Source organism: Xanthomonas sp. WHRI 10207, assembly GCF_040202975.1.
In the GTDB taxonomy this organism is placed as follows: Bacteria; Pseudomonadota; Gammaproteobacteria; order Xanthomonadales; family Xanthomonadaceae; genus Xanthomonas.
This window is the reverse complement of the sequence record NZ_JBEGDX010000005.1, coordinates 89,225-146,895: the sequence shown is the minus strand read 5'-3', so window position 1 is coordinate 146,895 and position 57,671 is coordinate 89,225. Positions and strand designations below refer to the sequence as shown.

The following is a 57,671-nucleotide window of genomic DNA, read 5'->3' as shown; positions in this document are numbered from 1 at the left end:
AGCCGGATCGAACGACGCGTGCATTCTTGAAACTTGCGAAGGTCATGCCTCAACCTCCCGCGGGAACCACGCGAGAAACGCCGCGTGCATCTCGGAAAAAGCTGCATCGGTGCAACCCTTGATCGAGATGTGCTCAGCCAGCTTCTGGTAAATCGCAGAAGAGCGAGGTTGCCGCGTCTGCTTGAGCACCCATTCGGCGGCCTCCTTCGGTCGCGGCGGTTTGGCGGCGTCAGCAGGCCACCATCCGCTCTCCGCCAAATGCTGGCGCAGGGACTTGTCGCCTTTGTAGCGAAGCACGTCTGCCACTTGCGGCTTGTCTTGCCACAGCCAGTTTTCCAACTCTGGCTCGATGGCGATCACCTTGACCGCGTCCTCGGTCCAACCACTTGCCACCAGATTGGCCGTTATGTGGGAGACGATCGCGTCTTTGCCCGGTGAGCCTTCCCATTCGCAGTCCAGCACCACGAGGGCGTGATGGTGGCTGTTCTGGTAAGGGCGCAACAATTCGTGGCCCTTGGTGTAGACGCCGGGGTCGTTGCCGCCTTCGTCCACCAGCAAGTCGGCACCGACATCAGTGTCGATCTCGAAGGGTGCGCAAGCGAGGCTTAGGTGCCAACGCTCGCGCTTGAAGTATCCACGGAAGGTAGCTGCCATATTGCTGTCGGCCACCAAGATGACGCAGGAGCGCTTGTTCATCATCCCAGCACCCCCGCCGCAAAAAGGCTGCCAAGATCGATACCACCTCGCCACTCTTGAAGACGGGGATGGTCCGTCCCGGCGACCATCTCCACGCCGCCTTCGCTGGCCAGTCGTGCACACAGCAACTGGTCCAGCTTGGCGCGAGCCAAGACCACCGGCGAATGCGATGACACCCACACCTGGCTGTCGTACATGGACGAGAGCGACTGCAAGACTGCCTCGATAGCGCGCGGATGGATGCCGTTCTCTGGCTCCTCGGTCACCAAGATGGCGGGCTGCTTGCTGAGGTAAGGCAGCAGCGTCAGCGTGAGGATGCGCAGAGTGCCATCCGACAAACCTGGAGACGGCACTTTGAAGTCGCCCTTGTAGCTGACCACGAAGTAGGCGTGGTGGTCGTCCTCACGCTCACGTACTTCGATGTCAGTGACTTGCGGCAGCGCGGTTTGCACATGGGCAATCCAGTCTGCATAGCGCTCGCTGCGGTAGTCGATGCCTGCGCCTTCTGGAGCGCCTTCACGCTTCAAGTCCAGCGCTAGCCATGGCGCATTTCGACCGTCCGATGTGATCGTTTTTGGCTGGCCTGGCGGGCAGGCAAACCGCATTTCCTCCCAATCTGGATTGAGAAACACAGTGTCTGTGGTCAGTAGACTATGCAGCCAACGTGAAGCGGGGTACTCATGCTCCGACTCAAAGAGCATTCGGGGCATAGCGAGCAAGGTGTTGCCAATTCCGACCTTTGTGGAGCGGGTTCTTGCTCCTGGAGGCGGAACCTCTGGCGTAAATTCAGCCGTTTGTCCAAATTCGCGCTGCAGGATCATTCGCCAGCCCTTGCGTTTCCGCTCGCTTACTCGGACACCCTGGTATCCAGGCTCCGCGCGATTCGGTTTGTAAGCCTCAGGGAAGACGAATAGGTACTCTTGAACGACGTGTAGGTCTCGGTCTTCAGAGACTCGGAGTCCGAGTTCGTACCGAATATGTGAAGGCCAGCGCTTCTTGTCAATCTCCAGCGCGGACTGAGTTTTTTGCCGTTGAGCCTTACTTAGTCGTTGAAACATGCCTTCGACGAGTTTTGACTGGACTTCTTCCGGCAATTTCGCCTCGATGGCGAAAGAAAAGTCATCTCCTCGATCAGCAAACACGAGTTCCCTCAGGCTGCTCGCGCGAGCTTTGCCCTCCGATGACTTGCGATGACGCGGTACGAACGCATCGACCACATATTTGGCGTCCAGGAGGTCGCCGAGTAGGCCTGGCAAATCGAGGAGCGTGGTCTTGCCGGAGCCGTTGGCCCCAACGAGAACACGAAAGTCGCCGACATCGACGCCCAGGCGTTCGAAGCAGCGATAACGTGTGGCTTCAAGTCGCGTGATCATTTGCTGGGCTCCGGATGTTGGGCGCGGAACTCGGCATACGCCTTGGCGATCTCGGGCAGGTCGTCGTCGAGGATGCGCTCCTTGCGGTGCAGGGTGCGCACTTGCAGGCCGCCGCCGATGCGGACCTTCTCTTCATGGCTGACATCCACCAGAATTTCTTCACCGTCAGGGTGGCGCTTGTAAAGCGTGTTGCCACGGCGGTCGAAGCCCACCTTCTCGGCGACGGCCATGAAGACGGGGTAGTCCTTCTTTTGGCCCAGGTCTTCAGCCTTGATCACCTCCTCGGGCTTTCGCTTTAGGAAAAGCAAGCTGGTCAAAATGTTGACGTTGGCCTCCACGATGAAACACTCCACGGGCAGGTCGATGCTGGCCAGCACCCAGCAGTGGCGAAGAATCCAGTAGCGGATGTACTCATCGCCTGGGTTGCCCAGGATGCCGTCCGGCAAGACGATGCCAGCACGGCCACCCGGCTTGAGCCACTTGACGCATCGTTCGATGAACAGCACCTCGGGCGACACAGCAGGCTTGATAGCGTTAGTCATCATGAAGCCATCGCCTTGCCTCTCCCAGCGGCGGGCCAGCTCGTACTGCTCCAGGATGGTCTTTTCGGTGACCGGAATGTCCGAGCCAAACGGCGGGTTGGTCATCAGCACATCAATCGTCCCTAGCGGGATGGCTGCCTTCGCGGCCGGCACACCTGGCAGGTGGCCTGCCGGGAATTCCAGCGAATTCATGTGATAGAGATGGCCGAGCGAATTGCCAGCCATCATCACGTTCATCTGTGCAGCGCGAACCAGGAAAGGGTCGAAGTCGGCACCGAACAGGTTGTTGGCCGCGAAGTGAGCCAGTCGGTCTCGGATAGAGATGAACTCTTCCGTGTTCTCGTCGCCCGACTTGACGTGCTTCTCGTCGTGGAAGACCTTGTTCAGGTAGTTTAAGGTCTCGACCAGGAATCCGCCCGTACCGCAGGACGAATCGAGCACGCGCTCATGCTCCTTGGGTGCCAGCATCTTGACCACGAGGCTGATGGCACCGCGTGGGGTGAAGTACTGGCCGCGATCTCCGCGCAGGTTGGTACCGACGATTTCTTGGTAGGCCGTGCCCTTGGCGTCCACGTCGGTGCGGCCAAAGTCGTAGCGGGCCAGCTCGGAGACGATGAAGGCCAGAGCGCGGTCGGACAGGGTGATCTCTTCGTTGCCCTTGAACAGACCGCCGTACTTTTTCTTCACCGCCTCAAAAAGCGGCTTGATGCGCAGGCGGATTTGCTCTCGGCCAGCAGCTTCAAACGGCTCGAATGGCCCCACCCAGAAGCGACGCGCATCGTTGGGCTGCTGCTCGTCGTACATCTTGCAGAAGATGAGGTACAAGAACTGCCAGAAGGCCGCATCCTTGGGCATACCTTCGTTGCCGTGGATGTAGTTGTGGCAGCGGCGGAACGCGGTGCGCAGCATGACCGGATCGGCACGGCGCAGGCGCCCCATGGAGCGCCCTTCGACACTGAAAGTGTCGTCACCCAGCGGCCAGTCGCCGATGGGCTTGAACTTGGTGTCGAAGCGAGTGACTTCTTTCTTGAAGAAGAAGAACTCCAAGCCGTTGGTCCACAAGCCGTATTCGCAACTTTCGACTTGGGCCATAACGGTTTCCAGCACATCAAACTCTTTGCGCGCCTCTTCCGGATCACGCATGCGATAAGCACCTTTGGTGCCGAGCTTGGGCTCTTTCTCCACGACCACAGCGCGGTAGAGGTTGTCCAGCGTGTGCGCTTGGCCTGGCTTGAAGATGGCGATGTCGAGCTTGCGGTTCTTGCCCAGCACCTTGACTTTGAAGTCGGGCTCCATGTCTTCGGCGGCGATGCCGTACTCATGGATGATAGCGCGGGCAATGCGCTGGCGGACTTGCTCTTTGTCGCTGTCCTTCACCGGTTTGCCGGTGATGTAGTCAAAGACCTTGCCCTCTTCGAGCGCGCGCTCAGGCGCTTGGGCTTCTTGATCAAGGTCGCTCATATCATTGTTGTCCTGTGCGGAGCGCTGGTTAGGCATTGCGGGGCTGCTTGTCGTCAAAGTCATCACTGCTGGCAGCGGCACCGCCCTCGCGCACCCAGGCGTCCACGTCTTCCTTCTTGAACTTCCAGAAGCGCCCAACCTTGTGCCCTGGCATGCCTTTAGAGGTCACCCAGGTGTAGATGGTGTCTTTGGCTACGCCGAGGTAGTCGGCTATTTCATCGACAGACAGCCAGCGATCGTCCATGCCTGCACCCAACCAGAAATGCGCCGCCAAAGTGGCGGCAACTGAACACAGTCTACGTCACCTTAAGCCAGTTCAATAGGGTTTGATCCTGTTTGATCGGTCTAATTCTTGTCAGGGTCATTTGAATCGGACAAGGGCGGCTTCAATCCCAAACTGGCTTCCAGTACCAAAACGCGAGCTTCCTGCGCTCCCAGCTCCTTGATCAACAACTGTGCTTCAAGCATCGGTGCATGCGCGAATGAGCGAGACTGACAGTCACGCTCGCCAGTCCCATGCGTAATCTCACGCGCACGCTGGAGCAGCGCGGCCTGCGCGGGCACCTGATCGAAAACTTCTTTGCCAAACTCAAGCAGTACTGCGCCATTGCGAATCGATACGCCAAGACAGCCTGAAACGTCCTCGGCGCGATCCACTGGATCGTCTCAGTCATTTCGCTCAATTGATGACTGGGCCTACGGCCTTACACACCCAGTGAAGTCGGCAAGGCAAAGGCCGCGATCTCAGAACGACAACTTTCTGGCGCTCTCGACCTCTCGGTTCTATCGAGTCCGCCGCGCCCGGGCCGATACCGCTTGCATGAACAGGCTTAGCGTAATCGGACTGGTGCTGGCGATCGTTGCGATCGTGGGCGGCAGCGTCTTGAAGGGTGCCGGCATTTCGTCGCTGTGGTCGCCGGCTGCCTTCGTGATCGTCGGGACGGTGGCGGCGATCCTGCTGCACACCCGCCGGCGGTTTCCGGCGCGCCTTCCAAATAACGGTTCCAGGTGCACTTCTTCAAATAACGGTTCCAGGTGCACTTCTTCGTCATCCGCACGTTGAAAGAGCAATGCGTCCCGCGCCACTGAATCGAACGTCAGCACCACGCGGTCCGCGTGCTCGGCGACTAGATCCAGCTCTACAACCACCGACGCCCGCATCAGGCGCTGGGCATGAAGAGACCAGCTGACGCATATGCTTTAGCAGCATTCCCTGTGCAGAAGCCGCTGAGTCATTACAGGCCTGCGCAGCAGGAAAGACGCCATTCGATGAGATTCTGTGATAAACGACCACGCAAACACGACAGTGTCGTCGTGCACGGCGACACTACAGCCCGGCCGTCGCCGAACCATCGCGCCCATACGGTCCGCCGCGTGGCAGGCATGGGCGCGACACGCTGGGACCTAGAACTTGTAGGTCAGCCCCAAGTACGCCAGCCGGCCTGCGTATCCGCCGCTATAGAAGCGGGCTCGGGTGTCCTCGCCCAGGTGCGAGCGCGACTCCTGCTTGGTCAGGTTCAACACCGAGGCGGTGAGGCTGAGCGCCGGAGTGATGTTGTATGCCGCATTTACATCGATCTGATAGTACGGCTCCTCAAAGACGTTCAACCCGTTGACCAGGCCTTGCACTAGCTCGCCACGACGGTTGTACGAGGCGCGCAGCAGCAGGCTGTCGGCTTCGTAGAACACGGTGAGGTTGGTCTGGTTCCTGGCGCTGCCCGGCATGGAGGTCTTGCCGGCCTCGGTGCCGTCTTCCAGCCGCACCGCTGCCTTGCTGGCATCGTTGTAGGTGTAGTTGACCTGTACGCCGAGGCCGAACGGCAGCGTGTGCTGCGCGTAGAGCTCCACACCTTGCGAGACCGCGTCCTGGCCGCCGGCCTGGGTACTGTAGTTCTGCACGGTGACCGGTTGCCCGTCGATCATCATGTTCACGTCGCTGATCACGTCGACCGCAAAGTTCTCCACGTTCTTGCGGAACAGCCCCACACCCGCCACCGAACCCGGGTGGAAATACCATTCCAGCCCCAAGTCGAACTGGTTGGCCTTGTACGGCTCCAGGTTCTTGTTGCTGCCCGAGCCGTACCAGCCCTGCTCGCTGGCACCGCCGGTCAGGCGCCGGTCGGCCACGTACTCGGGGCTGTAGAACTCCAGGCTGCCAGGCGCGGCGATGTCGTTGTAGCTGGGACGCGCAATCACCTTCGCGGCTGCCGCGCGCAGCAGCAGGTTTTCGGTCAGGTCGTAGGCCAGGTTGAAACTCGGCAGCACGTCGGTGTAGTTGCGATCCAGCCCGCTGACCACGAACGACTCGGTGCGCTGCACGCTGTCGGACAAACGCCAGTAGCCTTCGGTCCCGCAATAGGTGTCGGCCGGGGCGCCGCTGGGCATGGCAGCGCCCTGCTGGCAGGCCAGCGGATTGCCGTCGACGCCGTCGAAGAAATAGTCGTTGTAGGCGGTCACCTTGTCGGTGGAATCGGCACGCTGGCCGGTGCGCGCTACCCGCACGCCGACGTTGCCACGCAGCCGCTCGGTGTGGAAGTTGAGCTGCAGGTAGGTGGAATAGATCTCCTCGTCGACGTTGTAGACGAAGTTGTCTTCGCTGCGGGTCTGCATCGCGCCGTAGGTTTGGTTCAAGTAGCCGATGTAGCCAGGGAAGTTGATCGCCGGGAATGCGCTGGCGTTGACGCCACCGGCCAGGTTGTCCTGCGCGAACAGCAGGCCCGGCGAGAACTGCGTAGCGATGGCATTGCAGCGCCCGTTCCAGTAGCGGTTGTCGTAGTCGCCCGGATCGGTGCCAGGGCATACCCAGTAGTTGTTGCCGGTACTGCGGTGGATGCCGCCGTCGCGACGCTTGAGGCCGAACTGCAGCGAGTCGAAGACCTCGCCGTCGAAATGCCAGGTGGTATCGATCTGCGCGTACTGCTGCTGATTGGTATTGCGGGTCCAGGACGAGCCGGTCGAGCCCAGGTCGACCTGCAGGATGCCGTTGCGCAGGTTTTGCATCAGCTCCGGCGAGAACGTCATGCTCGGTGTGCCAGTCAGGTCCCAGGCGCTGGCGAAGTTGCCGTTGGTCCAGCTGCCGTCGGCGTTCTGCAGGCGCGGCTTGATCGGCAAGGAAAACTGCAGCTCCGGCCCGCCCTTGGCCCAGGTGCGGCCAGCCTTGAACGACACGTCCACCTGCTCGCCACGCCATTCGCCGCCCAGGTCCACCGTCTGCGACTGCGACTTCTCGATGTTGTAGCTGCCGGTGATCTGCGGCGTCGGCACCGTGCAGTCATCCGAGCCCCAGCCGCCCGGAGGCAGGCCGGCTGCGGCGGCCTGCGCCTCGCTGCAGTAATAGGTCTTGCCCGGACGCAGGCTGTAGGCGGCGCCAGTGACAATCGTGCCGCTGGGATCGAACTGCAGCCCGTCGAGCAGACGCCCGCCGCGCCAGTTGCCGTCGCCGTTAAAGCGGGCAATGTTCCACTCGGGGATCTTGATGGTATTGGTCTGCGAGTTCTGCGACAGATCGAAGCGGAAATAGTTCGCGGTCAGGGTCAGGTCGTCGGTTGGCTTGAACTGCAAGGTCAGCTGCCCACCCTTGCGCTCGCGCTCCTCGCGTTTGGCATCCAGGCTGACCGCCGTCGGCATCATGAAACCGGTGGAGTAATTGCCGTTCTGGTCCCAGAAACCGGTACCGCCCCACCAGTTGGCGTTGAAGTCCGACGGATTTCCGTTCACGTCCACCGCCGGGCCGACTTCGTCGCGGCCGTACCACTGCCAGCTCTCGGTACTGGCATTGAGCGTGCGTGCGGTGCGCTTCTGCTGCGTGTAGCCAACGAAGACACCAAAGCGGTTGTCCTTGTCGTGCCACGAGTACGAACCGGAGAACTGGCCGTCGGTCTTCTTGCTGGTATCGGACCAGGTGCCCTCGGCGGAAACGAAGCCGGAATGTGCTTCCAGTTCCAGCGGGCGCCGCGTCTGCAGGATCACCGTGCCGCCGATGCCGCCTTCGTCGATGCGCGCTTCCGGGGTCTTGTACAACTCCGCGCTGCCCAGCAGGTTTGACGGCAGCAGCGTGTAGTTGAACGAGCGCGTCGGGTCGCCGTTGGACTCGGCGGTGGCGATGTAGTTGCCGTTCAATTCGGTCAGCACCAGCTCCGAGGACAGACCGCGCACGCTGACGTTCTTGCCTTCGCCGCCGTCGCGGCTGATGACCACACCGGGCACGCGCTGCAGCGCATCGGCCACGTTCTTGTCGGGGAATTTGCCCACGTCCTCGGCGGTGATCACATCGACCACGGCGTTGGCGTTGCGCTTCTGCTCCAGGCTTTTTTCGATCGCGTAGCGGTAGCCGGTCACCGTCACAGCGTCCAGCTCCGTGGCCTGCACCTCGGCCTGGCCCGCGGGCGCCGGCGTGCCGTCGGCCTGCTGGGCGGAGACGGTGGCGGAGGCGGCGCTCGCGAACAAGGCGATGGCGATACCGGCGGACAGCGTGCTGCGGTTGCGTGCAAATGGCATGCAGTTCATTTCGATCATGTTCTCCCAATAGTGATCGGCTTCGGCGGCTTTGTATCGATCCAACGATCGGACAAGAACACCGCCCGAGTGACGCAAAAATATCCGGCGCCGTTGCGGCGACCCGGTTTCCCTCTTCTTCTCTCCCCTTCTGCGCGGACGCGATTAGATCGTTCTAATGCAACGGGAAGCTAAGTATCACAGCCCATGCGCCAGCGCATTCTGCCGCGCAGCAGGCCGCAGCAATACAAGCGCCACGATGCGCGGTCGGGCTCGCCACGCTTGCATGCAGCACGGTACGGCACAGTCTGCTTGCCGCAGCAGCTTCATCGCGGCCCGCAACACGCCCTCGCCCGAAACCAGGCGCAAGCGGTTTACCGAAGCGCCTGCACTCTCCCCGTTACTTGCAACCGGGCTCAGCCAGAGACAGGATCGACGTGAGTGTTGACACATTCCAGGACATGGCCCAACAGAAGCCGCCTGGCTGCCATCGCCATGGCAGGGATGTGCCGCGACGGCGAGTCAGACAGGATGTCTGCCGCGCCGAAGAGCCGATTCCCGGCCGCGCTGGCGCTCTCACCGAAGCCTACAATCGACAGTCCGCGCCTGGACGTACCCTCACCCCAACCCCTCTCCCGCAGGAGAGGGGCTTGAGTGTCGCGTCGGTCGTGTCTTCCATGTCCGCCTCGGTAACGCAAGGGCTGACCTGAGGCGCCACTGAGTTCATCGAGACCTTTTACGACCGAGGAACCGGTCCCCGGCCGCGCTACCGCTCTCAGCGCAGTCGGCAATTCGAAGACCCATACCTCAGAACGACAAGTTTCTGGCGCGCCAACCGGCCACATCTATCAAGTCCGCCGCGACTGGGCCGATACCGCTTCCATGGACAGACTGAGCATTATCGGACTGGTGCTGGCGATCGTTGCGATCGTGGGCGGCAGCGTGTTGAAAGGCGCCGGCATTTCGTCGCTGTGGTCGCCGGCTGCCTTCCTCATCGTGATCGTGGGCACCGTGGCGGCGATCCTGCTGCATACCTCCCCGGCGGTTTTCCGGCGCGCATTCAAGATCCTGCGCTGGGTGATCCAGCCGCCGTCCAGCGATCGCCCGCAGCTGCTGGCGCGTATCGTGGAATGGAGCAACATCGCGCGTCGTCAGGGCCTGCTGGGCCTGGAAGATCAGCTGCCGCGCCAGAGCGATGCTTTCCTGCGCAAGGGCCTGCAGATGCTGGTCGACGGCGTGGAGCCGGAATCCATGCGGCATATGCTGGAAATCGAAGTCGATAACCAGGAGCGTCAGGATCTTGCCGCGGCCAAGGTGTTCGAAGGCATGGGCATCTATGCGCCCACGCTGGGCATCATCGGCGCGGTACTCGGCCTGATGGCGGTGATGAAGAATCTGGCCGACCCGGCCATGCTCGGCCACGGCATCGCTGCGGCGTTTACCGCCACCATTTATGGCATTGCCTCGGCCAATCTGCTGTTTCTGCCGGTGGCGGCCAAGCTCAAGAGCGTGATCCATTGCAGCACCAACGAGCGCGAAATGGCGATCGAAGGGCTGATTGCGATCGCTCAGGGCGAGAACCCGCGCAACATCGAGTCGAAATTGGCAGGCTACTTGCATTAGAGCTGCTATGGCCCGTCGTCGCAAACACCACGAAGAACATGGCAACCACGAAGCGTGGGCGATTCCGTACGCCGACCTGATGACCTTGCTGCTCGCATTTTTTGTGGTGATGTATGCCATCTCCTCGCTCAACGAGGGCAAATACAAGGTCATGGCGCAGGCGCTGACCAGCGCGTTCGGCGGCTCGTCCACCAACGCCAGCCCGGTGCAACTGGGCAAGACCCAGAGCCTGGGCGCCGATTACGACCGCCCGTCGGTGATCAAGGCCGGCGCGCCGATGGCCGCGTCCAACGGCCCCACCGACCCCACCCTGCTGCCGTCGATGGCCGCGCAGATGCGCATGCCGGTGTCGCTGCGCAATCAGACCCAGCTGGCGCGTGCGCAGCGGCAGATGGATGCGGTTGCCGAACAGCTGAGCAAGACGCTGTCGCCGCTGATCGACAAGAAACTCATCACCATCCGCCGCAACGATCTGTGGATCGAAGTGGAGATCAACAGCGACATCCTGTTCGGTACCGGCTCGGCCACCCTGGCCGGCGGCGCCCGCGGAACGCTGTCCACGTTGGCGTCGGTGCTGCGCGATGCGCCCAACGGCGTGCGCGTGGAGGGCTATACCGACAACCAGCCCATCGCCACCCTGCAGTTCCCCTCCAATTGGGAGCTGTCGGCGGCGCGTGCGGCCAGCGTGGTGCACCTGTTTGCCGACGATGGCATCGCCCCGCAACGATTGGCGATGGTGGGCTATGGAGAATTCCGCGCACGTGCCGATAACACAACCGAGGCGGGACGGAATGCGAACCGGCGTGTGGTGTTGATCATCCTCGCTGACTCAGCTGGCTCACTCGCACCCGATCCGCCATCGCAGTTGCACGCGACCGCCGCCGGGGCGCCAAAGCTTCCCAAGTCAGACGGCGGCCAAACGGCCGTCACCACCGAAAGCGGCACAAGTTCCGTCCCCGCCGTAATTGAAGGAGTGCAGTGAGATGCGTATCTGGGCAATCGCCAACCAAAAGGGCGGCGTAGGCAAGACCACCACGACGCTGGCGCTGGGTCGCGGCTTGGCCGCGCTCGGTCATCGGGTGTTGTTGATCGACCTCGACCCGCACTCCTCGCTCACCCGCGCGTTCGGCGTGGCGGTCGACCCGCCGCCGCGCGGGGTACTGGATCTGTTCGGCACCCCGCCGAGCGATCTGGCCAGCCTGGCGCACGAAAGCAGCATCCCCGGCCTGTCGTATGTGTGCGCGCAAGCCGCACTGGCCACGCTGGAGCGCCGTAGCGCCAATCAACCCGGCCTGGGCCTGGCATTGCAGAACGCCATGACCCGCCACGCCGGGCAACACGATTACATCCTGCTCGACTGCCCGCCTACGCTCGGCCTGCTGATGATCAACGCGCTGGCCGCTTGCGACCGCGTGGTGGTGCCGACCCAGGCCGAGCCGCTCGCACTGCATGGCCTGGCCAGCATGGTGCGCACCGCCGACATGGTGCAGCGCTCGCGTCGCCGCGAGCTGCCGGTGTCGATCCTGCCGACCTTGTTCGACCGCCGCACCCGTGCCGGCAACGAAACGCTCAAAGAAATGCAGACCACCTACGGACCGGTGGTGTGGGAAGACGCCGTTCCGATGGACACCCGTATTTGCAATGCCGCCGCACTGACCGTCCCCGCCACCGGCGCCGATTATCAGGGCCGCGGCCTGTCCGCCTATCGCCGCGCGCTGGAATGGGTGCTGGCCGATGACGTGATGCGTATGGAGCAAGCCGCATGAGCAACCACACCGCCAACGGTGAGCTGGACGATTATCTGGAAGGCTTGCTGCACGATGCCGGCGTAGAGATTCCCGCCGCCGTCGCGAGCACACCTGCCACTGTAATCCTCGCCGCTGCGCCCGCTGCCGCGCTTGCCACGATCGAAGAGACCGACGTCGCTGTCGCCGAAGCGCCGGTTGCCGTTGCCGCAACGCCGGAAGTCATCGCCGCCGATCTGCTGGCCGACCTGCGTTCGGACCCGGCACTGGGTGCGCCCGTGATTGCCGCACCGAGTGCTGCCGATATCGCCGCCGATTTCCTGGCCGAAATGGATGCCGACCCGGCATTCGGACCGCCCGTGGTCGCCGCACCGAGTGCTGCCGATATCGCCGCCGATTTCCTGGCCGAGATGGACGCCGACCCGGCATTCGGGCCGCCCGTGATAGCCGCACCGAGCGCTGCCGACATCGCTGCCGACTTCCTGGCCGAGATGGATGCCGACCCGGCATTCGGGCCGCCCGTGGTCGCCGCACCGAGTGCTGCCGATATCGCTGCCGATTTCCTGGCCGAGATGGATGCCGACCCGGCATTCGCCACGGCCGCGCCCAGCCCGTTCATGAGCACGGCCGATCTGATGGCCGAAATGGACGCCGACCCGGCCTTTGGCACCGCCTCCTCTGCGGTGGACCTGCTGACTGCCGATCTGCTGGCAGAAATGGATTCCGACCCGGCGTTCGGGCTGGAAGCCACACCGGTCGCCGTGCCGGCACCCGCACCCGCACCGCGTGCAGCACCGCAACGCGCCGCACCGGCACCGGTGTATCCGCAAGGCCTGCAGGCACTGCTTGCGCCTGGTCAGGCCGACAAGATCCATGCCGAGCGCCGCGCCAGCGAACGCAGCACCCGGTGGCTACGCCTGCGCTGCGGCGAACAAACGTATGCGCTGGAATTGCTCAAGGTGCAGGAGGTGGTCTTGCCGGTGCCGCTGTTGCCGCTACGCGGCACCGCCAGCGCCATGCTCGGCATCATGAATCTGCGTGGCCAGGTGGTGCCGGTGATCGACCTGGGCATCCATCTGGGCTCGTCGCCGGTAGATATGGACCTGCACACCCGCGTGGTGGTGCTGGAAGAAAACGGCGAAACCATGGGCCTGCGCGTGTCGGCCGTGGAAGACGTCACCAGCCTCACCGATCACCAGATCGAGCCGCCGGACAACGCACGCCTGTGCCGTATTTCCAACAACCTGTTCCGCGGTGTCGCCCGCCTGGGCCATCAACCGATGATCCTGCTCGATGCCACGCACCTGCTGCATTAACGCAGGGCTTGCGCAATCTGGCGTGTCGCCGATTCACCGTTAAAGCTTTTCCGCCTTCCGCCGTTAGTACGCATAGAACCAGCCGTTCGGAGCAACAATGAGCACAGTGATATTGGGTGAGGATCTCGGCATCGAGACCAGCGCCGACCTCAAGCAGAAGCTTGCCGAATTCCTCACCCAGGGCGGCGACCTGGTGCTTGATGCCGGTGAAGTCCGCCGTATCCACACCGCCAGCGTGCAGTTGCTCTGCGCCTTTGTGCAAACCCGCCGCCAGGCCGGTCTGCACACCGAATTCGATGGCTGCAACGACACCTTTAGAGATGCGGCACGTCTGCTCGGCGTCACCGACGCACTGGGACTTTCCGCATCCAATGACAACCTGAAATCTGTGGAGAACGCCGCATGAGCGCACGTATCTTGGTGGTGGACGATTCGGCGTCAATGCGCCAGATGGTCTCTTTCGCCCTCACCTCCGCCGGCTTTGCCGTCGAAGAAGCCGAAGACGGCGCTGTTGCGCTGGGCCGCGCGAAGGGCCAGCGCTTCAATGCGGTGGTGACCGACGTGAACATGCCCAACATGGACGGCATCTCGCTGATTCGCGAGCTGCGCCAGCTGCCGGACTACAAGTTCACTCCGATGCTGATGCTCACCACCGAATCGGCGGCCGACAAGAAGTCCGAAGGCAAGGCCGCCGGCGCCACCGGTTGGCTGGTCAAGCCGTTCAATCCAGAACAGCTGATCGCCACCGTGCAGAAAGTTCTCGGTTAATCCTTACTCGCTTCACCATCGGATCTCACGCCCATGAGCATGGACCTGCAACGTTTCCACGCCACCTTTTTCGAGGAAAGCCGCGAAGGGCTCGACGCGATGGAGGCCGGGCTGTTGTCCCTTGAAGAGGGCAACCGCGACCCGGAAATCATCAACTCGGTGTTCCGCGCTGCGCACTCCATCAAGGGTGGCGCAGCCACTTTCGGGTTCGAGGCCGTCGCCGGCCTGACCCACGTGCTGGAGACGCTGCTGGACGAGTTGCGCTCCAACAAGCGCCAGCTCGAACCCAATGCGGTCGACGCCATGCTCGGCTCGGTCGATGTGCTGCGCGCCCTGCTGCGCGAAGCCGAACACGGCACTCCCGCCGACCCGGCCGCGGTCAAGGCCGTGCATACGCGCTTGAACGCGGTGCTGGCCGGCGAAGCGCCGGTTGCGGTGGTGGTCGCCAAGCCGAAGGAAGAAGAACCCGAAGCCTGGCATATCGGTTTCACCCCGGCGCCGTCGCTGTTCATGAGCGGCAACGACCCGCTGCGCATCATCCGCGAGCTGGAGCATCTTGGCCCGCTGCAGATTGCCGCGCGTCTGGAGCGCATGCCGGGCTTTGAAAGCATCGACCCGCTGGAAGCCTATCTGGCGTGGGATCTGGGCCTGATCGGCAAGATTCCGCGCAGCAAGATCGAAGACACCTTCGCCTGGGTGGTGGACGATTGCGAGCTGGACATCCGCCCGATGGCGGTACCCGGCCCGCCGCCGAGCCTGGCGGTAGACGCCGCAGCGCCAGTGGCGGCCGTTGCACCGGCCGCTGCAGCAGCCGCTGAGCCTGCCGCTGCTGCGGCGCCGGCCAAGGCCGCTGCTGCAGAAGCCGAAAGCTCCATCCGCGTCAGCGTCGACAAGGTCGATGCATTGATCAACCTGGTCGGCGAGTTGGTGATTACGCAGGCCATGCTCAAGCAGGTCTCCGCCGGGCTGGATCCGGCGCATGCCGAACAGCTGTTCGCCGGTCTGGATCTGCTCGAGCGCAATACCCGCGATCTGCAGGAAGCGGTCATCGGCGTGCGCATGCTGCCCGTCGATGCGGTGTTCCGCCGCTTCCCGCGCCTGGTGCGCGACCTGTCCAGCCGTCTCGGCAAGCAGGTGCGTCTACGCACCATTGGCGAAAGCACCGAACTAGATAAGGGCTTGATCGAAAAGATCGCCGACCCGCTCGTGCATCTGGTGCGCAACTCGATCGACCATGGTCTGGAAATGCCCGATGCGCGCCGCGCCTCCGGCAAGGACGAAACCGGCACGATCACCTTGGCGGCCTCGCATCAGGGTGGCCACATCGTGATCGAAGTCAGCGACGACGGCCGCGGCCTCAATCGCGCCAAGATCCTGGAAAAAGCAGCCGAACGCGGCATTGCCGTGCCGGACAACCCGACCGATTCGCAGGTGTGGGACCTCATCTTCGCACCGGGCTTCTCCACCGCCGATGCGGTCACCGATCTCTCCGGTCGTGGCGTGGGCATGGACGTGGTCCGCCGCAACATCCAGGGCTTGGGTGGCGAAGTCCAGCTGGAAAGCAGCGCCGGCAGCGGTACCCGCGTGCTGATCCGTCTGCCGCTGACCCTTGCCATTCTGGACGGCATGACCGTCTCGGTGGCCGGCGAAACGCTGATCCTGCCGCTGTCCTACGTGCTCGAAGCGCTGCAGCCGGCCGCCGAAGACGTCCGCTCGATGGCAGGCGAAGGCCGGGTGCTGCGGGTGCGTGGCGAGTATCTGCCGATTCTCTCGCTCACCAATTACTACGGATTCGGCGGGCAACAGTCCTCGAAGGAACCGCTGGTGGTGGTGGTCGAAGGCGACGGCCAGAAGATCGCGCTGGAAGTGGACGAACTGCTCGGCCAGCAGCAGGTTGTCGTCAAGAACATCGAAAACAACTACCGCCGCATTCCGGGCGTCTCTGGCGCCACCATCCTGGGCGATGGCCGTGTGTCGCTGATCGTGGATATCGGCGGACTGGTGCGCTCGTTGAAGGTGCCGCAGGCAGCGTAAGGCAACATCCCGCGGCACGGATGCCGCGGCGCAACGCTCTTAACGCGATCGATGAGCGATCGGGGTTGGAGAGATCGCCGGCAGTATGGGGGCTGCCGGCATCAGCAATACCCGTCCGGCCCGACACGACCGACGGAAAATCTGGCCCTTCGTCCGGATCGTTCGACTCAGCCATCATCTCGCGCGCCCGCATCTTGCCGGCCGCCCGTGCGGCCAGTCGCTCTCTGCAACATGAGATGACCGCTATGAACTGGTTTCGCAATCTTGCCGTCGCGCGCAAGTTGGCCGTGGCGTTTTCGTTTACCGCACTGATCACCGTAAGCCTGGGCGCGTTCGCATTGGTGCGTATGCAATCCAGCGCGCAGCTATTGCGCGACATCGGTAATGTCTGGGCGCCGGCGGTGCAGCAGTTGAGCGAAATGCGCGCCCTGCTCGGCGAATTCCGCACCTACGAATTGGCCCAGCTGGCACATGCCGACGACCCGAAGGCAGTGCAGAATTATTTCGAGCGTATGGACAAGGCGCGCGCCGACATCGATGTCGCACAAAGCGCTTACGCCAAGACCACCACGCCCGGCAAAGAGGCCGAGCTATACGACGCGGTCAAGCTGAAACTGGCTGATTACTACAAGGCCAACGCTGCGCTCAGCGCCGCGATACGCGCCGATGATCTGGCCACCGCCAATACCGTATCCGACGAGCAATCACGTCCGGCGCGACGCGAACTGTTTGCCAAACTCGTTGAGCTGACCAAGTTCAACAGCGCGCAAATGACCAGCGAAATCGCAAAAGCCGAAGCCACCTACCAACGCTCGGTGCAGGTGATGATCGCGGCGATGACGCTGGTGGTGTTGCTGGCCGCCTTCGCTGGCTGGTTCATCGCACGCAGCATCGCTGGCCCGCTCGGTCGCGCCACCCGCGTGGCCGGCGCCATTGCGCAGGGCAAACTGGACAACACGATCCAGGTCGATAGCCGCGACGAGGCCGGTCAGTTGCTGCACAGCATGCAAGGCATGCAGCGCCAGCTGCAGGCAGTGCTGGCCGCGCAATCGGACATGGCGCAGCGCCACGACGCCGGCCAGATCAGCTACCGCATGGACGCAGACGCATTTCCTGGCGACTACGGCACCATGGTGCGCGATACCAACGCGCTGGTCGGCTCGCATATCGCGGTGAAGATGCAGCTGACGCAGATCATGTCGCGTTATGCCATCGGTGACCTGAGCCAGGACATGCAACGGCTGCCCGGCGAAAAGGCCGTGCTCACCGAGACCATGGACACCGTCAAGCGCAATCTCTCTTCGATGAACAGCGAGATCAAGATGCTGGCGCAGGCCGCCGCCAATGGCGACTTCAGCGTGCGCGGCGATGCGCAGCGCTTCCAGTACGACTTCCACGCGATGGTGGCGAGCCTCAACACCTTGATGGCCACCTCCGATACCAATCTGCGCGCGTTGTCGGGGGTATTGCAGGCGATTGCAGCCGGCGACCTGACGGCGCAGATGCACGGCGAGTTCAATGGGGTGTTTGCGCAGATGCGCGACGATGCCAATGCCACCACCGAGCAGTTGTCGGGCATCGTCGGGCGGATTCAGCATGCCACCGTGTCGATCAATGCCGCGGCCAGCGAGATTGCCGCCGGTAATAACGACCTCTCGCAGCGGACCGAGCAACAAGCGGCCAACCTGGAAGAAACCGCCGCCTCGATGGAGGAGCTCACCTCCACCGTCAAGCAGAACGCCGAGCATGCGCGTCAGGCCAATCCAGCTCGCCATCGGCGCAGCGACGGTGGCCTCGCAAGGCGGCGATGTGGTCGCGCAGGTGGTGACCACCATGTCCGGCATCGAGGTGTCGTCGAAGAAGATCGCCGAGATCATCAGCGTCATCGACGGCATCGCCTTCCAGACCAATATCCTGGCCTTGAACGCGGCAGTGGAAGCGGCGCGTGCCGGAGAACAGGGCCGCGGTTTCGCCGTGGTTGCTTCCGAAGTGCGCACATTGGCGCAGCGCTCTGCCGGTGCCGCAAAAGAGATCAAGCACTTGATCGACGACTCGGTCGGCAAGGTCGCCGAAGGCTCGCTGCTGGTGGACCAGGCCGGCAAGACCATGGCCGACATCGTGGCCAGCGTGCAGCGCGTCACCGACATCATGGGCGAGATCTCGGCGGCGTCGCAGGAACAATCCAGCGGCATCGAGCAGGTCAACCTCACTGTGACGCAGATGGACGAAGCCACCCAGCAGAATGCCGCGCTGGTGGAAGAAGCCACCGCCGCCGCACGTTCGATGGAAGAACAGGCCGGCCAGCTGTCCGATGCCGTAGCGATCTTCAAGCTGCGGCCCACCGCTGCGGTGACGATGGCACCGGCGCGCCCCGCCCCGACGGCGCGCAAGCCGCTCAAAACGCCTGTGACCAAGCGCGCTACCGCCACCGCCGCACCGGCGAGCAAGACGAAAACCGTGGCACGCCCCACCCTGGCAGCCGCCTCCGGTGGGGACACCAGCTGGCACGAGTTCTGAGGTCTTTCGCGACATCGGCTGCGGTTATGCAGCCTACACCACCAAGCCCTGGCAGCGATGCCGGGGCTTGTGCGTTTCTACGGGTATGCAGGAAGCCGCTTGTAGTCTCGCGCCTCCAGTAGCAGCACACGATGCCGCCCTGGGAAACCACGTAGCCCACAGCGCTCAGCAGCGCGCAATAGAAGGCTTGCAAACCACGGTGCCTGTGTCATCGCCTTGCACGCGCCAGCCGCCCTGCGCATCGCGCCAATGCGTCGTGTTGGCGTCGACCGCGCTGAACGCAAGCGTGCCAAGCGAGCCCGAGTGGCTTAAGAAACCTGGCGAGCGAACGCTACCGGTGTACCTCTTTCCCACCCTCCCTTAGAGAATCACCATGAAATTCCTGCACTCCCTGACCGTCGGGCGACGCCTGGCGTTGGCATTCGCGTTGCTGATCGTTTTGTTGGCCGGCTCCACCACCCTGGCGCTGTACGAGTTCAAGACCGTCAAAAACCAGGTCTCGATCATCATCGAGGTCAACAATCGCAAGGCCGCGCTGCTCAACCAGATGCGCGAAAGCAACATGCTCGGCGAGCGCTACATGCGCGACTTCATGCTGGCCGCACCGCAACAACTGCCCGCCGTCGATGCACAGCTCAAGGAAAATCGTGCGCATTACGCACAACTGTGGGCCGCGCTGCAGCAGCTGCCGACCAACACCGACGGCATGCGCGCGCGCCAGGCCATCCAGGACAGCCTCACCGCTGCCCGCGCCACCAACAACCGCCTGCTCGGCATGGTGCGCGATGGCAATCTCGACGGCGCCAAGCAGCTGTTGAATGGCGAAGCGCAGCCCTTGCTGGAACGCCGCTCCAAGGCGATCGCCGCGGCGGTGGAATTGCAGAACCAGCAGAACGCCGCCGGTGCAGACACGATCCTGAGCAGTGTGGCGCTGGCCAATCGCGCCTTGATCGCCTTCGGCCTGTTGTCGGCCGGCCTGGCCGCTGCACTGGCGTGGCTGATTTCGCGCAGCCTGGTGCGCCCCTTGCAACAGGCCACCCAGGTGGCCGAGGCGATCGCACACGGCAAGCTGGATAATCCGATCGGCCCGCAGCCGCGCGACGAGCCTGGTCAATTGTTGACCAGCATGCGCGGCATGCAGGATCAACTCAAAGCCGTGGCCGCTGCGCAGCAGGACATGGCGCGCCGGCACGACGCTGGCCAGATCAGCTTCCGCATGGATCAGGCGGCGTTTCCCGGCGAATACGGCACCATGGTGCGCGACACCAATGCACTGGTCGCATCGCATATCGAAGTAAAGATGAAGCTGGCGCAGATCATGTCGCGCTATGCCATCGGCGACCTGAGTCAGGACATGGACCGCCTGCCCGGCGAGAAGGCCGTGCTCACCGACACCATGGATGCGGTCAAGCACAATCTCTCGGCAATGAATAGCGAGATCCAGTTGCTCGCGCAGGCCGCCGCCAATGGCGACTTCAGCGTGCGTGGCGATACGCAGCGGTTTCAGCATGATTTTCTGGCGATGGTGGAAAGCCTCAACCAGTTGATGGCCACTGCCGACGGCAATCTGGGTGCGTTGTCCAAGGTGCTGCAGGCCATTGCCGCCGGCGACCTGACCGAGCGCATGCAGGGCCAGTTCCATGGCGTGTTTGCGCAGATGCGCGACAACGCCAATGCCACCACCGCGCAATTGTCCGGCATCGTCGGGCGTATCCAGCTGGCCACAAGCTCGATCAATACCGCTGCCGGCGAAATCGCTGCCGGCAACAACGACCTGTCGCAGCGCACCGAACAACAGGCCGCCAACCTGGAAGAAACCGCCGCGTCGATGGAGGAGCTCACCTCCACCGTCAAGCAGAACGCCGAAGGCGCACGCCAGGCCAATCAGCTCGCCATCGGTGCCGCCAACGTGGCCTCGCAAGGTGGCGAAGTGGTCAGCAAGGTCGTCGCGACCATGGCCGATATCCAGGCCTCGTCGAAAAAGATTGCCGACATCATCAGCGTCATCGACGGCATCGCCTTCCAGACCAATATCCTGGCCTTGAATGCGGCAGTGGAAGCGGCGCGTGCCGGCGACCAGGGCCGCGGCTTTGCGGTGGTGGCCAGCGAAGTGCGCACCCTGGCGCAACGCTCGGCCGGTGCGGCGAAAGAGATCAAGGACCTGATCGACGACTCGGTGAGCAAGGTCGCCGAAGGTTCGCGGCTGGTAGACCAGGCCGGCACCACCATGACCGAGGTCGTGGCCAGCGTGCAGCGCGTGACCGACATCATGGGCGAGATCTCCGCCGCCTCGCAGGAGCAGTCGGCCGGCATTGAGCAGGTCAACCTCACCGTGACGCAGATGGACCAGGCCACCCAGCAGAACGCCGCGCTGGTGGAAGAAGCCACCGCCGCCGCACGGGCGATGGAAGAGCAGGCTGGCCAGTTGTCCGATGCGGTGGCGATCTTCAAACTCCACCCCGGCCAGACGCAGCCGGCAACGGCAACCCGCCCTGCCCCGCAGCGGCTGGCAAGCGTTGCCTCGACGGGTGCGCCCCGCCACCTTGGATCTGTGAAAGCGAAGCCGGCGATCAAACCTACGATCGTCTCGCGCCCAGCCCTGGCAACGGCCACCGATAACCAGGCGAACTGGCGCGAGTTCTAAGCGCACGGCTCTCGCCCACCTCACGCACGGAGGTGGATTCGGGTGAGGGGACGGCTCAGTGTCACGGCACCAGTCGTCCTCACGCCGCCTCACCCAAAGCCCCAGAACGCCCCGGCCAACCACCGGGGCGTTCTGCTATCTGGACGCTACAAACCCGCATCATCGGGCGCTTCACAACACCAACGATTCACCCGCCTGCGCTGCCGTTGGTCGAAAGGTGATCAAGCGCAAGCTTCTGCGGCCGATACACACAGCAATGAGGGCGGAAGCGCCCGCGCCATGTCGAAGGATGTCCGCATGCACACCGCCAATTCCATCCGCTCTGCCCGCAACATGCTGGGCGCCGCATTCGCCGTTGCCGTGCTGGCAGCGGGCGTGTCGTTGCCGCCCTCGTTTGCCGCACCGGCCGCACCGGTCTCCGTGCTGCTGGACAGCGTGCCGGTGAGCGCACTGCAGTCGCTTGCCATCGACCTGGTGCAATTGCGCGACGACCAACGTGCACAGCTCGCCGCCGCGCACGATGCGGCCCGCGTGCAGGCCTATGACGAGCGCATGGGCAACCTGCGTCAACGCATCGCCCGGCATGCCGGCTATTTCCAGGCCACTGCGCCGCAGGGTGAGCAGGCGCGCCAGTTTGCAGTGGTGCAGCAGCAGCTGGGCCAGTACCTGGCGCAACAGCGTCTGGCCAATCGCGCCCTGCATGCTGGTGACCTGTACCAAGCGCAAGCCTTGTCGCTTGGCCAGCCCGGCGATACCCACCAGATACTCTGGACCGAGCTGCAGAACCTGCAGGCTTCGGTGGCCAAAGTCGGCACGACGCAGCACCGCTAAGCGCATTCCGGCGTGCGCCGATCGGCCGCAGTACGGCCACCGCCATTCCCTCGACAACATTCTGTACCGCTTCACGTGATCTGCCTTGCAGCGGATCGTGCGCGCCGCGCGGTGCCTGCATGTTTCGGTGTGTAGGCGTCAACAGATGGCGCTGTCGCGACGCAGGCGATGGCGTGTCGCACAGACGTCGGTGCCTTCCATGCCGTGCCGGAGCAACTGACGTCACGCAACGCTCAACATTTCTATTACCGGGTCGCTATTCGACTTATCCCGGTCACAATCCTCTCGCTGGATACCTGTCATGACGTTCAAGAGCTCGCTCGCAAAGACGTTGGCCAATGTGCCGCTCAAGCGCAAATTCTTCGCCCAAACCGCGCTCGTTGCATTGGGCATCATCATCCTTGCCGTCATCGCGGCACGCATGCAGTACGTCGATCTCACCGATACGCGTCGCGACGGGCTCAAGAGCCAGATCGAAATGGCGATGGCGGTGGTCAACGGCTACGCCGAGCGCGCCGACAAGGGCGAGATGGACGTGGCCACTGCAAAGAGCAGAGCGCTGTCCACCTTGTCCACCATGCGCGCACGCGGTGGCGTGGACTACATCTACGTCACCGACCAGGCGCCGGTGATGCTGATGCATCCCACCCGCCCGGACCTCAATGGCAAGCCCTTGACCGATGTGCTCAGCCCGGACGGCAAGCGTATTTTTCCGGCGTTCGTGACCGCCGCGCAGGCTGGCGGCGGCTATGTCGATTACACCTGGGCCAAGCCCGGGCAGAAGGACCCGGTACAGAAGACCTCGTATGCGGCGCTTTACAAGCCGTGGGGCTGGGTAATCGGCACCGGTGTGTATCTGGACGACACCCAGTCGCAGGCGCTGGCGTTTACCGGCATCGTGACCCTGGCCGGTGGCGTGCTGATGCTGCTCAACCTGCTGGTCGGCTGGATGATCGGCAACTCGATCCTGGAGCCGGTCTCGCGTGCATTGGCGGCGATCAAGGGCGTCGCACGTGGCGACCTGAGCGTGCGCACTGCCGAACATGGCAACGATGAAATCGGCCAGATGCTCAAGGCCACCGACGACATGGTGCACACCCTGGAGCGCTTCTCCGCGCAGACCAAGGTAATGATGCACATGCATGCCGGCGACGACGTCACCCACCGCATGCCCACCGATTTCCCCGGCGTCTATGGCGAGCTGGCCTCCGGCATCAACACCATGCTCTTCGAGCACCTGGATGCCATCGTCGATGCCATCGGCATCCTCAACGAATACGCACAGGGCGACCTGTCGCGCGATGCGGTCCGCCTGCCTGGCACGCGTGCCGTCCTGCACGAAGCGGTCGACGCGGCCAAGGCCAGCCTGCTGGCCATCAACACCGAGATCAAGCGCCTGGCGCAGGCAGCGGCCAGCGGCGATTTCAGCCAGCGTGGCGATGCAACGCGCTTCAAGCACGATTCGGCGCGCATGATCAACGACCTCAACGCAATGATGGAAGTCAGCGACCGCAACCTGGGCAAGCTGTCCGAGCTGCTGGCCGCATTGGCCGAAGGCGACCTCACCGCGCGCATGGACGGCGAGTTCCACGGCGTGTTCGCACGTATGCGGGACGATGCCAACACCACGGCCACGCAGCTGGCCGGCATCGTCGGGCGCATCCAGCAGGCGGCCGGTTCGATCACCGGCTCGGCCAGCGAAATCGCCGCCGGCAACAACGATCTGTCGCAGCGCACCGAGCAACAGGCGGCCAATCTGGAAGAAACCGCCGCATCGATGGAAGAGCTCACCTCGACCGTCAAACAGAATGCCGAAAGCGCGCGTCAGGCCAACCAGTTGGCGATCGGCGCGGCCAGCGTCGCATCGCAGGGCGGCCAGGTGGTGAGCCAGGTGGTGGACACCATGTCCGGCATCCAGACCTCGTCCAAGAAAATCGCCGAGATCATCAGTGTCATCGACGGCATCGCGTTCCAGACCAACATCCTGGCATTGAACGCGGCGGTAGAAGCGGCGCGTGCCGGCGAGCAGGGCCGCGGTTTCGCGGTGGTCGCCTCCGAGGTGCGCACGCTCGCACAGCGCTCGGCTGGTGCGGCGAAAGAGATCAAGCATCTGATCGACGACTCGGTCGGCAAGGTGGCGCAGGGGTCGGCACTGGTGGATCAGGCCGGCAAGACCATGGCCGACATCGTGTCCTCGGTGCAGCGCGTGACCGACATCATGAGCGAGATCTCCGCCGCCTCGCAGGAACAGTCGGCCGGCATCGAACAGGTCAATCTCACCATCACCCAGATGGACGAGAGCACCCAGCAGAACGCCGCGCTGGTGGAAGAAGCCACCGCTGCCGCCAATGCGATGCAGCAGCAGGCGCAGCAGCTGGACGATGCGGTGTCGACGTTCCGGGTGGTTGCTGTATCCGCTACTCAGCATGGCAATGCAGGCGTGCGCGCACCCAAGCGCGTGGCGTTGGCGGCTTACTGATAGCGGCCGGCAACACGTCGCACGTGGCTGTCAGACCGGTAGGGCGCGGAGGAAGGTGGTGTCGGGGGGTACATGCCGATTCCGAACATCGTCCGCGCCCGCCTGACCGCCGCGCTCCTGATGGTGCTGATCGCGCTACCTGCTAATCCGCGTCAGCGGGTTCCTCCCCTCCCTTTGCAGCCACGCCCATGACCTCGCTTTCCACGCACTCACGTTTCGGCGGCCGCCTCGCGTACCGCCTGATGTTCGGCACTGCGGTCATCGCCTCGCTGTGCTTCGGCCTGACCGCGGCCATCACCTATTGGCAAAGCAGTCGTGCCCTGAGTGCGTCTGCCCAGGCCACGATGCAGAATGCCGCGCGCTATCAGGCCGAGCAGATCGGCAGCGAACTGGGTCAGGCACTGACCACCGGCCAATCGCTGGCCACCAGCTTGCTGGTGCAACGCGCCAATGGCGGCATCAGCCGCGATACGGCGGCTGCGGTAATACACGACCAGCTGCAGGATCACCCCGAGTGGGTGGGCATGGGCACGCTGTGGGAAGCGCAGGCCTTCGATGGCAAGGACAGCGACTTTGCAAACGCCAAGGGCCACGACGCCACCGGCCGGTTCATGACGTATTGGGGGCGCGTTGGCCAGACGCTGGTGCGTGAGCCGCTCACCGATTACGAAACCCCGGGCCTTGGCGACTGGAATCTCAAGCCGCGCGCCCTGCTGCGGCAAACCGTTGCCGAACCCTACGACTACAAGATTGGCGGCAAGACGGTGCTGATGACCACCTTGTCCACGCCGATCCTGCAGGACGGCAAGTATCTGGGTACAGTGAGCGTGGACGTGGCACTGGCTGCGTTGCAGCAGCGCCTGGGTGCATTGCGCCCGATGGAAAATGGGTATGTCGAACTGCTGTCGCCCGCCGGCGTGGTGCTGTCATCGCGCGATACCGCGCGCATCGGCAAGCCGCTCACCGACGCGCGCCACCGCGCCATGCTCGACGCGATCAAGGACGGCAAGGATTCGGTGGATTTCACTCCCGATGCCGACGGCACGGTGAGTGCGTATGTGCCGCTGCAGATCGGCAAGGCTCAGGAGCGTTTTGCGCTGGGCGTGGTGGTGCCGTATGCGGCCATCATGCAACAGGCGCATCACCTGCTGTGGACGATCCTGCTGGTGGGCCTGGGTTCGGCGGTGGTGCTCAGCGGTGCGTTGTTCCTGCTGCTGCGTCGCCAGGTGGTGCGCCCGTTGGAATCGGCAGTGGGCGTGGCCGATGCGATCGCCTCGGGCAAGCTCGATAACCACATCACCGTGCAGCGTCGGGACGAAGTGGGCCGGCTGATGGGCGCCATGCAGCGCATGCAGGACGACCTGCGTGCGCGGATTGAACGCGACACCGCCATCGCCAACGAAAACCTGCGCATCCGCACCGCGCTGGAACACTCCGAGATGGAAGTGTTGCTGGCCGACGAACAACACAACGCAGTGTTCATTACCGAGGCGCTGCACACCTCGTTCAAGCACGGCGAGCCGGCTTTCCATGCCAAGGGCCAGACCGGCTTCAGCGCCGATGCGGTGGTCGGCAAGCCGCTGGACTACGTGTTCGGTACCGACAGCGAAGGCAAGGCGCGTGCGCAGCAGCTGCAGCAATTGCAGTCCACCACGTCGGAGCGGTACAGCTTCGGCCCGGTGACGCTGGATCTGACCATGACCCCGCTGTACGCGGCCGATGGTCATCGCAGCGGCAGCATGCTGCTGTGGCGCAATGTCAGCACCGAAGTCAGCACGCAGAAGGAAGTGGCGGCGCTGGTGCAATCGGCGTTGATGGGCGATTTCGGCCAGCGTCTGGCGCTGGACGACAAGCACGGGTTCTATCTGGAATTCGGCCGCCAGCTCAACGGCTTGCTGGAAACCACCTCGCAAGGCCTGGAGCGTATTTCCAGCCTGCTCAGCGCGCTGGCCGAGGGCGACCTCACCGTGCGTATGGATGGGCAGTTTGCCGGCGTGTTCGCACGCATGCGCGATGACGCCAACGCCACCGTGGCGCAGCTCACCGGTATTGTCTCCGGCATCCAGACCTCGGCCACGCAGATCAATGCGGCTGCCAGCGAGATCGCTGCCGGCAATAATGATCTGTCGCAGCGTACCGAACAACAGGCGGCCAATCTGGAAGAAACCGCCGCCTCGATGGAGGAGCTCACCTCCACCGTCAAGCAGAATGCCGAACACGCGCGCCAGGCCAACCAGCTGGCGATCGGCGCTGCCGATGTCGCCTCGCATGGCGGCGCGGTGGTGGCGCAGGTGGTCACCACCATGTCAGGCATCGAGGTCTCTTCGAAGAAGATCGCCGAGATCATCTCGGTCATCGATGGCATCGCCTTCCAGACCAATATCCTGGCGTTGAACGCGGCAGTGGAAGCGGCGCGTGCCGGTGAGCAAGGTCGCGGCTTTGCCGTGGTGGCCTCGGAAGTGCGCACGTTGGCGCAGCGCTCTGCCGGCGCCGCCAAGGAAATCAAACACCTGATCGACGACTCGGTGAGCAAGGTGGCGCAAGGCTCCTCGCTGGTGCATCAGGCTGGCACCACCATGAGCGAAATCGTGGCCAGCGTGCAGCGCGTCACCGACATCATGGGCGAGATCTCAGCGGCATCGCAGGAACAATCCAGCGGCATCGAGCAGGTCAATCTCACCGTGACGCAGATGGACGAAGCCACCCAGCAGAACGCCGCGCTGGTGGAAGAAGCCACCGCCGCCGCGCGTGCGATGGAAGAACAGGCCGGGCAGCTCACCGAAGCGGTCGCCGTGTTCAAACTCAGCCAGGTGGCCGCACCCGCAAGCGCTGCGTTTGCGGCCAAGCCGGCTGTCCGTGCCCTGCCCTCGTCCAAGCGCGCATCCACCGGCAGCACCCGCATCGCCGCACCTGCGCGCCAGTCGGGCAAGCCATCGGCCAACCCGGCCGGCAACGATAGCCAGTGGCAGGATTTCTAAAAGCAGCTCACAAAACCACCGTGCTCACCGCCAGGTGGGCGCGGCCGGTGTTCGGTGCGGCATGCACCACGCGTACATTCCAGTTCTGAGCGCGCCGCCCACACCACCTGACGACTGCTCGCTACGTTTTGCGAGCCGCTCTAAGCACGCGTGATCCAGCGACGGCATCTGTGCAAGACGCCGTCTTGGGCACACAAGGCACTGCGCGTTGCACCGAGCCTGCGCGATGCCGGCACGCACGTGGCACCCAACAATTGCCCGCTACGTCGTTCAAACGCATCACCCGTGCTGCATGGCGTTGCCGCAACGCCAGCACCCATCTGCGTGATGGCCGCACCAAGCAGACGCAAGCGCTGCTGGCGGCCCGGCCTTGCACAGCCACCCTGCCCTGCCTGGCTCCACCCATCGGCAATGCTTAAAGATTTATCTGGCGTTGCCGTTAGCCTGGGTGACAACGGCTGCCTGTGCCCCACCGCAACAGCCGCTCACACACCGCATGTGCGCTGGTGCAGACAACACGCGCAGACGCATGCGTCCGAGACTTGATCGTTGCAGGGGTCACCATGAAGTCATCTATTCTCGCCAGCTGTCTTGCGCTGTTGTGCGTCGCTGGCCATGCCCGCGCCGAAGACCCCATCGCGACCGATCGACCCGATTTCGTCGAGTCCAGCCTCACCGTCGGCAACCATCGGCTGCAGGTGGAAACCAGCGCTGCGTGGGAGCGCGATGCCTCCGTCGATGGCTATTCCACACCGACGCTATTCCGCTACGGGCTCGGCCAAACCTGGGAATTGCGGCTGGAAACCGATGGCTGGCAGCACATCGACCTGCCGGGCGAATCCAACATCAGCGGTATGTCCGACGTCTCGCTCGGCATCAAACATCATCTGGCCAGCTCCGACGATGGCAAGACTTCGCTGGCCTGGTTGCTGCATGTGGATCTGCCCAGCGGCGCACAGGCCCTGCGTGGTCACGGGGCGCGTCCGTCGTTCCGGCTGGTGGCCGAATGGGATCTCAGCGACAGCATCTCTGCCGGCGTGATGCCCGGCGTGATCTGGGACGACGACGGCGACGGCCATCGCTACACCGCAGGTATCTTGGGTGCGGTACTGGGCAAAGCCTGGAACGATCGCGTGCGCTCCTTCGTCGAAGTGGCATTGCCGCAGATCGCCAAGAGCGACGATGGCGGCACCGTGGCACTGCTCGATGTCGGCTCGGCCTGGCTGTTGAACAACGATGTGCAACTGGACGCGGTGTACAGCCGCGGCCTCAACGACCGCTCACCCGACCACGCCCTCGGCGTCGGTCTGTCTTTCCGCTTCTGACACGGACCGCGCAATGAAGATCATGCATATGTTGGGCGCTCTGGTGCTGGTGGCCGCGTTGGCGCTGCTCGCTCTGGGCGGTGTGGGCTACAACGGTCAGCGCGGACTGCTGGAAGCCATCGCCGCGCAGGTGATTTCTTCCGATGCGCTGCGCAACCACATGCAGGCCGACATGATGCACGACGCCTTGCGCGGCGACGTCACCGCCGGGCTGCTCGCCGCATCGCACAAGGACGATGCCGGCATTGCCGCCGCGCGTGTATCGCTGGGCGAACATGCCGGCGAATTTCGCGATGCAGTGCAAGCCAACCGCAAGCTGCCGCTGGACCCCGCACTGCGTAGCGAGCTGGAAGCGGTGGCACCCGCGCTGCAGGCTTACATCGCCTCCGCCGAACAGGTCACGACGCTGGCCGAAACGCATGCCGACAGCGCTGCGGCGTACCGCGATTTCACCGACAAGTTCGGGCAGCTCGAAACCCGCATGGGCGCGATCAGCGAGCGCATCCTGGCCTTGAACGAGGCCAACCGCAGCCAGGCCGAGCAGTACAGCCAGCGCGTGATGTGGCAGCAAGGCGGCGCCGTCGTGCTTGCATTCGTATGCCTGGCGCTGGCCGCCGGCTGGATTCTGCGCTCGGTGTTCGGCCTGATGGGCGGCGAGCCGCAGCTGGCCATGGCCGCCGCGCAACACATTGCCGAGGGCCGCCTGGACCAGCCGATTCCGGTTGCGGCAAAACATACGCGCAGCCTGATGGCGGCACTGTCGCGCATGCAGCGCGACCTGCGCGAACGCCTGGAGCGCGAGCGCAGCATCGCCGCAGAAAACCTGCGCATTCGCACTGCACTGGATAACGCATCCACCGGCATGTACATCGCCGACCCGGACCTGACCATCATCTACACCAACACCGCGCTGCAGTCTTTGCTGCACACCTATGCAGACGATATCCAGGCCTGCGCGCCGGCGTTCAATCGCACCGCCAACCTGGTCGGGCAACCGGTCTCGCTGCTGGAAGTGGGCAATTCGCAGGACGCGGAAATCTATCAGCGTCTCGACCGCCAGGGTGCAGCGCAACGCGAAGTGCAGTACCGCGCCACCTGCATCACGCAGAACGTGTCGGCGATCCGCGACGAGCGTGGCGCGCATCTGGGCTTTGTCTGCGAATGGCGCGACCGCACCGCCGAAGCGCGGGCAGAAGTGGACGTGGCCGATGTAGTGCGCAGCGCTGCGGCGGGCGATCTGTCCAAGCGCATCGACAGCACCGGAAAAAAAGGCTTTTTCCTGCAGCTGGCGCAACAACTCAATGCCCTGCTCGATGCCAACGCAGTGAGCATCAGTGAGGTATCGCGTCTACTGAGCGCCCTGGCCGAGGGCGACCTGAGCACACGCATGCACGGCGATTTCCACGGCGTGTTCGCCACCATGCGCGACGATGCCAATACCACCGCCGAAGCGCTGGCGCAGGTGATCGGACGCATCCAGCAGGCCGCCGGCAGCATCCATACCGCCTCCAGCGAGATCGCCGCCGGCAATAGCGATCTGTCGCAGCGCACCGAACAACAGGCGGCCAATCTGGAAGAAACCGCCGCCTCGATGGAAGAGCTCACCTCCACCGTCAAACAAAATGCCGAAAGCGCGCGCCAGGCCAATCAACTCGCCATCGGTGCGGGCGGCGTCGCTTCGCAGGGCGGCGCGGTGGTGGCGCAGGTGGTCACCACCATGTCCGGCATCGAAGTGTCGTCGAAAAAGATCGCCGAGATCATCTCGGTCATCGATGGTATCGCCTTCCAGACCAATATTTTGGCGTTGAATGCGGCGGTGGAAGCGGCGCGTGCTGGCGAGCAGGGTCGTGGCTTTGCAGTTGTTGCCTCGGAAGTACGCACCTTGGCGCAGCGTTCGGCCGGTGCAGCGAAGGAGATCAAGCACCTCATCGACGATTCGGTCAGCAAGGTGGCCGAGGGCTCGCAGCTGGTTCACCAGGCTGGCACCACCATGGCCGACATCGTCGCCAGCGTGCAGCGCGTCACCGACATCATGGGTGAGATTGCCGCGGCCTCGCAGGAACAATCGTCCGGCATCGAGCAAGTCAATCGCACCATCACCCAGATGGACGAGGCCACCCAGCAAAACGCCGCATTGGTGGAAGAAGCCACCGCGGCCGCACGCACGATGGAAGATCAGGCCGGACAGCTGGCGCAGGCGGTCGCACGTTTCACGCTTGCTGATGCGCCCCAGGTCGCCGCGTTGGCACGCCCGGCCAAGCCGACGTCCATCGCGCCGAAACCGGCAACACCCGTGCGCCGCGCATCGGTGAGCGCGCCCACGGTTGCGCTCGGTAACGACAGCCAATGGCAGGACTTTTAAGCGGTATCTGCACCGCCGCAACGACGGCATCGGATGCTGTCGTTGTGCGAACGATATTGGACGATTGGCATGTTTTCCAGGTGAAGTCGCGCATATAGCCGGGCCTGGAACAGTCTGGCTCATCGTTCAGAGATAAAGAATCATCGCTCCGGGCCGCTAGCGTGCAAGACAGCAGCGCAATGCTACGCCCCGGAGTTACATGATGAACAAGTTCAACGATTGGCCCATTCGCCGCAAGCTGATGTTTGCGTTCTGCCTCAGTGCCGTGCTCACCGCCCTGCTCGGTGGTTTGGGCTTTTCGCGCATGAAGCAGATGCAGCAGCAGACCGCACTCATCAACGAGGATGTGGTGCCGGTGCTGAGCAAGTTGTCGGAGCTACGTGGCTTCGCCGGCGAATTCCGCGTCTATGAAGTGGGCCAGTTCGTCAATCTGGACGACCCGGAACGCTATGCGTATTTCTTCAAGCGCATGGACGAAATCCAGGCCAAGTATGCGGAAACGCAAAAGACGCTGGACGCCAAGATCGGGCCGGATTCTGCGTTAAAGGCCGAATATGCCAAGTTGGCCGATGCCAGCACGCGCTACTTCGCCGCCAACGTGAAGCTGCGGACGTTGTACGCAGACCCCGACCGCGCTGCGGCGATGGAGTTTTCGCGCAAGCAGTCCGGCGAGATCCGCAAGGAACTGTTCGCATCGGTCGACAAGATGTATGCGCAGCAGTCCAAGGCGCTGAGCGACATGGTCGCGGCCAGCGCCACCTCGTTCAAGTTCACCAGCGCGGTGCTGCTGCTGGGCACCTTGTTGATGGCCGCGCTGTCGATCACCTTCGGCTGGTTGATCGCACGCAGCATCACCAACCCGTTGTCCAAGGCACTGGGCGCCATCCAGGCGGTGTCGCGCGGCGATCTGAGCGTGCAGGTCAGCAAGACCAGCAACGACGAAATCGGCCAGATGCTCGAGTCCACCGGCCGCATGACCCAGATGCTGCGCCGCTTCTCCGACGAGACCGCACGCATGTCGCACCTGCATGCGGCCGAAGACATCACCCACCGCATGCCGGAAGATTTCCCCGGCGTTTACGGCACCCTGGCCGGCGGCATCAACACGATGATTTTCGAACACCTGGATGCCATCACCGACTCGGTGCGCATCCTCAACCAGTACGCGCAGGGCGACCTGACCCAGGACGCACGCCGGTTGCCGGCAAGCCGCGCGATCCTGCACGAAGCGATGGATGCGGCCAAGGCCAGCCTGTTGTCGATCAATACCGAGATCAAGCAGTTGGCACAGGCGGCAGCGGCGGGCGACTTCAGCGCCCGCGGCGATGCAGCCCGCTTCAAGTACGACTTTGCGGTGATGGTGGCGGACTTGAACTCGATGATGGAAGTCAGCGATCGCAACCTGGGCAAGCTGTCGCAGCTGCTCGGTGCGGTGGCCGATGGCGACCTGACCGCACGCATGGACGGCGAATTCCACGGCGTGTTCGCGCGCCTGCGTGACGATGCCAATGCCACCACACAACGCTTGACGGATATCGTCGGCCGCATCAAGCACTCCACCCTGACAATCAATACCGCCGCCGGCGAGATTGCTGCGGGCAATCAGGACCTGTCGCAGCGTACCGAGCAGCAAGCGGCCAATCTGGAAGAAACCGCCGCCTCGATGGAAGAACTCACCTCTACCGTCAAGCAGAACGCCGAACACGCACGCCAGGCAAATCAGCTGGCGATCGGCGCCGCCGGCGTGGCGTCGCATGGCGGCAGCGTGGTCGGCCAGGTGGTCACCACCATGTCCGGTATCGAGACCTCGTCCAAGAAGATCGCCGAGATCATCAGCGTCATCGATGGCATCGCCTTCCAGACCAATATCCTGGCGTTGAATGCCGCGGTGGAAGCCGCACGTGCCGGCGAACAGGGCCGCGGGTTTGCCGTAGTTGCCTCGGAAGTACGCACGCTGGCACAGCGTTCGGCCGGCGCTGCCAAGGAAATCAAGAGCCTGATCGACGACTCGGTCAGCAAGGTGGCCGAAGGCTCGGCACTGGTGCATCAGGCTGGCACCACCATGAGCGAAATCGTCTCCTCGGTGCAGCGCGTGACCGACATCATGAGCGAGATTTCCGCCGCTTCGCAGGAACAATCGGCCGGCATCGAGCAGGTCAACCAGACCGTCACCCACATGGACGAAGCCACTCAGCAGAACGCCGCGCTGGTGGAAGAAGCCACCGCTGCCGCACGCTCGATGGAAGATCAGGCGCAGCAGCTCACCGAAGCGGTGGCGCTGTTCCGTCTGTCGGCCGAACTGGAATCCCAGACCCGCGCCACGCCGGTCGTGCACCAACTCGCCGCCAAACGCCCCACCGCGCCAAGCAAGCCAGCTACCAAGACGCTTGGCAAGCCGTCTGCTACAAGGCCCGCCGCGCGCGCCGCAGTGGCGTCGGCACCGTCCAACGAATCGGACTGGGCAGAGTTCTAAGCCACGTGATCGGTCGCATGGCGGCCGATGCTGTCGAAGCCGCGCTCTTTCGGGAGCGCGGCTTTTTTATTGGATCTGGGCGCTGGCCTCTGCCTCGGTGCGCTTGGGCGATTCAGCGCGAACTCAACTACCAGGCCACCAACGCTGCTGCCGCATTGGCCTTGAAGGATGCACCCGCTCAGCAAGATCCGTATCGCCAGCCGGCCAATGCCACTGACCGTCCTAGCCTGAGCAGCGCCGACTGGCGACGCGATGCAGCGGACGGCCAGTGGCATCGGCTGGTCAAGGCCGATGTGTCTGGCCCCAACGATCGCGGCAGTTACGTGCAGGAGACCGCCTTGCCGAACCGCAAAGCCGAACTGGACGCACAAGCGCAGGAGGTCATCGCCCGCACCTAGGATGCGTTGACTACATCTAACCGCCAACGCTACTGTCGTGGGATGGAGTGTCTTTACTCAGATTCAAAATCATGTTGATCGGGAGCTTGACTGCAAGCATTGATGTTGTCTGTTGAGAAATGTGGTACTGCTTGAAGCTAAATCACTGGGCTGTTGGTACCTAATTCTGGCAAAGTCACCATAACCGATAAGCTGTGGAGCAATATCCATGAACGGAACACAAGAAATAGAAGTGACTACTCAGAATAAACCGCAGAAAGGCGAGTTCTACATCTTGATGCCAGATCTTGAATACGGCCCTGAACTCGGGGTGGTGTTCGAAAACGTGAAAAAACTACTCGTGCCTCCCAGATTAATTCTGAGGCCGAACGAAGGGGGCTTTCCTACACTTCCAGAAAGACCACGCCTCATCTATGACCCATCGAAAGGTGTTATGCCTAAAGACCTGGAAGCCGGTTTCAGTGGCTATTGGCTCGTGTCCGAGCGTTTACACCAGGTATTTTCGACCGTCGATCCAGAGGGCTTCAGCTTCGTCGAGTGCGATTTCCTGATGACCGATGGCACTCAGGGTCCTAGATACTTCCTGTGCGATGTGGTGCGAGTGCTGGACGCGCTTGATGAGGAGCAGTCGGAAGTAGAGATAGAAATTAGCGACGATTTCGTGAATGGAAAATTTTACGATCTAACTGGCGGTGCGAGCCTAGCTTTTCGGAAAGATGTGGTTGGAAATTCTCATGTATTCCGAACACCTTTCTCCGCTGACTACTATGTTATCTGCGATCGCACATTGTTAGATGCAGTGCGTGAAGCCGGTATTGGTGGCACGAGAAAATCTTCTAATGGACTTTGGTTTCGAGACGTTACTGATTGGAAAGACGCTTGATTTCAATAACGGAATACCGTCATGCCTAGACGTACGATTTTTCAAGAGCATCATATTGCTGAGCAGCAAACGCTTCGCAACAGTCCGTTGCTTGAAATACTTCAGCAGAAGAAAGCATTCAATATTAATGCTGACCGCAATCTGATTTATATGCCCAGTGAGCCAACACTGGCGCGTGCCCTAGGGCTTTCGCCACATAGCGGTGGACCTATTAAAGACTACCAAGATGGCTCCTTGGCCAGATTGGAGCGTTTGTCGCGGACCGCTGACGGTCAGTTGGCAATGGTTGGCGATCCAGATGCCATCGCGAGAATTTCCCCCAAGGTCGATCGACTGATCGATACGATGAGAGTTGGATTGGGGAATGCGGACCTTTACACCAATGCCCCAATCGGCATGGCTGCAGACGACATGCGGCCTGGCATCAATGCGTTTTTCAAGAACGCGCAGAGCTACGACCGGAATCTTGCATCTCAGATCGACGCAGTTCCAACGCTGCAAAGACCCGAGCTTGGCTGGTCATCAATCGTCCACTCCGAGCAGCGCGTCATATCTACACTTCAATACGTAGAGCAATCCAGCAGCAATCTCACCAAAGGGGGCGATCCGGAGATCGGTAGGAATTCACTTTCCCAAGCCATCGCCCAAGCTCATTCATCCGGTCGTCTGACGCTTTCCGACCAAGGCATCCTGCAGGTCGAAAATGTTCTTGGCGAAGAAGCAGCGCGACCATTACGCACTCCGCCAGGCCAACGCGGCTTCGCCACCGCAGAGCTATTGGCAGGCGATCTATCTGCCGGCCAGGCGCTGCGCACCGCCGGCCTGCTCGCCACCGCCGCCGACACGGTGATGACCGGCCAGCGTGCCACACGCTTCCTCGGCGAAGACAACCCGCTCGCTGCGCGATCGGAGCTTGCGCACTTCGCCGGCCGCAACGTCGGTGGCTGGGCCGGCGGCACGGCGGCTGCCTACGCGCTGGGTAGCTCGGGCGCCGGGCCGATGGTGCTGATCGCGGCCGATGCGTATTTCTTGAGTACCGCTGGCGAAAAAGCCGCTGCGTTGCTGGATAACCGCGCCATCTACACCCAGACCGATCGCGCGGGCACGCAGTGGTCGTTCGATGGACGTGCGTGGGCGCGCGACGGCAAGGCCGACACCACCAACGATGGCGTCAACAACCCCACCTCCACGCCTATCGTCGCCAGCTACCAAAAGGCGCGCGAACTCAATTACCAGGCCACCAACGCCGCTGCCGCGTTGGCCTTGAAGGATGCGCCCGACCCGCAGGATCCGTATCAGCAGCCGGCCAATGCCACTGACCGTCCCAGCCTGAGCCGCGCCGACTGGCGGCGTGATGCAGCGGACGGTCAGTGGCATCGGCTGGTCAAGGCCGATGTGTCGGGCGCCAACGATCATGGCAGTTACGTGCAGGAGACTGCCCTGCCGCACCGCAAAGCCGAACTGGAAGCGCAAGCGCAGGACGTCATCGCTCGCAACATCGCCAACAGTCCCGGCGCCATCGCCGCGCGCTATGAACTGGCGCACCACCGCAGCGGGTGGGCGGCCGATGGTCTGCCGATGTCGCCGGCCGTGCAGCAGGCGCTGCCCGACCCGGATGCGCTGACTGCCTCAGACGGCCAGCACTACTACCGCAACATGGATGGGCAGTGGACCAGCAACGGCGCGCCACCCGATGGCAATCGCGTGCTGGAGCTGGAGACCACGCGCGCACTGCTGCAACCGGCACTGGCTGAGCAGGCGCAGACGATTGCCGCCATCCGGCAGTCGCCGCAGGACCTCCAGGGCGAGCAGACGCTGTACCGCTATCGCATCGTCGGCACCGAGTTGCAGCCGCAGTGGCGCGAAGCGATCGAACTGGCGACCCAACGCACGCGCGAGACCGAAGGACTGACCGGCGATAGCGCGCTGCAGTTGCAGCGCGGCCCTGGCGGCACCTTTGGTGCCGATAGCCCGATCGCGCATCTGCAACGTGGCCCCGATGGCGTAGAGCGTATTGCAGCGGTCACCAGCACCGAGGACATCCGCCAGGCGTTGCAGCAGGTCCAGGCGGGGCAATCGCCAATCGCACCGGGGCAGCCGTTCGCCACCAACGCACGCGCCTCCGATGGCGCGACAGATGCGGATACGTCGGCATCGTCCCCCTCCAACCAGCACGCACTCGACGGACGCGCGCAGGTCCAGGCGGCCAGCGCCGCGCAGGCGCGTCAGGAACAGCAACAGCAGGACCGCCAGGCGCAAGACCAGCAGCTGGCGCAGGCACGCGCTCACACGCTGCTGGAACAAACCTCGCTCGAAGACCGGGCGCAGGATGCTCAGGCGCTGCAGGCGCATGCATTGCAGGAGCTTCGCCAGCAAGAGTCGCAACAGCTGGAGCAGCAAGAACGCCAGGGACAGGACGCGCAGCAACGCGAACAAGTCCAGCAGCAGGCGCACGACACCCAACAGCGCGAACAAGCGCAGCAGCAAGCCCAGGAGACACAGCAGCGCGAGCAGGAAACCCGCCAGGCACAGGATGCCCAGCAGAGCCAGCAAGAACGCCGGCAAGCGCAAGATGCGCAACATGCTGAGCAACAGCCGCTGCACGCTCAAACGGCTCCACAACGCGAGCAGGCTTCGGAGAATGAGACCCTCGCGCGCGCGCCGTCGTCGCTCCACGCGCAAGACACATCGCCACGCCAGCCCGAGCAGCGGTCTATCCCGGATGACGTCGCCCAACGGCCCCAGGAGCAGCTGGCAGAGCCTGCGCAAGCACGTGCATCCGACGTAGCGCAGCAGCGGACGCAAAGCCAACAAGCGCAAGAAGAGCGCACGCAGGAAGTCCAGCAGCAGACAGCGCAGAGCGCGGCGATCGCGCAGACAGCACCGGCAGATCAGCAGCAGGCTGCGGACCTGCACAGCGGCCAGCAGTCGATGACGGCGCAAGCCTCGGATACGCACCAAGATGCACCTGCGCAGCAGCCCGAGCAGCCGGCGGACGCGCGCCTGGCCCAGGCGGCGACCGCGCCTTCCGCGCCATCGCTCGCCACGCCAGTGGCCGCAGAACAGCACGACGATCAACAGGCGCGCACGCCACAGGCTCAAGCACCGGAAGCACCAGATAATCCTGCAGCGTTGCCAGTGTCCGCACACCTCGCGCAAGCGACAGGGCCATCGCTGGACATGCCGACCGCTGGCCGCTCTGCCGACGCACCCGAGGACGCGGCCGATGCGCGCGGGCCGCTTTCTGCGTCCCTGGCAGATGCGCAGGACCATCCTACCGCGGTGCCCGCCGATCCGGACTCCTGGGAGGAAATAGAGCGCTCCATGCGTGAGCTGCGCATCCAACTCGAACAGGAACTCGAAACAGAAAACCGCGTTGCAGACGCGCGGCAGGCGCGCGTGGATCGTGGTGAGCGGCCGTTTACCGAGTTGGAATTGCGTGATGGCTACGATCCAGATGGCCCCTCTGGACTGAGACCACCACGCGCCCCGCCGGCAGACACCTCGCCACAGCCTCTTGCCGCTGGCGAGCAGGAAGATCGGCCGCAGCCCCAGCGTAAAAACATCACCGGCGATCCGGATGTGGACGAGTTGCTGTACGCCATCGACTGCAAGGACGAACTGGCGATCGAACAGGCCTTGAAACGGGTCGCCAACAGCCCCTACAGCCAGGCCCTTGCCAAACAGGGGCATGAATTTCTCGATGCCCAGGCGATGCAGGAAGCCCAGGAGCAGGCGAGCACGCGCCAGGCACTGAACATGGACGTCTCGACAGAGGTGCAGACCAGCCGTGGCCCGGTGATGGTGATGACACTGCCGCAGTTCGCCAACGGACCGGCGATGCAAGGTCCGCAGGGTGACGGTGGTGGGGGTGGCGACGGAGGCGGTGGCGGTGGCGGTGGCGGTGGTGGTGGAGGCGGCGGATAACCGGAATGCGTTCGGCGCGTTGAACCCTCAAGAGAACACGATGGACATGCAGAATTCCCCAGCGCTGCCCGAAGACAACGGGTCAGAGCGCGCGATGAAAGAATCGATCCAAGCCATGTCAGCACTGATCGGGCAGCTGCAACGGCGAGAACACGTTCTGGAAGATCTGGTGCGCCAGCAATTGCAGCTTCTGCAGAGCGCGGCCAACAGCGCCGATCAGCGTGTCACTCGGGTCGTGGAGAACGCGTTGCCACGGCTGACGCAACTGAGTCAACAAGCACTGACGCAGACGCTGGAACCTGCGGCAGCGCGCTTCACCAAGCAGATGGCCGATGCGGACCAGACGCTGCAGCAGGCCACCCAACGCTATGCAAAAGCGCAGCACTCCCTGGAAACGACAACCACACGACGCATGTGGATCGCCTCGATCGCCCTGCTGGTGTCGGGCGTCTTGGGCCTGGGTGCAGTGGCGTACTCGGTTGGCATCATCAACGAGAAGCGCAACGAGCTTGTGCAGCTTCGCGCCTCGATCGATTATTGGGAGCGAGTCGCACGCGCTGACCTGGCCCCTTGCGGAGAGGATCGGCTCTGCGCCACGTTCGAGAAGAACGGGCCGCGTTACGGCAACCAGAGGCAATACAGGGCGATCAATTTGCGCACAGCAGCTGCTTCGCGATGATGGCCACTGATCGCACAACTACTGATCGCACAACTAGTGAGTCGTAGATCCGATTGACGCGTGCTCTCGCCCTTGATCGGCCAGCTGCATTCGTTAGAGCTTTGCGCTAACGCACAGCATTTTTGAGTGCGACCCTTCGCGCACTGTGGCTAGGACCTGATCGTCCCTAAAAATCGCTTGAAGTATCCATGCGATCAATGCAGTCGTACGCGCAGATTTGCGCTTGGTCCAGCTTGCGCTCGATGTCCCGCACGGCATGCCCCACCTCAGCACCACGCATCGATACCGCAGCACGCGCTAGCCGCGCTTGAACGGATGCGTATACGCATCGCGGCCAGCTTTAAGACGTAAGTCAGGGCCTTATCGCGACTGACCAACGGCCGCGCGTGCCGCACAGCTGCGCGCAACGGGTGGCAAGCGTCCACCGGTAAGCGCATAGCGCAAATCGCGCCGCCCTCAGTGTCACCGGACATGACAGGTCAGGCCAGAGACAAACACGAGACATCGCTGACAGCCTCTACAAATCAACGGTCTAGTTCGCTTACAGCATGGGACTCGGGCATTTATCAGTGATTAAAATGTCTCTAACGAAATGAGACAGTCAAATAATGTCTCTTTTTTTCATCTACGTGACTGCGGTCATATTTTTTTTGCATAGCCGCCATTCAGACCTTAGATACCTGCGCCGTTATCTCGCATAGCGGCACGGGTATGGCGAGATCGTCATGGCTTGCGTCGCAAGCAACAACTCCCGCCACGCCTCGGAAACCCGTCAATGAACGCATTCTTGCAACGCTACAACGTCGGCCGCCGGTTGGGCGTGGCCTTTGGGATCCTGATTCTGCTGTCCGGCCTGCTAGTCGCCTCCGGCCTCAGCACGATGATCGAAGCACGCGCGCAACTAGATACCATCGTCAAGGAACGTCTGGTCAAGATTCAACTGAGCAACAACATGCGCTCGGCCAATGCCGACATCTTCATCGCCATGGGGACGCTGGCGATGGTCACCAGTCAGGAACTCAACGACCAAGCCGCAGAGACGGTCAAGCAGAAGCGCGTCCTGTATGCACACGAACGCAAGGCGCTGGAAGCTTTTCCAGCCTCCGTAGCCGGGCGCAAGTTGCGCGACGAGATTGACGCTGCGCGCGAAATTTCCAGGGCCCTGAACGACCAGGTCATGGCCCTGGCAATGCAAAACAAAAACGACGAAGCGCAGATGCTGATGAGCGAAAAAGCGCGCCCTGCCATGCTCGCTTGGCAGGCAAAGATCGACGACAACGTCGCACTGCAAGAAAAACAGACCCAACAGGGCTACGAGCAGGCCATCGCCGCGATGAGCCGCGGCAGGGCGCTTTTGATTGGCGGGGGCGTGGCGGTGCTGCTGATCAGCAGCCTGCTGGCGTTTACCATCACCCGCAGCCTGACCCAGCCGCTGAGCCGCGCCACTCGCGCCGCCGAATCCATCGCCGGCGGCAAGCTGGACAACGACGTCGATACACAGGCCAACGATGAGAGCGGCCGCTTGTTGAAGGCGATGAGCAAGATGCAGCAGCAGCTGCGGAACCTGATCGCCGCGCAGACCGACATGGCCAAGCGCCACGACGATGGGCAGATCAGCTTTCGCATTGATGCATCTGCCTTCCCGGGCGACTACGGCCGCATGGCCAACGACACCAACCTGCTGGTGGCCTCGCACGTGGCCGTGCAGAACGATCTGGCGCGCATCATGGGGCGCTATGCCATCGGCGATCTCAGCGACGACATGAGCAGCCTGCCCGGGGAAAAGGCCGTGTTCACCGACACCATGTCGCAGGTCAAGGCCAACCTGGGCGCGATGAACGGCGAGATCAAACAGCTGGCGCAGTCCGCCGCCAATGGCGACTTCAGTGCCCGTGGCGACGCCGAGCGCTTCCAATACGACTTCCGTGTGATGGTGGACAGCCTCAACACCTTGATGTCCACTGCCGATGGCAACCTGCAATCACTGTCCGGCCTGCTGCAGTCGATTGCCGCCGGCGATCTCACCGCACGCATGAGTGGCGAGTTCCGCGGCGTGTTCGCGCAGATGCGCGACGACGCCAATGCCACCGCCACCCAGTTGGCCGAGATCGTCGGCAGCATCAAGACCTCGGCCATCTCGATCAAGGGCGCCGCCAGCGAAATCGCTGCCGGTAACCAGGATCTGTCGCAGCGTACCGAACAACAGGCCGCCAATCTGGAAGAAACAGCGGCCTCGATGGAAGAGCTCACCTCCACCGTCAAGCAGAACGCCGAGGGCGCGCGCCAGGCCAACCAGCTCGCCATCGGCGCCGCCAGCGTGGCGGTGCAAGGCGGCGAAGTGGTCGGCAAGGTGGTCCAGACCATGTCCGGCATCGAAGCCTCGTCCAAGAAGATCGCCGACATCATCAGTGTCATCGACGGCATCGCGTTCCAGACCAATATCCTGGCCTTGAATGCAGCGGTGGAAGCGGCACGTGCCGGTGAGCAGGGCCGCGGGTTTGCCGTGGTCGCCTCGGAAGTGCGCACGCTGGCCCAGCGTTCGTCGGGTGCGGCCAAGGAGATTAAGGACCTTATCGACGACTCCGTGCACCGCGTCGCCGAAGGCTCCGCGTTGGTGCACACCGCCGGCAAGACCATGAGCGAAGTGGTTGCCAGCGTGCAACGCGTCACCGACATCATGGGCGAAATCTCTGCCGCCTCGCAGGAACAGTCGGCCGGCATCGAACAGGTCAACCAGACCATCACCCAGATGGACGAAACCACCCAGCAGAACGCAGCCTTGGTGGAAGAAGCCACTGCCGCCGCACGTGCACTGGAAGAACAGGCGGTCGGCCTGACCGAGGCGGTTGCGGTGTTCAAGACCGACGCGACCTACGCGGCCCCGGCCGTGCGTGCCGCGCCCTCGCGGCCGGTGGTGAGTTCGGCGGTCAAGGCGAAGGTGGCTGCAGCCGGAAGGAATCCCGCCTCCAAGCCACGCGCGGTGGTCACCACCTCCAGCAACGACACCAGCTGGCAGGAGTTCTAAGCCAGCGGCGGCAACGCTGGCAGCGTTGCCGCCCAGTCCGTCATGCAACCGCGCTCCTCAATGGGCGCGGCTTTTTTATGCCCGGCACTTCGCGGCCGGATCAAAACGTCTGGCTACGCAGTGTCCTGACGATGCGTCGTAAAGCACATTCAATGATCGAAAAGACAACTGCGCGTCATCCGCAAGACATTGCAATTTTCCAGCTACATCAAGCAATCCGGCAGGGCTCGCTTGGTGATGACAGCTATCGGAGCTCACTTGGATCCGTATTGGCGACGTGGCAAGACACTTACTGTCCCGTCAGCTCACATTTGTGACCGTAGTTATGCTTTTTTCTGCATAGAGGCATTCAGCTACGACGTTCCCGCGCCGCTACTGCCTTAGCACGGTCATGGCAACTGTCACGGCCCGCTCTCGACGTAGCACCTTCGCTCACATTCCTGGGAATCGGTATGAACGCACTTCTGCAACGCTACAACGTCGGCCCTCGCCTGGCGGCCGCATTCGCGGTGTTGATCGTGCTGTCCGGCATCATCGCCTTCATCGGCTATCGCGGCTTGAGTTCGGCGCAGACGTTGGTGGACGACATCGTGCACCAAAAGATGATCAAGATCCGATTATCGAACGATATGTTGAATGCCAACTACATTATCTCGATGCAGATGCGCAATCTGGTACTGCCTAACAGCGCCGAGCAGAGCAAGCGTTTTGCAGAGACCATCCTGCTCAACCGGGAGACCTACACAAAGGCCCGCGAGAAGCTGCGCGCAATGCAGTCTTCGCCGCAGGAGCACGCCCTTGGCAATGAAATCGATGCACGGCGTGCCGTTGCACGGCCAACTGTCGATGAGGTGATGCAGCTGATCAAGGCCAATCAGGTGCAGCAGGCGCAGGCACTACTGCTGAGCAAGGCTTCACCACGCGTGCAAGCATGGCAGGACAAGATTACCGAGAACATCGCGCTGCAGGACAAACTTGCCACCGATGCCTCGGCGGCCGCGCTGCAGTCGATGGACGATTCACGCAAGATGCTGGTGGCCGGCAGCGTGTTGGTGGTGTTGCTCAGTGGCGCGTTGGGCCTGCTGATCACCCGTAGCTTGACCCAGCCACTGAGCCGCGCCACTCGCGCCGCCGAATCGATTGCCGGCGGCAAGCTCGATAACGATGTGGACACGCAGGCCTCCGACGAAAGCGCTCGCCTGCTCAAGGCAATGAGCAAAATGCAACAGCAGCTGCGCAGCCTGATCGCCGCGCAGACCGACATGGCCAAGCGCCACGACGATGGGCAGATCAGCTTCCGTATCGATGCATCCGCCTTCCCGGGCGACTACGGCCGCATGGCCAACGACACCAACACGCTGGTTGGCTCGCATATCGCGGTAAAGATGCGCCTGGCGCAGATCATGGGCCGCTACGCGATCGGCGATCTCAGCGACGACATGGACAAGCTGCCCGGCGAAAAAGCGGTGTTTACCGATGCCATGGCGCAGGTCAAGCTCAACCTGGGCGCGATGAACAGCGAGATCAAACAGCTGGCGCAGTCCGCCGCCAATGGCGACTTCAGCGCCCGTGGCGACGCCGAGCGGTTCCAGTACGACTTCCGCGTGATGGTGGAGAGCCTCAACACCTTGATGTCCACCGCCGATGGCAACCTGCAATCACTGTCCGGCCTGCTGCAGGCGATTGCCGCCGGCGACCTTACCGCACGCATGAGTGGCGAGTTCCGTGGCGTATTCGCGCAGATGCGCGACGACGCCAATGCCACCGCCACCCAGTTGGCCGAGATCGTCGGCAGCATCAAGACCTCGGCCATCTCGATCAAGGGCGCCGCCAGCGAAATCGCTGCCGGTAACCAGGATCTGTCGCAGCGTACCGAACAACAGGCCGCCAATCTGGAAGAAACAGCGGCCTCGATGGAAGAGCTCACCTCCACCGTCAAGCAGAACGCCGAGGGTGCACGCCAGGCCAACCAGCTCGCCATCGGCGCCGCCAGCGTGGCGGTGCAAGGCGGCGAAGTGGTCGGCAAGGTGGTCGACACCATGGCCGGCATCGAAGCCTCGTCCAAGAAGATCGCCGACATCATCTCGGTCATCGACGGCATCGCCTTCCAGACCAATATCCTGGCCTTGAATGCAGCGGTGGAAGCGGCACGTGCCGGTGAGCAGGGCCGCGGGTTTGCCGTGGTCGCCTCGGAAGTGCGGACGCTGGCCCAGCGTTCCTCGGGTGCGGCCAAGGAGATCAAGGACCTCATCGACGACTCCGTGCAGCGCGTCGCCGAAGGCTCCGCGCTGGTGCACACCGCCGGCAAGACCATGAGCGAAGTGGTTGCCAGCGTGCAACGCGTCACCGACATCATGGGCGAAATCTCCGCCGCCTCGCAGGAACAGTCGGCCGGCATCGAACAGGTCAACCAGACCATCACACAGATGGACGAAACCACCCAGCAAAACGCCGCGCTGGTGGAAGAAGCCACTGCTGCCGCACGGGCGCTGGAAGAACAGGCAGTCGGCCTGACCGAGGCGGTTGCGGTGTTCAAGACCGACGCGACCTACGCGGCCCCGGCCGTGCGTGCCGCGCCCTCGCGGCCGGTGGTGAGTTCGGCGGTCAAGGCGAAGGTGGCTGCAGCCGGGCGGACTCCCGCCTCCAAGCCACGTGCGGTAGTCACCGCCTCCAGCAACGACAGTAGCTGGCAGGAGTTCTAAGCAAGCGGACTGAACTGCCTGAACGGATCCGGTCGGCAGCGATGCCGGCCGGCTCAAGGCATAACAGGTATCGGCCGATAGCCTGCGTACGCCCATGAGACGCACCGATGACCACTGCTTCCGCGCTGTTGCCGCAGACCGCTTCACCCGCCCCGCGTCGCTGGACCAGCCGCTGGGACGACTTGGCCATTGCCAAAAAACTCGGTGCGATCGGTGTGCTGGCATTGGTCGGCCTGGTGATCCCGGTGCTGCTCTATAGCGGCAAACTCAATGAGAGCGTCACCATCAGCAACAACGAATTGCGCAGCTACGCCCCGCTTGGGCAGATGCTGGACCTGATCACCGATCTGCACGCGGCACACGTCGACAGCGGCAGCGCCGCCGACGCCGCAGCACAACGCGCCGAACGCGATCTGCAGCAACTGCTCGCCACGACCGCCGCCATGCCCGGCTTCGAACGCAGCCAGACACAACTGCTCGCCCTGCAGCAGCGCCATGTCGCCACCACTGCGGCCAGCGGCTATAGCGGCGTAAGCGAACAAGCCTTCGCTGCGCTGGATGCACTGCGCGACGACAGCCAACTGGTCTACACCCCATATATCGAAAGCTACCACCTGGTGGTGGCGACCTTGATCTATAGCCCCGACGCCACCGAATCGCTGACCCGCCTGGATGCGGCCAACGATCCGTCGCAGGCAGGTGGCGAGCGCGCGATGCTGCGCGAACAGCTCAATCAGCTGCAGCGCAACCACGTGCGTTTCCGGCATGAGCTGGACAAAGCAATGGGCCTGCTGGAACAGCCCGACCCTGCCCTGGCCGATGCCGCCAACGCCGAAGCCACGCGTGCCAACGCCGCACTGCAAGCTCTTGGCGCGGCGCTGGAAGGCAGCGATACGCAGGCCGATACGCAGTGGAATGCCGCACTTGATGCGCTTGGCCAGGCCATGCAGGACCTCAGCAGCACCTCGCTGCAGGCCTTGCAGCGGCAATCCGAACGTCACCTGGTGGATGCGCGCAACGCGATGTGGCAGGCCGTCGCCGGCCTGTCGCTGCTTGCGCTGCTGATCGTTGCGTTGGGCTGGTACACCTTGTCCAACCTCACCCGCAACGTGCGCCGCGCCGCGACGGTGGCTGCCAACATCGCGCAAGGCGAGCTGGACGAACGCATCGTGCCGCCCAGCCGCGATGAAACCGGCCAACTGCTCGACAACATGCGCCGGATGCAGGAGCAGGTGCAGCACGTGCTGGCCGCACAGAGCGAGATGGCGCAGCGCCACGATGCCGGCCAGATCAGTTACCGCATGGACGCAGACAGCTTCCCCGGCGCTTACGCCACCATGGTGCGCGATACCAACGCGCTGGTCGGCTCGCATATCGCGGTAAAGATGCAGCTGGCGCAGATCATGTCGCGCTACGCCATCGGCGATCTGAGCCAGGACATGCAACGCCTGCCCGGCGAAAAGGCCGTACTTACCGACACCATGGACACGGTCAAGGCCAACTTGTCGGCGATGAACAACGAGATCAAGCTGCTGGCGCAGGCCGCAGCCAGCGGCGACTTCAGCGTGCGCGGCGATGCGCAGCGCTTCCAGTACGACTTCCGCGCGATGGTGGACAGCCTTAATCAGCTGATGGCCACCGCCGACGCCAACCTGCAATCGCTGTCCAAGGTGCTGCAGGCGATCGCTGCAGGCGATCTCACCGCGCGCATGCAGGGCGATTTCCACGGCGTATTCGCACGCATGCGCGACGACGCCAATGCCACGGTGACGCAGCTGGCCGATATCGTCGGGCGCATCCAGCGCTCCACCGATGCCATCAACGATGCGGCCAGCGAGATTGCGTCCGGCAATCAGGACCTGTCGCAACGTACCGAGCAGCAGGCTGCCAATCTGGAAGAAACCGCGGCCTCAATGGAAGAACTCACCTCCACCGTGCGCACCAACGCCGAGCATGCCAAGCGCGCTAGTCAGCTGGTGGTCGGCGCTGCCGCCGTCGCCTCGCAAGGCGGCGACGTGGTCGGCCAGGTGGTCGGCACCATGGCCGGCATCCAGGCGGCCTCCAGAAAAATCGCCGACATCATCGGCGTGATCGACGGCATCGCGTTCCAGACCAATATCCTGGCCTTGAACGCTGCGGTGGAAGCCGCGCGTGCCGGCGAACAGGGCCGCGGCTTTGCCGTGGTGGCCTCGGAAGTGCGCAGCCTCGCGCAGCGGTCTGCCGGTGCGGCAAAAGAGATCAAGCACTTGATCGACGATTCGGTCAGCCGGGTCGAACACGGCAACCAGTTGGTCGGCCAGGCAGGCCGCACCATGCAGGAGATCGTCGATTCGGTGCAGAACGTCACCACGATCATGCACGAGATCAGCGAAGCTTCGCTGCAGCAGTCGCAAGGCATCGAACAGGTCGGCCAGACCGTGGCGCAGATGGATCAGGCCACCCAGCAGAACGCCGCGCTGGTGGAAGAAGCCACTGCCGCCGCGCGCGCGATGGAAGAACAGGCGCAGCAGTTGCGCGATGCGGTATCGGTGTTCCAGTTGCAGGCGGCGGTATCGCCCCGCCTTGGGCGGGCGGCCTAAACGCCGCGGCGCGCGATGACTGCCGCGTGTGCAGCACGCTGCAGATGGCCGGTGATGGGACCGGCGACCTGATCGCCTGGCGATGGCACACACCCGCCATCGCCATCGTATCGATGCCCTGACAGGACGACCGGTGTCGCTGCCCTGAGGGCACTGCGGCAACCGCGATGTCACCTTTGACTGTAGGGCGCGCCGTCATCCGCGTGTCCTGGTCTGCGTCATGAACGGATGCGGCATTGCGCCGATTCGCTTCCCAAAGCCGGTGCACTCACCCAGCAACCCACCTGCCTGCACACCGCCGTCACGCTTCAGCCTGTGATCGAACAGTGAATTCGCACCGCACCGGTCGCGTGCTGGTAGCGCTCGCAACAGGGTTTCCAGATCACTTGTGCACACCAGCATCATCTTGGTGACGGCCGCCCATACACAACCAGCCAAGCGAGTTCAGCTGTCGCCACCAGCGCCGTTACCGAGCACAAGCATGCAGACCTGCCTTGCAATCGAGCGCAGCGTGACAACCGGTCACGCGCACCGATGGATCGGCCGGATGCATGCCCGCTCTGGCAGCGCTCGACGTACCGACGACGCGACCCTGCCGATGCGCATCTCCCCTTCCTGCCCATCGCCTTCGAGACTCAACATGATCGCTCTTCTTCAACGGTACAACGTCGGCAAGCGCCTGACCTTCGCGTTCGGCACGCTGATCCTGCTGTCGTGCGCACTGGTGGCCGCTGGTCTTTACACGCTAGCGCAAGCGCGTCAGAGCCTGGATACGCTCACCAATCGCAACATGGTCATCGTCCAGCATCTGCAAGAGATGAATGACGCCGTCTCGGTGATTGCCGTGCAGCTGCGCAATATCGTGCTGCCGACCACCGCTGAAGAAAATCGTCGTTTCGCCGCCATCATCGAAGAACAGCGCAGCACCTACGACAAGGTGCGCGAGCAGCTCTACGCCTTCTCGGCGACGCCGACGGCGCAGGCCATCCGCGAGAAGATCGATCAGAACAACAAGACCGCCACCGCGCTCAACCGCCAGGTGCTCGATCTTGGGTTAGCAGGCAAAACCGATGAAGCCTTGCCGTTGATGCTGCAACGTGCGGCGCCGGCCACACAGGCGTGGCAGGACACGCTGCTGGAATACACGGCGCTGCAGCGCAAGCGCGCCCAGGAAGCCAACGCGGTGGCCACCGCCGCGATGGCACGCGGCCGCACGATGTTGATCAGCGGCGGTCTGGCGGTGGTGTTCATCAGTGGCCTGCTGGGCTGGGCCATCACCCGCAGCCTGGTGCGCCCGTTGTCGCAGGCCACCCGTGCCGCCGAAGCCATTGCCAACGGCAATCTTGACAACGATGTGCGCACCACCAGCAACGACGAAACCGGTCGCCTGTTGCAGGCGATGGACAGGATGCAGGACCAGGTACGCAACCTCATCAGCGCGCAGCTGGACATGGCCAAGCGCCACGATGCAGGCCAGATCAGTTTCCGCATGGATGCCGGCGCGTTCCCCGGCGACTTCGGCCGCATGGCCAAGGACACCAACGAGCTGGTCGCCGCGCACATCAAGGTCAAGATGCAGACCATCCACCTGGTGGAGCGCTACGCCATCGGCGATCTGAGCGAAGACATGCCGCAATTGCCAGGCGAAAAAGCCGCGATCACCACGGCGATGAATCAGGTCAAGCACAACCTGTCCACGATGAATCACGAGATCAAGCACCTTGCGCAGGCGGCAGCCAATGGCGACTTCACCGCACGCGGCAATGCCGAGCAGTTCCAGTTCGACTTCCGCGTGATGGTGGAAAGCCTCAACACCTTGATGGCCACTGCCGATGGCAACCTGCAGTCGCTGTCCGGCCTGTTGCAGTCGATCGCCGCCGGCGACCTCACCGCACGCATGACCGGCCAGTACCAGGGCGTGTTCGCACAAATGCGCGACGACGCCAATGCCACTGCTGAGCAGCTGGCCAACATCGTGGGCCGCATCCAGGAAGCAGCCGGCGCGATCGGCCTGGCCTCCGGCGAAATCGCCACCGGTAATCAGGATCTGTCGCAGCGCACCGAGCAACAGGCCGCCAATCTCGAAGAAACCGCCGCCTCGATGGAAGAACTCACCTCCACCGTCAAGCAGAATGCCGAACACGCCAGCCAGGCCAATCAGCTCGCCATCGGCGCCGCTGCAGTGGCATCCCAGGGTGGCGCTGTGGTGGCGAGCGTGGTCACCACCATGTCCGACATCCAGGCGTCTTCGAAGAAGATCGCCGAGATCATCAGCGTCATCGACGGCATCGCTTTCCAGACCAACATTCTTGCTTTGAATGCGGCGGTGGAAGCGGCACGTGCCGGCGAACAGGGCCGTGGTTTTGCGGTGGTCGCCTCCGAGGTGCGCACGCTGGCACAGCGGTCGGCCGGCGCAGCGAAAGAGATCAAGCACCTCATCGACGACTCGGTGGAAAAGGTGGCGCAAGGTGCAACGCTGGTCGACCAGGCCGGTACCACCATGGCCGACATCGTGGCCAGCGTGCAGCGCGTCACCAACATCATGAGCGAAATTTCGTCGGCCTCGCAGGAGCAGTACGCCGGCATCGAGCAGGTCAACCAGACCGTGACCCAGATGGACGAAACCACCCAGCAGAATGCTGCACTGGTGGAAGAAGCCACCGCCGCCGCACGCGCCATGGAAGAACAGGCGCAGCAGCTCACCGAAGCCGTCGCAGTGTTCAAGGTGGCCGAACACGCGCCGCTTGCACGCCGTCTGTCGGCCATTGCCAGCGCACCGGCCAATGCACGCACTGCGCCGCGTCCGGTTGTACGCCACAATGCGGCAACAGCACCGCGACGTGGCGCGATGCAGACCACGGCATCGGCGTCGGCCAACGACGCTAGTGATTGGCAGGAGTTCTAAGCGCAGTAACGCCGCGCAGTACGCGCGACCTGGGTAAACAGCCTGGTCGCGCAACACTGGCGCATGTGCAAGATCAACTCTGCGCGCACCGATCGCTATACACACCAATAGCAGCAGACGAGACACCGCGCCGAATCAAACACAAAGCCGGCCCGCTTAGCGGGCCGGCTTTGTGTGTTTTGGCAGGCAGGCAACTTGCTCGCGTGCAGGAAGCTACACAGACACGCAGCAACAACTGGCAGAGATCGCAGCAGCAGCCGCACAGCTCGCAGAATCGCACCGCCCGTCACCAACGATCAACCACACAGCGCACGCAGCAACGAAGCCCAAGCGCCTAAGCCCCTCTCCCCTCGGGAGAGGGGTTGGGGTGAGGGTACGGCCAAGCGACCAAGTCAAAACCATTGCCCCAACTGCACTCACTCCAACCAAGCCCACGTCGCCAAAACCCGTGCAGCGCACATGAAACCCAACGATGACAGCCAGATGTCACTTCGCTGCACACGCGCATAAACAGCACATTCCGGCGCCGAAATCGAACAACTCAGCACAATTTTTCACCAGCGCCAACCCGACCCACACGTGCTGTTCACCAGTGTGATCCAGCGCTGTACAGGCAACGCGCAGCCAGTCAATTCGAGGCAGTTGCAGCCGTTACCACTGGGCATGCCGCAAAGCGGACACGAGCGCACGGCGACGTGCCACCCGGTCGATGTCATGCACCCCTCCCTTCGAGCCGAGCGACTCCATGAACTCTTTTTTGCTGCGTTTCAATGTCGGACCACGCCTGGCGGGCGCCTTTGCCGTGTTGATCCTGCTATCGGGCTTCATTGCCTTTATCGGCTATCGCGGCCTGACCTCGGCACGCGGGTTGGTCGATGACCTGGTGAGCCAGAACATGACCAAGATCCGCCTGTCCAACGACATGATGAATGCGAACTACATCATCGCCGCGGAACTGCGCAACCTGGTGCTGCCCACCAGCGATGCCGACAATCTGACGTTCATCGAAAAGATCAAACGCGCACGCGCCGACTACGCCAAAGCGCGCGACGCCTTGTACGCCATGCCCGTCTCGGAACAAGGCAAGGCCATTCGCAACGACATCGATCAGCTCACCCCCACGGTGCGCGACTTGAACAACCACGTCATCGATCTGGTGACGTCCGGCCACAGCGACGAAGCGCTGCCGCTGCTGCTCACCAAGGCAGCGCCCGCGCTGCAGCAGTGGCAGGACAAGATCGGCGACAACATCGTTTTGCAGGACAAACTCGCCGCCGAAGCCGCTGCAGTTGCGCTGCAATCGATGAACGATTCGCGCAAGCTGCTGGTGGGTGGTTCGCTGCTGGTGGTGCTGCTCAGCAGCACGCTGGGCCTGCTGATCACCCGTAGCCTCACTCGGCCGCTGAGCCGTGCCACACGTGCTGCCGAAGCGATTGCAGACGGCAAGCTGGATAATGCCGTGCACACCGATGCCGGCGACGAGACCGGCCGCCTGTTGCAGGCGATGGACAAGATGCAAACGCAGGTGCGCAACCTGATCACCGCGCAGCTGGACATGGCCAAACGCCACGATGCCGGCCAGATCAGCTTTCGCATGGATGGCGGCGCATTTCCGGGCGATTTTGGCCGCATGGCAGGCGATACCAATGCGCTGGTCGACAGCCACATCCAGGTCACCACACGTCTGGCGCAGATCATGGGCCGCTATGCGATCGGCGACCTCAGCGAAGACATGGAGCAGCTCCCCGGCGAAAAGGCCGCACTCACCAACACCATGGCGCAGGTCAAGGCCAACCTGGCTGCGATGAACCAACAGATCAAGCACCTGGCAAACGCTGCTGCCAATGGCGACTTCAGTGCACGCGGCGATGCGGCGCAGTTTCAGTACGACTTCCGCATCATGGTCGAAAGCCTCAATCAGTTGATGGCCACCGCCGATGGCAGCCTGCAATCGCTGTCGGGCATGTTGCAGGCCATTGCAGCGGGTGATCTCACCGCACGCATGGACGGCGACTTCAAGGGTGTGTTCGCACAGATGCGCGACGACGCCAACGCCACCGCCAGCCAGTTGGCCGACATCGTCGGGCGCATCCAGACCTCTGCGTTGTCGATCAACGCCGCGGCCAGCGAGATTGCCACCGGCAATAACGATCTATCGCAGCGCACCGAGCAACAGGCCGCCAATCTGGAAGAAACCGCCGCATCGATGGAAGAGCTCACCTCCACCGTCAAACAGAACGCGGAGGGCGCACGCCAGGCCAACCAGCTCGCCATCGGTGCCGCCAACGTGGCCTCGCAAGGTGGCGAAGTGGTCGGCAAAGTGGTCGACACCATGGCCGGCATCGAGGCCTCATCGAAAAAGATTTCCGACATCATCAGCGTGATCGACGGGATCGCGTTCCAGACCAATATCCTGGCCTTGAATGCGGCGGTGGAAGCGGCGCGCGCCGGCGACCAAGGCCGTGGTTTTGCGGTCGTCGCCTCTGAAGTGCGCACGCTGGCGCAGCGTTCGTCGGCGGCCGCCAAGGAGATCAAGGACCTGATCGGCGATTCGGTACAGCGCGTGGCCGATGGCTCGCAACTGGTGGATCAGGCCGGCAAGACCATGGCGGAAATCGTTTCCTCGGTGCAGCGTGTCACCGACATCATGAGCGAGATCTCTGCCGCCTCGCAGGAGCAGTCGGCCGGCATCGAGCAGGTCAACCTCACGGTGACGCAGATGGACGAAGCCACCCAGCAGAACGCAGCGTTGGTGGAAGAAGCCACCGCCGCTGCGCGCGCCATGGAAGAACAAGCGCAGCAACTCACTGCAGCCGTGGCTGTGTTCAAGGTCGAGGCACAGGCGCCGGTCGCGCGTCACCTGTCTGCCATCGCCAGCGCGCCACGCAATGCGCGCCTGCCAGCGCGTCCGGCGGCACGCACCACCGCCACGCCTGCGATAGCGCGCCGCCCTGCAGTGAACGCGTCAGCGTCGACAGCCAACGCCGGCGGGTGGCAGGAGTTCTGAATTCACCCGCAGCAAGGAATGCGCTGATACCCGTCAGCGCATGCACCGACGCAGCCATGTACCACCGTTGCAGCAGGTAACTGCGCGGTGAGTGATCTACGCGTTGCGCACCACCACCATCAGCGCTACAGAAAGTTCGAGAGTCCTTCGAGTCCGCGCTTCGCGGATCTTGTGGGCCGCATCCCGTGCAAGGGGACGCGGCCCTTTTTTATGGCCGCGTTTTTATGTCCGCGTTATCGGCACGCGCAGGTCGGGGTCGATGGAGTCCGTCACGCCCACCACTCCAATTTCACACAGCCCTTACATATGCTGATTGTCCGCAACGTAGCTGGAAACGCTTCCAATGAGCAGAAACTGAATACAGCGCACCCTGTTGTGCTGATTTCTACAAAAACGATCAATTTCGCGCATAGACGGCCGTTATCGCATTCACGCATCCGTAACGCCCTCCCCCGGGCAAGGCACTCTCATGCATTTCTTCAACCGACTTTCCGTTGGTACGCGGTTGTCCGCATTACTGACCCTGGTCATCGCGATGTCGCTGGGGCTGCTCGCCCTGACCATCTACCGGCAATCGGCCGGCGACATCGAATCGCAGGTCAAGGCCGAACTGCGTTCGAGCACGCGGCTGATGCAGCAGTCGGTGGCGATGTACGACGTCACCCTGACCGAAGGCACCGAGCGTCTGGGCAGCGTCTTTGACGACATGCTGCCGCGCGGCGCACGCGAGCTGGATACCGCCAGTACCGTGAGCATCGGCGAGCAGAACACGCCCACGCTGCGCTCCGGCAAGCAGGCCCTGAATCTCAACTTCGACGCGGTGGATCGCTTCGCGCAGACCACCGGCGGCGTTGCGACCATCTTCGCGCGCACCGGCGACGACTTCGTGCGCATCACCACCTCGCTGCGCAACAAGCAGAACGAGCGCGTGATCGGCACCCTGCTCGATCGCAAGGGCAAGGCCTACGCCGCGCTGTCCGAAGGCAAGCCCTTCACCGGCCAGGCGCAGTTGTTTGGCGACCAGTACATGACGTACTACGCGCCACTGCGTAACGCTGCTGGCGAGGTGATCGGCGCGCTGTTCGTCGGTCGCAACTACACCCAGGGCCTGGCCGCGCTCAAGGCCCAGGTCAGCACGACCAAGCTGGGACAGGACGGCTATTTCGTCATCGCCGACATGGCGCCTGGCGAGCACCAGGGCCAGATCATCGCCGCACCGCCTGGTGCTCCGGCGACGTTGTCGGCACTGGTGCCGGCCGAGCAGCAAGCGGCATTGCAGTCGGTGCTGGACGGCAAGCAGCCCAGCGCCAGCCTGCAGCTGCGCGATGCCAAGGGCAACGCGCAGGCGTTCGAAGTCACCGCACTGCGCTATGCGCCTTGGCAGTGGGCGGTGATCGGCACCCAGCCGCGCAGCGCCATTGATGGCCCGCTCGACCAGCTGATGGGCAGCATGCTGTTGTTCTCGCTGGTGGTACTGGCGCTGTGCATCGCGGTGGTGTTCATCGCCGCACGCAAGATGGTCACGCGCCCATTGATTGCAGTGGAACGCGTGCTCGGCGATGTCGCCGCCGGCCGCCTGGACAACCCCATCGAGATCGATCGGCACGATGAACTGGGCCGCCTGCTGCTCAGCGCCCGCACCATGCGCGACGACCTGCGCGCGCGCCTGGAGCGCGATCACCTGATCGCCAGCGAAGCACTGCGTGTGCGTACCGCGCTGGACGATGTCAGCACCAACGTGATGATCGCCGACATCCATCAGCGCATCATCTACGTCAACCGGCCGCTGCAACGCCTGCTCAAGGGCGTGCAGGAACAGCTGCGTGGCGTTGCGCCCGGCTTCGATGCGGACAAGCTGATCGACACCAGCATCAATCAGTTCCATGCCGCGCCGAAGGAGCACGAGCGCATGCTCGAACAGCTCACCGGTACCAACGTCGCACAGATCACCGTTGGCGACCGCATCGTGCGCCAGGTGGTCAGCCCGGTCTTAGACGCCAACGGCGAGCGCATGGGCTTTGTCATCGAGTGGGCCGACCGCACCCAGGAAGTGCAGGTGGAAGAAGAAGTCGCCCGGATCGTGCAGGCCGCCGCAGCTGGCGACCTGAGCGGCCGTGTGGACACCGCCGGCAAGCAGGGCTTTCTGCTGCAGCTCGCCCAGCAACTGAACATGCTGCTGGACAACAACGCCGATGGCCTCTCGCGTGTCTCCGCGCTGCTGTCGTCGTTGTCGCAGGGCGATCTCACTGCGCGCATGGAAGGCGATCTGCAAGGCGTGTTCGCCACCATCCGCGACGACGCCAACGCCACCGCCGACCAACTGGCCGGCATCGTGCGTCGCATCAAGGACGCGTCGCTGGCGATCAACTCGGCCGCCAGCGAAATCGCCACCGGTAACGGCGACCTGTCGCGTCGTACCGAACAGCAAGCCGCCGCACTCGAAGAAACCGCCGCGTCGATGGAAGAGCTCACCGCCACCGTCAAGCAGAACGCAGACAACGCCGACCAGGCCAACCGCCTGGTGCTGGATGCGGCCGGCGTGGCCGCCAAGGGGGGCGACGTAGTTTCCCGCGTGGTCACCACCATGTCCGATATCGACGCCTCGTCCAAGAAGATCGCCGACATCATCAGCGTCATCGACGGCATCGCCTTCCAGACCAACATCCTGGCCTTGAACGCTGCGGTGGAAGCCGCGCGTGCCGGCGAACAGGGCCGCGGCTTTGCCGTGGTGGCCTCGGAAGTGCGCACGCTCGCCCAGCGCTCGGCCGGTGCGGCCAAGGAGATCAAGCACCTGATCGAAGACTCGGTGACCCGCATCGGCAACGGCGCCGCACTGGCGTCGGAAGCGGGCAGTACCATGCAGCAGGTCGTCAGCTCGGTGCAGCGCGTCACCGACATCATGGGCGAGATCACCAGCGCCTCGCGCGAGCAGGCCGCCGGCATCACCCAGGTCAACCAGACCGTCACCCAGATGGACGAAACCACCCAGCAGAACGCCGCCCTGGTGGAAGAAGCCACGGCAGCCGCGCGCTCGATGGAAGAACAGGCCACGCAGCTGGTGGACGCAGTGGCGGTGTTCCGTCTCGAACAGCAGGACAGCCTGAGCACCTTGCTGGCCAACGCACGCCACGCCTACCACTGATGCGACAAACGCTGGGTGAGTCGAGAGAGGTCCAGGCGTTGTTGGTTGCCGTGCTCAAACACTGCGCGCCGACCACCTTCACTGGCCCTTGCCCGCTCACCGTCGCAGGACCCTTGGCGGCATGGATGCCGCCAAGGAGCTTACATGGACGTGCTTGCAGCGTGTCCTGTGATGGTGAGCGGGCAAGGACCCTGCAGCAAACGCAAAAACCTCGAGGGCGCGGCGCCCTCGCCGCTCGCGGGACACGCCGTGAACCCGTCCCTGGGGGCTAGTTGGCAGCATCCATGCCGCTAACGGTCCCGCAGTCGGCCAGGGCCCCGCACCAGAACGTTGGTTGACTGTTTGATGAAAGCAGCCAGTGATATGACGGCACCGCGGGCGAACGTCGCCTGTCGCTTGCACCAACGCGCCGACCACCTTCACTGGCCCTTGTCCGCTCACCGTCGCAGGACCCGTGGCGGCATGGATGCCGCCACGGAGCTTACAAGGACGTACTTGCAGCGTGTCCTGCGATTGTGAGCGGGCAAGGGCCCTGCAGCAAACACAAAGATCTCGAGCGCGCGGTGCTCTCGCCGCTCGCGGGACACACCGTGAACCCGTCCCAGCGGGCTCGTTGGCAGCATCCATGCCGCAAGCGGCAAGCGCCCCGCACCAGAACGTTGGCTGGCTGTTTGATGAAAGCAGCAAGTGATATGACGGCACCGCGGGCGAACGTCGCCTGTCGCTTGCACCAACGCGCCGACCACCTTCACTGGCCCTTGTC

30 protein-coding genes, 1 other RNA gene and 3 pseudogenes (1 of these 34 cut by a window edge) are annotated in these 57,671 nt (G+C 63.3%); 27 read left to right on the top strand and 7 right to left on the bottom strand.

Features of this window, described 5'->3' with window-relative positions; all coding sequences use genetic code 11:
- The 6 genes from mads5 to ABQU90_RS16750 form a co-directional block, all read right to left on the bottom strand.
- On the bottom strand, positions 1-46 hold the start of the coding sequence (gene mads5, locus ABQU90_RS16775) for a methylation-associated defense system restriction endonuclease subunit S MAD5 (RefSeq protein WP_323523007.1). It extends 1,376 nt beyond the left edge of the window; only the first 46 of its 1,422 coding nucleotides appear in the window; its start codon is at positions 44-46; its stop codon lies off the left edge, out of view.
- Complete coding sequence (gene mads4 / locus ABQU90_RS16770) at positions 43-696, bottom strand: methylation-associated defense system protein MAD4 (protein WP_323523008.1); 654 nt, start codon at positions 694-696, stop codon at positions 43-45. The genes mads5 and mads4 overlap by 4 nt, the downstream gene beginning before the upstream one ends.
- The gene (gene mads3, locus ABQU90_RS16765) at positions 696-2,069 is read right to left on the bottom strand and encodes a methylation-associated defense system AAA family ATPase MAD3 (protein ID WP_323523009.1); all 1,374 of its coding nucleotides are present in this window, start codon (positions 2,067-2,069) and stop codon (positions 696-698) included. The genes mads4 and mads3 overlap by 1 nt, the downstream gene beginning before the upstream one ends.
- Positions 2,066-4,072, bottom strand: a complete 2,007-nt coding sequence (mads2, locus tag ABQU90_RS16760) for a methylation-associated defense system DNA methyltransferase MAD2 (RefSeq protein WP_323523010.1) — start codon at positions 4,070-4,072, stop codon at positions 2,066-2,068. The genes mads3 and mads2 overlap by 4 nt, the downstream gene beginning before the upstream one ends.
- A 28-nt stretch (positions 4,073-4,100) precedes the next feature.
- Complete coding sequence (gene mads1, locus ABQU90_RS16755) at positions 4,101-4,316, bottom strand: methylation-associated defense system helix-turn-helix domain-containing protein MAD1 (RefSeq protein ID WP_323523011.1); 216 nt, start codon at positions 4,314-4,316, stop codon at positions 4,101-4,103.
- A gap of 101 nt (positions 4,317-4,417) precedes the next feature.
- Positions 4,418-4,729 (bottom strand): hypothetical protein, encoded by a 312-nt coding sequence (locus ABQU90_RS16750; protein ID WP_323523083.1) that lies wholly within the window; start codon positions 4,727-4,729, stop codon positions 4,418-4,420.
- Positions 4,730-4,892: 163 nt separating this feature from the next.
- On the opposite strand from ABQU90_RS16750, the pseudogene motC reads away from it, so the two are divergent.
- A pseudogene (gene motC / locus ABQU90_RS16745) lies at positions 4,893-5,070 on the top strand (flagellar motor protein); the annotation flags it as partial.
- A gap of 406 nt (positions 5,071-5,476) precedes the next feature.
- Here motC and ABQU90_RS16740 read toward each other — a convergent pair.
- Positions 5,477-8,632 carry a TonB-dependent receptor gene (locus ABQU90_RS16740; RefSeq protein ID WP_323523012.1) on the bottom strand — a complete coding sequence of 1,052 codons (3,156 nt, stop codon included), beginning with the start codon at positions 8,630-8,632 and terminating at the stop codon, positions 5,477-5,479.
- Between the two features lie 816 nt (positions 8,633-9,448).
- Here ABQU90_RS16740 and ABQU90_RS16735 point away from each other — a divergent pair.
- The 26 genes and pseudogenes from ABQU90_RS16735 to ABQU90_RS16610 all read left to right on the top strand — a co-directional run bounded on the left by ABQU90_RS16735 (position 9,449) and on the right by ABQU90_RS16610 (position 56,908).
- Positions 9,449-10,189: a flagellar motor protein gene (locus ABQU90_RS16735; RefSeq protein WP_115512904.1), complete on the top strand. Its 741-nt coding sequence runs from the start codon at positions 9,449-9,451 to the stop codon at positions 10,187-10,189.
- Between the two features lie 7 nt (positions 10,190-10,196).
- On the top strand, positions 10,197-11,171 hold the full coding sequence (gene motD / locus ABQU90_RS16730) for a flagellar motor protein MotD (protein WP_055846606.1): 975 nt from the start codon (positions 10,197-10,199) through the stop codon (positions 11,169-11,171).
- A 1-nt stretch (position 11,172) separates the two neighbouring features.
- On the top strand, positions 11,173-11,955 hold the full coding sequence (locus ABQU90_RS16725; protein ID WP_115527716.1) for a ParA family protein: 783 nt from the start codon (positions 11,173-11,175) through the stop codon (positions 11,953-11,955).
- On the top strand, positions 11,952-13,250 hold the full coding sequence (locus ABQU90_RS16720; protein WP_323523013.1) for a chemotaxis protein CheW: 1,299 nt from the start codon (positions 11,952-11,954) through the stop codon (positions 13,248-13,250). Before ABQU90_RS16725 ends, ABQU90_RS16720 begins: the two co-directional genes overlap by 4 nt.
- A 97-nt stretch (positions 13,251-13,347) precedes the next feature.
- A complete protein-coding gene (locus tag ABQU90_RS16715) occupies positions 13,348-13,656 on the top strand; it encodes an STAS domain-containing protein (protein WP_323523014.1) in 309 nt (102 codons plus the stop codon).
- Entirely contained in the window at positions 13,653-14,018 is a 366-nt protein-coding gene (locus ABQU90_RS16710) for a response regulator (protein ID WP_002806565.1), read from the top strand. Before ABQU90_RS16715 ends, ABQU90_RS16710 begins: the two co-directional genes overlap by 4 nt.
- A gap of 33 nt (positions 14,019-14,051) precedes the next feature.
- A complete protein-coding gene (locus ABQU90_RS16705) occupies positions 14,052-16,052 on the top strand; it encodes a chemotaxis protein CheA (protein ID WP_115512900.1) in 2,001 nt (666 codons plus the stop codon).
- A 245-nt stretch (positions 16,053-16,297) separates the two neighbouring features.
- Positions 16,298-18,569 (top strand): annotated as a pseudogene (locus tag ABQU90_RS16700) (methyl-accepting chemotaxis protein).
- 373 nt (positions 18,570-18,942) lie between these two features.
- Complete coding sequence (locus tag ABQU90_RS16695) at positions 18,943-21,213, top strand: methyl-accepting chemotaxis protein (RefSeq protein WP_323523015.1); 2,271 nt, start codon at positions 18,943-18,945, stop codon at positions 21,211-21,213.
- A 297-nt stretch (positions 21,214-21,510) separates the two neighbouring features.
- On the top strand, positions 21,511-22,044 hold the full coding sequence (locus ABQU90_RS16690) for a hypothetical protein (RefSeq protein WP_323523016.1): 534 nt from the start codon (positions 21,511-21,513) through the stop codon (positions 22,042-22,044).
- 301 nt (positions 22,045-22,345) lie between these two features.
- Positions 22,346-24,523, top strand: a complete 2,178-nt coding sequence (locus ABQU90_RS16685) for a methyl-accepting chemotaxis protein (protein ID WP_323523017.1) — start codon at positions 22,346-22,348, stop codon at positions 24,521-24,523.
- A 188-nt stretch (positions 24,524-24,711) separates the two neighbouring features.
- Positions 24,712-27,501, top strand: coding sequence for a methyl-accepting chemotaxis protein (locus ABQU90_RS16680; RefSeq protein WP_323523018.1), 2,790 nt, complete (start codon positions 24,712-24,714; stop codon positions 27,499-27,501).
- Between the two features lie 61 nt (positions 27,502-27,562).
- A non-coding RNA gene (locus ABQU90_RS16675) (sX9 sRNA) lies at positions 27,563-27,638 on the top strand.
- A 426-nt stretch (positions 27,639-28,064) separates the two neighbouring features.
- On the top strand, positions 28,065-28,826 hold the full coding sequence (locus ABQU90_RS16670) for a transporter (protein WP_323523019.1): 762 nt from the start codon (positions 28,065-28,067) through the stop codon (positions 28,824-28,826).
- A gap of 13 nt (positions 28,827-28,839) precedes the next feature.
- Positions 28,840-31,188, top strand: coding sequence for a methyl-accepting chemotaxis protein (locus tag ABQU90_RS16665; RefSeq protein WP_323523020.1), 2,349 nt, complete (start codon positions 28,840-28,842; stop codon positions 31,186-31,188).
- Positions 31,189-31,390: 202 nt separating this feature from the next.
- A complete protein-coding gene (locus ABQU90_RS16660; RefSeq protein WP_323523021.1) occupies positions 31,391-33,661 on the top strand; it encodes a methyl-accepting chemotaxis protein in 2,271 nt (756 codons plus the stop codon).
- A gap of 116 nt (positions 33,662-33,777) precedes the next feature.
- Positions 33,778-34,053: pseudogene (locus ABQU90_RS16655) on the top strand (hypothetical protein); the annotation flags it as partial.
- A gap of 214 nt (positions 34,054-34,267) precedes the next feature.
- Positions 34,268-34,942 (top strand): DUF1629 domain-containing protein, encoded by a 675-nt coding sequence (locus tag ABQU90_RS16650; RefSeq protein WP_323523023.1) that lies wholly within the window; start codon positions 34,268-34,270, stop codon positions 34,940-34,942.
- Between the two features lie 282 nt (positions 34,943-35,224).
- Positions 35,225-38,869, top strand: a complete 3,645-nt coding sequence (locus ABQU90_RS16645) for a hypothetical protein (protein WP_407078783.1) — start codon at positions 35,225-35,227, stop codon at positions 38,867-38,869.
- Positions 38,799-39,548, top strand: a complete 750-nt coding sequence (locus ABQU90_RS16640) for a hypothetical protein (protein ID WP_407078784.1) — start codon at positions 38,799-38,801, stop codon at positions 39,546-39,548. The genes ABQU90_RS16645 and ABQU90_RS16640 overlap by 71 nt, the downstream gene beginning before the upstream one ends.
- A gap of 775 nt (positions 39,549-40,323) precedes the next feature.
- Complete coding sequence (locus ABQU90_RS16635; RefSeq protein ID WP_323523025.1) at positions 40,324-42,573, top strand: methyl-accepting chemotaxis protein; 2,250 nt, start codon at positions 40,324-40,326, stop codon at positions 42,571-42,573.
- Positions 42,574-43,025: 452 nt separating this feature from the next.
- Positions 43,026-45,275 carry a methyl-accepting chemotaxis protein gene (locus tag ABQU90_RS16630; RefSeq protein WP_323523026.1) on the top strand — a complete coding sequence of 750 codons (2,250 nt, stop codon included), beginning with the start codon at positions 43,026-43,028 and terminating at the stop codon, positions 45,273-45,275.
- Between the two features lie 107 nt (positions 45,276-45,382).
- Complete coding sequence (locus tag ABQU90_RS16625; RefSeq protein WP_323523027.1) at positions 45,383-47,854, top strand: methyl-accepting chemotaxis protein; 2,472 nt, start codon at positions 45,383-45,385, stop codon at positions 47,852-47,854.
- 640 nt (positions 47,855-48,494) lie between these two features.
- Entirely contained in the window at positions 48,495-50,759 is a 2,265-nt protein-coding gene (locus ABQU90_RS16620) for a methyl-accepting chemotaxis protein (RefSeq protein ID WP_323523028.1), read from the top strand.
- A 745-nt stretch (positions 50,760-51,504) separates the two neighbouring features.
- Complete coding sequence (locus ABQU90_RS16615) at positions 51,505-53,766, top strand: methyl-accepting chemotaxis protein (protein ID WP_323523029.1); 2,262 nt, start codon at positions 51,505-51,507, stop codon at positions 53,764-53,766.
- A 469-nt stretch (positions 53,767-54,235) separates the two neighbouring features.
- Positions 54,236-56,908 (top strand): methyl-accepting chemotaxis protein, encoded by a 2,673-nt coding sequence (locus tag ABQU90_RS16610; protein WP_323523030.1) that lies wholly within the window; start codon positions 54,236-54,238, stop codon positions 56,906-56,908.
- Positions 56,909-57,671: the final 763 nt, after the last annotated feature.

Bases quoted from the DNA above. Each gene is read 5' to 3' on its own strand.
- ABQU90_RS16645 (WP_407078783.1), top strand. From the start codon at position 35,225: ATGGTTGGCGATCCAGATGCCATCGCGAGAATTTCCCCCAAGGTCGAT.
- ABQU90_RS16670 (WP_323523019.1), top strand. From the start codon at position 28,065: ATGAAGTCATCTATTCTCGCCAGCTGTCTTGCGCTGTTGTGCGTCGCT.
- ABQU90_RS16615 (WP_323523029.1), top strand. From the start codon at position 51,505: ATGAACTCTTTTTTGCTGCGTTTCAATGTCGGACCACGCCTGGCGGGC.
- mads1 (WP_323523011.1), bottom strand. From the start codon at position 4,316: ATGGACGATCGCTGGCTGTCTGTCGATGAAATAGCCGACTACCTCGGC.
- ABQU90_RS16705 (WP_115512900.1), top strand. From the start codon at position 14,052: ATGAGCATGGACCTGCAACGTTTCCACGCCACCTTTTTCGAGGAAAGC.
- ABQU90_RS16685 (WP_323523017.1), top strand. From the start codon at position 22,346: ATGACGTTCAAGAGCTCGCTCGCAAAGACGTTGGCCAATGTGCCGCTC.
- ABQU90_RS16695 (WP_323523015.1), top strand. From the start codon at position 18,943: ATGAAATTCCTGCACTCCCTGACCGTCGGGCGACGCCTGGCGTTGGCA.
- ABQU90_RS16720 (WP_323523013.1), top strand. From the start codon at position 11,952: ATGAGCAACCACACCGCCAACGGTGAGCTGGACGATTATCTGGAAGGC.
- ABQU90_RS16620 (WP_323523028.1), top strand. From the start codon at position 48,495: ATGATCGCTCTTCTTCAACGGTACAACGTCGGCAAGCGCCTGACCTTC.
- mads3 (WP_323523009.1), bottom strand. From the start codon at position 2,069: ATGATCACGCGACTTGAAGCCACACGTTATCGCTGCTTCGAACGCCTG.
- mads4 (WP_323523008.1), bottom strand. From the start codon at position 696: ATGAACAAGCGCTCCTGCGTCATCTTGGTGGCCGACAGCAATATGGCA.
- ABQU90_RS16665 (WP_323523020.1), top strand. From the start codon at position 28,840: ATGAAGATCATGCATATGTTGGGCGCTCTGGTGCTGGTGGCCGCGTTG.
- ABQU90_RS16610 (WP_323523030.1), top strand. From the start codon at position 54,236: ATGCATTTCTTCAACCGACTTTCCGTTGGTACGCGGTTGTCCGCATTA.
- ABQU90_RS16680 (WP_323523018.1), top strand. From the start codon at position 24,712: ATGACCTCGCTTTCCACGCACTCACGTTTCGGCGGCCGCCTCGCGTAC.
- ABQU90_RS16690 (WP_323523016.1), top strand. From the start codon at position 21,511: ATGCACACCGCCAATTCCATCCGCTCTGCCCGCAACATGCTGGGCGCC.
- ABQU90_RS16630 (WP_323523026.1), top strand. From the start codon at position 43,026: ATGAACGCACTTCTGCAACGCTACAACGTCGGCCCTCGCCTGGCGGCC.
- mads2 (WP_323523010.1), bottom strand. From the start codon at position 4,072: ATGAGCGACCTTGATCAAGAAGCCCAAGCGCCTGAGCGCGCGCTCGAA.
- ABQU90_RS16715 (WP_323523014.1), top strand. From the start codon at position 13,348: ATGAGCACAGTGATATTGGGTGAGGATCTCGGCATCGAGACCAGCGCC.
- ABQU90_RS16735 (WP_115512904.1), top strand. From the start codon at position 9,449: ATGGACAGACTGAGCATTATCGGACTGGTGCTGGCGATCGTTGCGATC.
- ABQU90_RS16725 (WP_115527716.1), top strand. From the start codon at position 11,173: ATGCGTATCTGGGCAATCGCCAACCAAAAGGGCGGCGTAGGCAAGACC.
- ABQU90_RS16650 (WP_323523023.1), top strand. From the start codon at position 34,268: ATGAACGGAACACAAGAAATAGAAGTGACTACTCAGAATAAACCGCAG.
- ABQU90_RS16635 (WP_323523025.1), top strand. From the start codon at position 40,324: ATGAACGCATTCTTGCAACGCTACAACGTCGGCCGCCGGTTGGGCGTG.
- ABQU90_RS16660 (WP_323523021.1), top strand. From the start codon at position 31,391: ATGAACAAGTTCAACGATTGGCCCATTCGCCGCAAGCTGATGTTTGCG.
- ABQU90_RS16625 (WP_323523027.1), top strand. From the start codon at position 45,383: ATGACCACTGCTTCCGCGCTGTTGCCGCAGACCGCTTCACCCGCCCCG.
- motD (WP_055846606.1), top strand. From the start codon at position 10,197: ATGGCCCGTCGTCGCAAACACCACGAAGAACATGGCAACCACGAAGCG.
- ABQU90_RS16710 (WP_002806565.1), top strand. From the start codon at position 13,653: ATGAGCGCACGTATCTTGGTGGTGGACGATTCGGCGTCAATGCGCCAG.